This is a genomic window from Kitasatospora sp. NPDC032121 (assembly GCF_055580145.1).
Genome location: NZ_JBVILX010000007.1, coordinates 269151 through 311906 on the forward strand (window position 1 = coordinate 269151; position 42756 = coordinate 311906).

Annotated in this window: 42 protein-coding genes (1 of these 42 cut by a window edge); 32 read left to right on the forward strand and 10 right to left on the reverse strand. The window is 73.8% G+C overall.

Annotated features, from left to right (window positions below):
- Positions 1–220 carry the 5' portion of a signal peptide protein gene (locus ACZ5OX_RS20565; protein WP_465631729.1) on the reverse strand. Its footprint begins 272 nt before the window's first position, so only the first 220 of its 492 coding nucleotides appear in the window; it begins with the start codon at positions 218–220; its stop codon lies off the left edge, out of view.
- A 289-nt stretch (positions 221–509) separates the two neighbouring features.
- On the opposite strand from ACZ5OX_RS20565, the gene ACZ5OX_RS20570 reads away from it, so the two are divergent.
- On the forward strand, positions 510–1667 hold the full coding sequence (locus ACZ5OX_RS20570; RefSeq protein WP_465631731.1) for a PP2C family protein-serine/threonine phosphatase: 1158 nt from the start codon (positions 510–512) through the stop codon (positions 1665–1667).
- A gap of 116 nt (positions 1668–1783) precedes the next feature.
- Here ACZ5OX_RS20570 and ACZ5OX_RS20575 read toward each other — a convergent pair whose 3' ends face one another.
- The gene (locus tag ACZ5OX_RS20575) at positions 1784–2215 is read right to left on the reverse strand and encodes a GNAT family N-acetyltransferase (RefSeq protein ID WP_465631733.1); all 432 of its coding nucleotides are present in this window, start codon (positions 2213–2215) and stop codon (positions 1784–1786) included.
- Between the two features lie 148 nt (positions 2216–2363).
- Here ACZ5OX_RS20575 and ACZ5OX_RS20580 point away from each other — a divergent pair, with 148 nt between their 5' ends.
- From ACZ5OX_RS20580 to hypE, 15 genes are all read left to right on the forward strand, one after another.
- The gene (locus ACZ5OX_RS20580; protein ID WP_465631735.1) at positions 2364–4052 is read left to right on the forward strand and encodes an enoyl-CoA hydratase-related protein; all 1689 of its coding nucleotides are present in this window, start codon (positions 2364–2366) and stop codon (positions 4050–4052) included.
- 133 nt (positions 4053–4185) lie between these two features.
- Positions 4186–5241: an NADH-quinone oxidoreductase subunit B family protein gene (locus ACZ5OX_RS20585; protein ID WP_465631737.1), complete on the forward strand. Its 1056-nt coding sequence runs from the start codon at positions 4186–4188 to the stop codon at positions 5239–5241.
- 132 nt (positions 5242–5373) lie between these two features.
- Complete coding sequence (locus tag ACZ5OX_RS20590; protein WP_465631739.1) at positions 5374–7161, forward strand: nickel-dependent hydrogenase large subunit; 1788 nt, start codon at positions 5374–5376, stop codon at positions 7159–7161.
- A complete protein-coding gene (locus ACZ5OX_RS20595) occupies positions 7158–7625 on the forward strand; it encodes a thioredoxin (RefSeq protein WP_465631741.1) in 468 nt (155 codons plus the stop codon). Before ACZ5OX_RS20590 ends, ACZ5OX_RS20595 begins: the two co-directional genes overlap by 4 nt.
- Entirely contained in the window at positions 7622–8269 is a 648-nt protein-coding gene (locus tag ACZ5OX_RS20600) for a DUF5947 family protein (protein ID WP_465631743.1), read from the forward strand. The genes ACZ5OX_RS20595 and ACZ5OX_RS20600 overlap by 4 nt, the downstream gene beginning before the upstream one ends.
- The gene (locus ACZ5OX_RS20605; RefSeq protein ID WP_465631745.1) at positions 8266–8907 is read left to right on the forward strand and encodes a DUF6084 family protein; all 642 of its coding nucleotides are present in this window, start codon (positions 8266–8268) and stop codon (positions 8905–8907) included. Before ACZ5OX_RS20600 ends, ACZ5OX_RS20605 begins: the two co-directional genes overlap by 4 nt.
- Positions 8904–10271, forward strand: coding sequence for a hypothetical protein (locus ACZ5OX_RS20610; RefSeq protein WP_465631747.1), 1368 nt, complete (start codon positions 8904–8906; stop codon positions 10269–10271). The genes ACZ5OX_RS20605 and ACZ5OX_RS20610 overlap by 4 nt, the downstream gene beginning before the upstream one ends.
- Positions 10268–10777 (forward strand): hydrogenase maturation protease, encoded by a 510-nt coding sequence (locus ACZ5OX_RS20615; RefSeq protein WP_449806779.1) that lies wholly within the window; start codon positions 10268–10270, stop codon positions 10775–10777. The genes ACZ5OX_RS20610 and ACZ5OX_RS20615 overlap by 4 nt, the downstream gene beginning before the upstream one ends.
- Positions 10771–10875, forward strand: coding sequence for a DUF6893 family small protein (locus ACZ5OX_RS20620; RefSeq protein ID WP_449806780.1), 105 nt, complete (start codon positions 10771–10773; stop codon positions 10873–10875). The genes ACZ5OX_RS20615 and ACZ5OX_RS20620 overlap by 7 nt, the downstream gene beginning before the upstream one ends.
- Before the next feature lie 134 nt (positions 10876–11009).
- Entirely contained in the window at positions 11010–11390 is a 381-nt protein-coding gene (gene hypA / locus ACZ5OX_RS20625) for a hydrogenase maturation nickel metallochaperone HypA (RefSeq protein ID WP_465631749.1), read from the forward strand.
- A gap of 5 nt (positions 11391–11395) precedes the next feature.
- Entirely contained in the window at positions 11396–12205 is an 810-nt protein-coding gene (hypB, locus tag ACZ5OX_RS20630; RefSeq protein WP_465631751.1) for a hydrogenase nickel incorporation protein HypB, read from the forward strand.
- Positions 12202–14514, forward strand: coding sequence for a carbamoyltransferase HypF (gene hypF, locus ACZ5OX_RS20635; protein ID WP_465631753.1), 2313 nt, complete (start codon positions 12202–12204; stop codon positions 14512–14514). The genes hypB and hypF overlap by 4 nt, the downstream gene beginning before the upstream one ends.
- 6 nt (positions 14515–14520) lie before the next feature.
- On the forward strand, positions 14521–14814 hold the full coding sequence (locus tag ACZ5OX_RS20640; RefSeq protein ID WP_465631755.1) for a HypC/HybG/HupF family hydrogenase formation chaperone: 294 nt from the start codon (positions 14521–14523) through the stop codon (positions 14812–14814).
- Complete coding sequence (gene hypD / locus ACZ5OX_RS20645; protein ID WP_465631757.1) at positions 14811–15962, forward strand: hydrogenase formation protein HypD; 1152 nt, start codon at positions 14811–14813, stop codon at positions 15960–15962. Before ACZ5OX_RS20640 ends, hypD begins: the two co-directional genes overlap by 4 nt.
- A gap of 73 nt (positions 15963–16035) precedes the next feature.
- The gene (hypE, locus tag ACZ5OX_RS20650; RefSeq protein WP_465631895.1) at positions 16036–17091 is read left to right on the forward strand and encodes a hydrogenase expression/formation protein HypE; all 1056 of its coding nucleotides are present in this window, start codon (positions 16036–16038) and stop codon (positions 17089–17091) included.
- 94 nt (positions 17092–17185) lie between these two features.
- Here hypE and ACZ5OX_RS20655 read toward each other — a convergent pair whose 3' ends face one another.
- Complete coding sequence (locus tag ACZ5OX_RS20655; RefSeq protein ID WP_465631759.1) at positions 17186–17872, reverse strand: carboxylesterase family protein; 687 nt, start codon at positions 17870–17872, stop codon at positions 17186–17188.
- 398 nt (positions 17873–18270) lie between these two features.
- On the opposite strand from ACZ5OX_RS20655, the gene ACZ5OX_RS20660 reads away from it, so the two are divergent.
- Positions 18271–18906: a hypothetical protein gene (locus tag ACZ5OX_RS20660; RefSeq protein WP_465631761.1), complete on the forward strand. Its 636-nt coding sequence runs from the start codon at positions 18271–18273 to the stop codon at positions 18904–18906.
- A gap of 16 nt (positions 18907–18922) precedes the next feature.
- On the opposite strand, the gene ACZ5OX_RS20665 is transcribed toward ACZ5OX_RS20660, so the two are convergent.
- The 3 genes from ACZ5OX_RS20665 to ACZ5OX_RS20675 form a co-directional block, all read right to left on the reverse strand.
- Positions 18923–19879, reverse strand: coding sequence for a helix-turn-helix transcriptional regulator (locus tag ACZ5OX_RS20665; protein WP_465631763.1), 957 nt, complete (start codon positions 19877–19879; stop codon positions 18923–18925).
- A 92-nt stretch (positions 19880–19971) separates the two neighbouring features.
- Positions 19972–20532 carry a pyridoxamine 5'-phosphate oxidase family protein gene (locus ACZ5OX_RS20670; RefSeq protein WP_465631765.1) on the reverse strand — a complete coding sequence of 187 codons (561 nt, stop codon included), beginning with the start codon at positions 20530–20532 and terminating at the stop codon, positions 19972–19974.
- A gap of 177 nt (positions 20533–20709) precedes the next feature.
- Positions 20710–21801, reverse strand: a complete 1092-nt coding sequence (locus ACZ5OX_RS20675; RefSeq protein WP_465631767.1) for a DUF5937 family protein — start codon at positions 21799–21801, stop codon at positions 20710–20712.
- A gap of 117 nt (positions 21802–21918) precedes the next feature.
- Between ACZ5OX_RS20675 and ACZ5OX_RS20680 the strand changes: the two genes are divergently transcribed.
- Positions 21919–22137, forward strand: a complete 219-nt coding sequence (locus ACZ5OX_RS20680) for a hypothetical protein (RefSeq protein WP_392877486.1) — start codon at positions 21919–21921, stop codon at positions 22135–22137.
- A 475-nt stretch (positions 22138–22612) separates the two neighbouring features.
- On the opposite strand, the gene ACZ5OX_RS20685 is transcribed toward ACZ5OX_RS20680, so the two are convergent.
- Positions 22613–23344, reverse strand: a complete 732-nt coding sequence (locus ACZ5OX_RS20685) for a DUF7873 family protein (protein ID WP_465631768.1) — start codon at positions 23342–23344, stop codon at positions 22613–22615.
- Positions 23345–23574: 230 nt separating this feature from the next.
- Between ACZ5OX_RS20685 and ACZ5OX_RS20690 the strand changes: the two genes are divergently transcribed.
- The 8 genes from ACZ5OX_RS20690 (at position 23575) to ACZ5OX_RS20725 (ending at position 32420) form a co-directional block, all read left to right on the forward strand.
- Entirely contained in the window at positions 23575–24747 is a 1173-nt protein-coding gene (locus ACZ5OX_RS20690; protein WP_465631770.1) for an inorganic phosphate transporter, read from the forward strand.
- A complete protein-coding gene (locus ACZ5OX_RS20695; protein ID WP_465631772.1) occupies positions 24744–25016 on the forward strand; it encodes a hypothetical protein in 273 nt (90 codons plus the stop codon). The genes ACZ5OX_RS20690 and ACZ5OX_RS20695 overlap by 4 nt, the downstream gene beginning before the upstream one ends.
- A gap of 249 nt (positions 25017–25265) precedes the next feature.
- Entirely contained in the window at positions 25266–25358 is a 93-nt protein-coding gene (locus tag ACZ5OX_RS20700) for an Ms4533A family Cys-rich leader peptide (RefSeq protein WP_317620150.1), read from the forward strand.
- Between the two features lie 147 nt (positions 25359–25505).
- On the forward strand, positions 25506–27224 hold the full coding sequence (locus ACZ5OX_RS20705; protein WP_465631774.1) for an ABC transporter substrate-binding protein: 1719 nt from the start codon (positions 25506–25508) through the stop codon (positions 27222–27224).
- A 31-nt stretch (positions 27225–27255) separates the two neighbouring features.
- On the forward strand, positions 27256–28317 hold the full coding sequence (locus ACZ5OX_RS20710) for an ABC transporter permease (protein WP_465631776.1): 1062 nt from the start codon (positions 27256–27258) through the stop codon (positions 28315–28317).
- Positions 28314–29303, forward strand: coding sequence for an ABC transporter permease (locus ACZ5OX_RS20715; RefSeq protein WP_465631778.1), 990 nt, complete (start codon positions 28314–28316; stop codon positions 29301–29303). The genes ACZ5OX_RS20710 and ACZ5OX_RS20715 overlap by 4 nt, the downstream gene beginning before the upstream one ends.
- The gene (locus tag ACZ5OX_RS20720; protein WP_465631780.1) at positions 29300–30976 is read left to right on the forward strand and encodes an ABC transporter ATP-binding protein; all 1677 of its coding nucleotides are present in this window, start codon (positions 29300–29302) and stop codon (positions 30974–30976) included. Before ACZ5OX_RS20715 ends, ACZ5OX_RS20720 begins: the two co-directional genes overlap by 4 nt.
- A 166-nt stretch (positions 30977–31142) precedes the next feature.
- The gene (locus tag ACZ5OX_RS20725; protein WP_465631782.1) at positions 31143–32420 is read left to right on the forward strand and encodes a chymotrypsin family serine protease; all 1278 of its coding nucleotides are present in this window, start codon (positions 31143–31145) and stop codon (positions 32418–32420) included.
- Positions 32421–32460: 40 nt separating this feature from the next.
- Here the strand turns inward: ACZ5OX_RS20725 and ACZ5OX_RS20730 are convergent, their stop codons facing one another.
- The 3 genes from ACZ5OX_RS20730 to ACZ5OX_RS20740 form a co-directional block, all read right to left on the reverse strand.
- The gene (locus ACZ5OX_RS20730; RefSeq protein WP_465631783.1) at positions 32461–33240 is read right to left on the reverse strand and encodes a maleylpyruvate isomerase family mycothiol-dependent enzyme; all 780 of its coding nucleotides are present in this window, start codon (positions 33238–33240) and stop codon (positions 32461–32463) included.
- Positions 33241–33309: 69 nt separating this feature from the next.
- Positions 33310–34617 (reverse strand): aldehyde dehydrogenase family protein, encoded by a 1308-nt coding sequence (locus ACZ5OX_RS20735; protein WP_465631785.1) that lies wholly within the window; start codon positions 34615–34617, stop codon positions 33310–33312.
- A 652-nt stretch (positions 34618–35269) separates the two neighbouring features.
- The gene (locus ACZ5OX_RS20740) at positions 35270–36397 is read right to left on the reverse strand and encodes an NADH:flavin oxidoreductase (protein ID WP_465631787.1); all 1128 of its coding nucleotides are present in this window, start codon (positions 36395–36397) and stop codon (positions 35270–35272) included.
- On the opposite strand from ACZ5OX_RS20740, the gene ACZ5OX_RS20745 reads away from it, so the two are divergent.
- The 6 genes from ACZ5OX_RS20745 to ACZ5OX_RS20770 all read left to right on the forward strand — a co-directional run bounded on the left by ACZ5OX_RS20745 (position 36396) and on the right by ACZ5OX_RS20770 (position 42607).
- On the forward strand, positions 36396–36527 hold the full coding sequence (locus tag ACZ5OX_RS20745) for a hypothetical protein (protein ID WP_465631789.1): 132 nt from the start codon (positions 36396–36398) through the stop codon (positions 36525–36527). The two genes, ACZ5OX_RS20740 and ACZ5OX_RS20745, sit on opposite strands and share 2 nt — an antisense overlap.
- Positions 36528–36673: 146 nt before the next feature.
- Positions 36674–37873, forward strand: coding sequence for an NAD(P)/FAD-dependent oxidoreductase (locus ACZ5OX_RS20750; RefSeq protein WP_465631790.1), 1200 nt, complete (start codon positions 36674–36676; stop codon positions 37871–37873).
- A gap of 134 nt (positions 37874–38007) precedes the next feature.
- Positions 38008–39429, forward strand: coding sequence for an MBL fold metallo-hydrolase (locus tag ACZ5OX_RS20755; RefSeq protein WP_465631792.1), 1422 nt, complete (start codon positions 38008–38010; stop codon positions 39427–39429).
- The gene (locus ACZ5OX_RS20760; protein ID WP_465631794.1) at positions 39426–40265 is read left to right on the forward strand and encodes a sulfite exporter TauE/SafE family protein; all 840 of its coding nucleotides are present in this window, start codon (positions 39426–39428) and stop codon (positions 40263–40265) included. Before ACZ5OX_RS20755 ends, ACZ5OX_RS20760 begins: the two co-directional genes overlap by 4 nt.
- A 210-nt stretch (positions 40266–40475) precedes the next feature.
- The gene (locus ACZ5OX_RS20765; protein ID WP_392877453.1) at positions 40476–41255 is read left to right on the forward strand and encodes a GntR family transcriptional regulator; all 780 of its coding nucleotides are present in this window, start codon (positions 40476–40478) and stop codon (positions 41253–41255) included.
- Between the two features lie 491 nt (positions 41256–41746).
- Complete coding sequence (locus ACZ5OX_RS20770; protein ID WP_465631796.1) at positions 41747–42607, forward strand: universal stress protein; 861 nt, start codon at positions 41747–41749, stop codon at positions 42605–42607.
- The last annotated feature ends 149 nt before the right edge of the window (positions 42608–42756 follow it).

Sequence of the window (42756 nt, forward strand, 5' to 3'; positions counted from 1 at the left end):
CCGCCGAGGAGTCGTTGCGGTAGGTGACGGTGACCACCCGCTGCGCGTCGCCGCGCGGCAGCGGGGAGGTGGGCAGCTCCACGAAGCCGGTCGGCGGGGCGCCGGCCGCGGCCGCGGTGCCGGTCGCGGCCTGGGCCGGGGCGGTGAGCAGGGCGGCGGGCACGGCGGCGACGGCCGCGGCCAGGGCCACGCTCCGACGGGGGATCTTCCGGGTGCGCATGGCGCCTCCTTCGGCCGACGGCCAGGGCACGCGGGTGCGCCGACTGGCCCGGGCAGGTCCGTACGGCACCACCCTGCCCCCTCATCCGGAAGGCCGCACGCCGGGCCCGGCCGGAGCGCCGGGAACGGCGCCGCGAATGGGCCGAACGTGCGACGGCCGGGGCCGCCGGGCCGGGGCGTCGCCCGCGCCGGGAGCGGGCCCCTTACCTTGGGCGCAGCCTCCGCCCGGCGTCCTCGTCCGCGCGGGGCGTCCGGAGGTCGGGGCAGGTCGCGAGAAGGGGAGGGACGGCGTGTGGGCGCGTTCGGTGGAGGAGCCGGGGCAGCGGACGCCGATCCTGATCCAGTACGGCCACCGCTCCTGGCTGGTGCCCCTGGCGGTGCTCGCGCTGGTGGTGGGGGTGGACGCGGCCACGCCGGTGACCTTCGCGTCGGTCAGCTGGCTGGTCATGGTTCCGGTGGTCGCCGCCGGGCTCTGCGGGCCGGCCGCCACCGTGCTGTTCTCCCTCCTCGCCATCGCCGCCTATCCGGCCCTGGACAGCATCTGGGGGAAGTCCCAGGGGACCGAGGACTTCCTGCTGGTGATCGCGGGAGCCGCCCTCTCGGTGCCGATCAGCATCTTCCGCGTCCGCGCCGCCGACTACGTCCGCCACCTCCAGGGCGCGGCCGAGACCACCCGGCAGGTGGTGCTGCGCCCGGTGCCCCCGGGGTGGGGCGGGGTGGACTCGGCGGCGCGCTACCTGGCCGCGGACGTCGAGGCCCGGGTGGGCGGCGACTTCTACGACGTGCTGGCCACCCCGTTCGGGGCGCGGGTCATCCTCGGCGACGTCCAGGGCAAGGGCCTGCCGGCCGTCTCCGCGGCGGCGGCCCTGGTCGGCTGCTTCCGGGAGGCCGCCTTCCACGAGGGCGACCTGGCCACCGTCGCGGCCTGGCTGGAGGAGCGGCTGCACCGGCAGAACCTGCTGGCGGAGCGGCTGGGGGAGGGGGAGGAGCGGTTCGCGACGGCGGTGGTGGTCGGCTTCCCCGCCGACGCGCCGGGGGAGGTGGAGGTGGTCAACTTCGGCCATGACAGCCCCCACGTGCTCGGCTCCGAGGGCGTGCGGCAGCTGCCGCCGGGCGGCGGCGCCCCGATCGGGCTGGCCCAGCTGGCCGGCGGGCTGCCGCCGGTGCGGAGGCTGCGGCTGGGCCCGGGGGAGACGGTGCTGATCGTCTCGGACGGGGTGACGGAGGCCCGTGACCGTACGGGCGCCTTCTTCTCCCTGCGCGCCCACCTGGACCGGCTGGCCGATCGCCCGGGGCCGGTCGACCCGGGGCGCCTGGTCGACGAGGTGGCCGCCGCGGTCCTGCGGCACACCGGCGGCCGGCTGGCGGATGACACCGCCCTGCTCGCCGTCCGGACGCCGCCGGTGGAGCAGGTGGAGCCAGTGGAGCCGGTGGAGCCGGTGCGCTGAGTCCGCGGCGGGGTGGACGGCGCCGCCGACGGGGATCCTCCGTCCGACGCCGAGTCACCCCGCCGCACCAGCCCCGGTTCTGAGCCCGCGGGGCCGCTCCGGCGGCGCGTGGGGCGTCAGCGGCCTTCCATCAGGCGGTACATGCCGATCGAGTCGTGGGTGGCGGTGTCCGCGAAGCCGAACTTCTCGTAGAGGAAGCGCGCGGGGCCGTCCGCGATCAGCGAGACGTACGCGGTGGCGGGGGCCCGGCGTTCCAGCTCCTCGGTGAGTGCCGCCATGATGCGCTTGCCGAGGCCGTGGCCCTGGTGCGCGGGGTGGACGCAGATGTCGGTGATCTGGAACGCGGTGCCGCCGTCGCCGATGATCCGCCCCATGCCGACGGGCTCGCCCTCGTGGTGGAGGACCACGCCGTACCAGGTGTTGGGGAGGGCGAGCGCGACCGCCTCGGGTGCCTTGTCGGAGAGTCCGGCGTCGGTGCGCAGGCGGCGGAAGACCTCGACGGTGGGCACGCCGGGGCGAAGCTCGTAAGGGTCATTTATCGGAGTCATGACTTACATGCTACCCGCTCGGCCCTGCCGCCCGGCTCCGGCCGCTCGGGTGAACGCGCGGCGCGACATGCCGGACCGGGCGGGGGGTCGTGGAGGCGGAGGTGATGATCGCCGGGTTCCCCGGAGCCCCACCCCCTCGGAGGCGGACATGCGGATTCTTCTCCTCGTCAGCGCGTTCAACAGCCTCAGCCAGCGGCTGCACGCCGAACTGCGCGACCGGTGCCACACCGTGGACGTCCAACTGGCCGGTGATGACGAGGAGTTGCTCGAAACGACGGGCCGGCTGAAACCCGACCTGGTGCTCGCGCCGATGCTCCGCACGGCGATCCCCCGCACGCTCTGGTCGCGGCTCACCTGCCTCGTCGTCCACCCCGGACCGCCCGGCGACCGCGGCCCCTCCTCCCTCGACCGGGCGATCCAGGAGGGCCGCACCGCATGGGGCGTGACGGTGCTCCAGGCTGAGGCGGAGATGGACGCCGGCCCGGTCTGGGCCTGGGCGCCCTGCCTGCTGCCCGAGTACGGCAAGAGCGACCTGTACCGCAACGAGGTCGCCGACGCGGCGGTGGCGGCCGCGCTGCTCGCCGTGGAGCGTTTCGCCTCCGGCACGTACGCGCCGCAGCCGCAGTCCGGGCCCGGCTGGAGCGCCGCGGTCCGCGCCCGGCCGGTCCTGCGCCAGGAGGAGCGCCGGATCGACTGGGCGACCGACCCCACCGAGGAGGTGCTGCGCAGGCTCCGCGCCGCGGACTCCCGCCCCGGGGTGCTCGACGAACTGTGCGGCGGCACCTGGTACCTGCACGGCGGGCACCGCGAGCCGGAGCTGCGCGGCCGCCCGGGCGAGCTGATCGCCACCCGGGCCGGCGCCCTCTGCCGGGCCACCGTGGACGGCGCGGTGTGGATCCCGGAACTGCGCCGCCACACCCCCGGCGGCCCCGCGGGCGTCAAGCTCCCCGCGGTGACGGCGCTCGGCGGCCTGCTGCCCGCCCTACCGGAGGCGCCGGCGCCGCTGATGCCGGAGGAGGAGGACGGCCCGGTCTGGTCGGACCTGCGCTACCGCGAGGAAGGCCCGGTCGGCTTCCTGCGGTTCTCCTACCCCGGCGGCGCGATGTCCACCGGCCACTGCCGCCGGCTGCTGGCGGCCTACCGCTTCGCCCTCGCCCGCCCGACCTCGGTGCTGGTGCTCGGCGGCGGCCGGGACTTCTTCTCCAACGGCATCCACCTCAACGTGATCGAGGCCGCGGCGGACCCGGCCGTCGAGTCCTGGGACAACATCACCGGGATGGACGAGCTGGTCGACGCGGTGCTCACCACCACCGACCGGCTGGTGGTCGCCGCCGTCGGGGGCAACGCCGCGGCCGGCGGGGTGATGCTGGCGCTGGCCGCGGACGAGGTGTGGTGCCGCGGCGGCTCCGTCCTCAACCCCCACTACCGGCTGATGGGGCTGTACGGGTCGGAGTACTGGACGTACACCCTCCCGCGCCGGGTCGGCGCGGCGGCGGCCGAGCGGCTGACCCTCCAGGCCCTCCCGGTCTCCGCGGCCACCGCCGAGCGGATCGGCCTGGTCGACCGGGTGCTCGCCTGCGGGCCCGAGGAGTTCGGGCCGCGGGCGGCCCACCTGGCCGGGCTGCTCGCCGCCTCGCCCACCACCCAGCAGCGGATCGCGGCGAAGAAGGCCGCGCGCGAGGCCGACGAGCGGACGAAACCGCTCGACGCGTACCGGGAGGAGGAACTCGCGGTGATGCACCGGCAGTTCTTCACACCCGAATCGCCGTATCACGCGCTGCGTTCCGCGTTCGTCCACAAGCGCCCGGTAGCGACGGGGCCGACCGCGCGGGCATGACCCGAACGGCCCCGCCGGGCTTGCCTCCCCGGGCCCCGGTTCGCGCCGCGCGGACCGGCGCCCGGCCCGGACCGTTGCTATGACTGGCTTTCGAGCCATTCCCTCCGGCTCCCATCCCCGAGGAGGCATCCTCATGGGTGCTGCAACAGCTGCAACCACCGACACCGACGTGGTGCACGTTCTCTGGATCAACGCGGGCCTCAGCTGCGACGGCGACTCCGTCTCGCTGACCGCGGCGATGCAGCCCAGCATCGAGGAGATCGTCACCGGCGCGCTGCCCGGCCTGCCCAAGGTCGCGGTGCACTGGCCGCTGATCGACTTCGAGTGCGGCCCGGTCCAGGGCGCGGACAACTTCGTCGAGTGGTTCTTCAAGGCCGACCGCGGCGAGATCGAGCCGTTCGTGCTGGTCATCGAGGGGTCCATCCCCAACGAGAAGATCAAGAAGGAGGGCTACTGGTGCGGCTTCGGCGACGACCCCGCCACCGGTCAGCCCATCACCACCAGCGAGTGGCTGGACCGGCTCGCTCCCAAGGCGACCGCCGTGGTGGCGATCGGCACCTGCGCCACGTACGGCGGCATCCACGCGATGGCCGGCAACCCGACCGGCGCCATGGGCGTGCCGGACTACCTCGGCTGGGACTGGAAGTCCAAGGCCGGACTGCCGATCGTCTGCGTGCCGGGCTGCCCGATCCAGCCCGACAACTTCGCCGAGACGCTCACCTACCTGCTGTACCAGCTGGCCGGCTCCGCGCCGATGATCCCGCTGGACGACAAGCTGCGGCCCGCCTGGCTGTTCGGCGCCACCGTGCACGAGGGCTGCGACCGCGGCGGCTACTACGAGCAGGGCCAGTTCGCCACCGACTACGGCACCCCCGAGTGCCTGGTGCGGCTCGGCTGCTGGGGCCCGGTCGTGAAGTGCAACGTCACCAAGCGCGGCTGGACCAACGGCATCGGCGGCTGCCCGAACGTGGGCGGCATCTGCATCGCCTGCACCATGCCGGGCTTCCCGGACAAGTTCATGCCCTTCATGGACCCGCCGCCCGGCTCCCGGGTCTCCTCCAACGCCAGCAGCGCGTACGGCGCGCTGATCCGCCGGCTGCGCGCGATCACGCTGAACACCCTGGACAAGGAACCGAAGTGGCGCCACACCGGCCGCCACCTGACCACGGGCTACCGACCGCCCTGGTGACGACCGCCGGAGGGCCGCACACCACCCGGTGTGCGGCCGCCGCCGACCCTCTCCGGCCCGCCGAGGCCCCGCACCCCACCGATCCCGCCCGCCGAGGGCCCCGCTCCCAGAGACAAGGACACGACAGCAACGATGGCAACTCCGACCACCAGGGCGGCCGGCGACGGCAGCGGCCTGACCGAGATGTCCTGGGACCCGATCACCCGGATCGTGGGCAGCCTGGGCATCCACACGAAGATCGACTTCAAGCAGAAGAGGGTCGCGGAGTGCTACAGCACCTCCTCCGTCTTCCGCGGCTACAGCGTCTTCATGCGCGGCAAGGACCCGCGCGACGCCCACTTCATCACCAGCCGGATCTGCGGGATCTGCGGCGACAACCACGCCACCTGTTCCGTCTACACCCAGAACATGGCGTACGGGGTGAAGCCCCCGCACCTGGGAGAGTGGATCATCAACCTCGGCGAGGCCGCCGAGTACATGTTCGACCACAACATCTTCCAGGAGAACCTGGTCGGGGTCGACTACTGCGAGAAGATGGTCCGCGAGACCAACCCGGGCGTCCTGGAGCAGGCCGAGCGCACCGAGGCCCCGCACGCCGGCGACCACGGGTACCGGACCATCGCCGACATCATGCGCTCGCTCAACCCCATCGAGGGCGAGTTCTACCGCGAGGCGCTCCAGGTCAGCCGGTACACCCGGGAGATGTTCTGCCTGATGGAGGGCCGCCACGTGCACCCCTCCACGCTCTACCCGGGCGGCGTCGGCACGGTCGCGACGGTGCAGCTGTTCACCGACTACCTGACCCGGCTGATGCGCTACGTCGAGTTCATGAAGAAGGTCGTGCCGCTGCACGACGACCTCTTCGACTTCTTCTACCAGGCCCTGCCCGGCTACGAGGAGGTCGGCCGCAGGAGGGTCCTGCTCGGCTGCTGGGGCAGCCTCAACGACCCGGACCACTGCGACTTCACCTACCGCAACATGACGGACTGGGGCCGGCGGATGTTCGTCACCCCCGGCATCGTGGTCGACGGCAAGCTCGTCACCAACGACCTGACGCAGATCAACCTGGGCATCCGCATCCTGCTCGGCAGCTCCTACTACGAGGACTGGCAGGGCAAGGACCTGTTCGTCACCCACGACCCGCTGGGCAACCCCGTCGACCCCCGGCACCCGTGGAACCAGCACACCATCCCCGCCCCGCAGAAGCGCAACTTCGACGACAAGTACAGCTGGGTGATGTCCCCGCGCTGGTTCGACGGCAAGGAGCACCTCGCCCTCGACACCGGCGGCGGCCCGATCGCCCGGCTGTGGTCCACCGCCCTGTCCGGGCTGGTCGACATCGGCTACGTCAAGGCCACCGGCCACAGCGTGCAGATCAACCTGCCCCGCTCGATGACCAAGCCCGAGGTCACCTTCGAGTGGAAGATCCCGCAGTGGAGCAACGCCATCGAGCGCAACCGCGCCCGCACCTACTTCCAGGCGTACGCGGCCGCCGCCGCCTTGCACTTCGCCGAGAAGGCGCTCGACGAGGTCCGCGCCGGGCGCAGCCAGACCTGGGAACGCTTCGAGGTGCCGGACGAGTCGATCGGCTGCGGCTTCACCGAGGCCGTGCGCGGCGTGCTCTCGCACCACATGGTGATCCGCGACGGCAAGATCGCCAACTACCACCCGTACCCGCCCACCCCCTGGAACGCCAGCGTCCGGGACAGCTACGGCACGCCGGGCCCGTACGAGGACGCGGTGCAGAACACCCCGATCTTCGAGGAGAACCCCCCGGACACCTTCAAGGGCATCGACATCATGCGCACGGTGCGCAGCTTCGACCCCTGCCTGCCCTGCGGCGTGCACATGTACGTCGGCGGCGGGCGCACCGTGCAGACCATGCACGTGCCCACCGGCCTGAGCGGGCTCACCGCATGACGGCCGAGCGGACCGGGCAGCGGATCCAGCAGGCCCTGGACGACCTGGCCGGCAGCGGCGCCGAGCAGGCGGGCGAGCAACTGGTGAGGGAACTCATGGAGTTCTACGGCCAGGGCCTGGCCCGGATGGTCCCCGCGCTGCCCCCGCCCGCGCTGGAGCGGATGCTGGACGACCCGGCCGTGGCCGGGCTGCTGCTCCTGCACGACCTGCACCCCGAGGACCTCCCCGCCCGGATCGACCGGGCCCTCGCCAACCTGCCCGAGCGGGTCGAGGTGGCCGGCTTCGACCAGGCCACCGGCGTCCTGCGACTGCGCCGCACCGCCACCGGCTGCGGCTGCGGCGAACAGGAGGCGGAGGCCGTCCTCGCCTGCCACGCGCCCGAGGTGACGTCCGTGGAACTGGAACGCGCCCCCCAGCTGCTGCAGATCGGCACCCGCCCGCCGCAGCCCGCGGAGGCGCGATGAACACCCGCCGGATCTCCCGCGACGGCACGGCCCTGCTGCACCGGCTGCGCGAACCGGCCCCGCCGCGCCCCGAACAGTGCGCGTTCTGCGGCCGGGACCTGTCCGAGGGCCACCGCCACCTGGTGGACGTCGAGGAGCGCGCCCTGGCCTGCGCCTGCACCGCCTGCGGCCTGCTGTTCCAGCAGCCGGGCGCGGCCGGCGGCCGCTACCGCAGCGTGCCGGACCGCTACCTCACCGACCCGGACGGCGAGTTGGACCAGCAGGCCTGGTCGGTGCTGGGCATCCCGGTCGGCACCGCCTTCCTGTTCCGCAACACCGTGCTGGACCAGCTCCTCGCCTTCTACCCCGGCCCGGCCGGCGCCACCGAGAGCGAGCTGGACGAGCAGGCCTGGCGGCGCGCCCTCGGCGGCAGCCGGCTGGCCGACGCCCTGGAGCCGGACGTGGAGGCGCTGCTGCTGCGCCGCACCGAGGAGCGCGTGGCGTGCTTCCTGGTGCCGATCGACGTCTGCTACGAACTGGTCGGCCGGCTGCGGCGGTGCTGGCACGGCTTCGACGGCGGCGCCGAGGCACGCGCCGAACTCGACGCGTTCTTCGCGCGGCTGGCCGAGCGGGCCCGCCCGCTGCCCGCGGAGGTGACGGCGTGACGGCGCTCGCCTTCGCCTGCACCGGCGTGCGCTCCGACCCGTACGCGGCCGGGCCGACCCTGGTGTTCCGGCTGCGGATCATCGCGTCGGCCGACACCCGGGTGCACGCCCTCGCCCTCCAGTGCCAGCTGCGGATCGAACCGGGCCGCCGGCCGTACGGCGACGCCGAGGGCGAGCGGCTGGCCGACCTGTTCGGCGGCCGGGAGCGCTGGGCGACCACGCTCAACCCGGTCCAGTTCGCCACCGTGCCGCTGCTGGTGCCCGGCTTCACCGGCGGGACGGAGATCGACCTCGCGGTGCCCTGCACCTACGACCAGGACGTCGCCTCGGCCCGCTACTTCCGGGCGCTGGACGGCGGGGAGGTGCCGCTGCTGCTGCTCTTCTCCGGCACCGTCTTCGCCGGCCCCGCCGGGTTCCAGGTCAGCCCGGTGCCCTGGGACCGGGAGGCCAGGGTGCGGATGCCGGTCGCGGTTTGGCGGGAGGCGATCGACCGGCACTTCCCCGGCAGCGGCTGGCTGCGGCTGCCGGACGAGGTGATGGACGAGCTGCTGGCCTACCGCTCCCGGCGGGCCCTGCCCTCCTGGGAGGCGACGGTGCGCGAGCTGCTCGCGGCGGCGATCGAGGGGACGGTCCGGTGAGCGGCTTCCCGGAGCGGATCGAGCGCGGCTTCGCGGCCGCCCGGCAGATCGCCGACGCGGTGCTGCTGGAGGGCTACGTGCTCTACCCGTACCGCGCCTCGGCGGCCAAGAACCGGCTGCGCTGGCAGTTCGGCGTCCTGGTGCCGCCCGAGTACACCGTGCAGGGCGGCGAGCACTCCCACCAGCGCACCGAGTGCGTGATGGAGGCGCGCGGCGGGGACCTGCTGGCGGTCGAGCTGCGCTTCCTGCGGGTCCAGCGGCGCACCGTCGAGCGGGCCACCGGGGCCGGCTTCGAGTCGGTCGAGCGGCTGGCGCTGGCCGACCGGGACCTCGTCGAGTGGGACGAGGGCGTCGAGGAGCGAATCGAACTCCTCATTCCGGTCGAGGAGTTGGAAGGCGACGGGGTGCAGCGGCCGTTCCGGCTGCCGGGCGTCGGCGAGACCGGGCTGGTGCGCGAGGACGGCAAGGTCGTCGGCCGGCTGGTGCGGCGACGCGAACAGGTCGACGGCCTGGTCTGGCTGCGGGCCGAGGACGTGCCCGGCCCGTACCTGGCGCGGCGGCTGACCGTCGAGGTGGAGAACACCTCCGACTGGACGCCGCCCCGGCGGGCCACCCGCGACCAGGCGCTGCCGCGCTCACTGGTCTCCGCCCACCTGCTGCTCGGGCTCGAGCACGGCCGCTTCCTGTCCGTCACCGACCCGCCCGAGTGGGCCCGTCCGGCCGTCGAGCGGTGCCGCAACGACCGCACCTGGCCGGTGCTGGTCGGACCGGACGGCGAGTGCGGCGTCGTGCTGTCCTCGCCGATCATCCTGGAGGACCACCCGCGGATCGCCCCCGAGAGCCTCGGCACCCTGTACGACGCCACCGAGATCGACGAGATCCTGGCGCTGCGGACGGCGGCCCTGACCGAGGAGGAGAAACGGGAGGCCCGCGGCACCGACGAGCGGGCCGGCGCGGTGATCGACCTGGCCGAGTCCATGCCGCCCGAGGTGCTGGAGCGGCTGCACGGGGCCATCCGCGGGCTGCGCGAGGTCACCGGCCGCGCCGGAGGGGCCGAACAGCCGTGGTGGGACCCGGGCGACGACCCGGGGGTCGACCCCGAGCGGGACCGGGTGCTGGTCGACGGCCGGGAGGTCGGCGCCGGCAGCCGGGTGCTGCTGCGGCCGGGCCGGCGGCGCACCGACGCCCAGGACCTCTTCCTGGACGGGCGCACCGGCATCGTGGAGGCGGTGCTGCACGACGTCGACGGCTCGGTGCACCTGGCCGTCACGGTCGAGGACGACCCGGGCGCCGACCTGTGGCGCGCCCAGGGGCGCTTCCGCTACTTCCAACCCGACGAGGTCACACCGCTGGAGGAGTCGTGACGGGCGCCACGGTGCTGGTCGCCGGGGTGGGCAACATCTTCCTCGGCGACGACGGCTTCGGCGTCGAGACCGTCCGGCGGCTGGCCGCCCACCCGCTGCCGGCCGGTGTCGAACTGGTCGACGTCGGCGTGCGCGGCGTGGACCTGGCGTACCGGCTGCTCGACGGCCACCGCACCGCCGTCCTGGTGGACGCCACCTGTCGCGGCGGAGCGCCCGGCACCGTCTACCTGATCGAGGCGGACGCCGAACAGCCGCTGGAGGTACCGGTCCTGGACGGGCACCGGATGGGGCCGGACGCCGTACTGGCCCTGCTCGCCACGCTCGCCGCCGGCACCGGCGGCGAGCCGCCCGAACGGGTGCTGGTGGTCGGCTGCGAGCCGGCCTCGCTGGAGGAGGGCATCGGGCTGAGCGAGCCCGTCGCCGCCGCCGTGGAGGAGGCGGTCCGAATGGTCCTGCGCGTCGTGGACGAGGCCGCGCAACCGGAGAAGGAGACGACACCATGCTGAGGAAACTGTTCTGCGCCGCCCTGCTGGCGGGGATCGGCGCACTGCTCTGGCAGAGCCTGCCGGACATCAAGCGGTACCTGCACATCTCCCGGATGTGACCGGGGACGACCCGTGCGGTGCGGATTGCTGCGAACGGTGCAGCCCCGCACCCGGTGGCGGCGCGGCTTCGGGCCGACGCCGCCACCGCGCCCTGTAATGGGGCGCGTTGCCGCCCGCTCCGGGAAGGGGACCCATGCACGAGATGTCGATCGCCGAGGCCGTCGTCGAGCAGGTGGACACGGCCGCGCGCGAGCACGGGGCCCCCGGGGTGGCGCGGGTGCGCCTGCGGGTGGGCGAGCTGGCCGGTGTGGTGCCCGAGGCCCTCGACTTCTGCTTCGAACTGGCCTGCGCCGGAACGCTGGTGGCGGGCGCCGTGCTGGACACCGAGCCCGTCCCGGCCCGGGCCCGCTGCACCCCCTGCGCGGTCGAGTGGGCGGTCGGCATGCCGCCGGACCTCGGCTGCCCCGGCTGCGGCGGCGGTGGCGGCGTGGAGCTGCTGTCCGGCCGTGAACTGCAGATCCTCGACGTCGAGTGGTCACGGAGCCCCGGCGTCCGGGCCGAACAGAAAGGCTGATGCCGATGTGCCGCACGGTCGACCTCCGTCAGGCGGTCCTCGCCCGCAACGACGACAGCGCCCGCCGGCTGCGGGCGACGCTGGCGGAGCGGGGCACGGTCGCGGTGAACCTGCTGTCCAGCCCCGGCAGCGGGAAGACCGCGCTGCTGGAGGCCGAGCTGACCCTCGCCCGGCGGCGCGGGGTGGCGGTCGCCGCGCTCACCGCCGACCTCGCCACCGAGAACGACGCCCGCCGGCTGGCCTGCTCGGGCGCCCCGGTGAAGCAGGTGCTCACCGACGGGCTCTGCCACCTGGAGGCGCGGATGCTCGCCGGGCACCTGGACGGCTGGCTGCCCGCGGAGTGCCGGCTGCTGTTCGTGGAGAACGTCGGCAACCTGGTCTGCCCGGCCTCCTACGACCTCGGCGAGACGCTGCGGGTGGTGCTGGCCTCGGTGACCGAGGGCGAGGACAAGCCGCTCAAGTACCCGACGGCCTTCGGGCTGGCCAACCTGGTGCTGGTGACCAAGGCCGACCTCGCCGAGGCGGCCGAGTTCGACGAGTCGGCGTTCCTGGCGAACGTCCAGCGGGTCAACCCCGGGGTGACGGTGCTGCACACCTCCGCCCGGACGGGCGCGGGCGTCGGGGCGCTGCTGGACCGGGCGCTGGCCGTGCTGGACGGGACCGAGCCGCACCGGCCGGTGATGTCGGCGCCGGCGCCGCACGACCACGGGCACGAGCACGACCACGACCATGGGCACAGGCACGGGCACGAGCCCGAACACGCACACGGGCACGGGCACCACCACGGCCACTCCGCCGTGGGGGAGGACGCGTGACGGCCGGTCACCCCGGGCTCGACCGCGAGCGGCGGCGGGTCGCCGTCCGCGGCCTGGTGCAGGGGGTCGGCTTCCGGCCGTTCGTCCACACGCTGGCCGGTGAACTCGGACTGGCCGGCACCGTCACCAACACCGGCGAGGGCGTCCTGGTCGAGATCGAGGGTAGCCCGGACGCCCTCGCGGCCTTCTGCCGACGGGTGGCCGGGGACGCGCCGCCGCTCGCCCAGGTGCACTCGGTGGAACACGCGCCGCTCGCCGTCACCGGCGCCACCGGCTTCCGGATCGTCCCCTCCCGCACCGACGGCCCCCGCACCACCCTGATCCCGCCCGACACCGCCGTCTGCGCCGACTGCCTCGCCGAACTCGCCGACCCGGCCGACCGCCGCCACCGGCACCCCTTCATCAGCTGCACCAACTGCGGCCCCCGGCACACCATCGTCACCGGCCTCCCTTACGACCGGGCCAACACCACCATGGCCGGCTTCCCGATGTGCCCGGACTGCGCCCGGGAGTACACCGACCCCGCGAACCGCCGCTTCCACGCCCAGCCCGTCGCCTGCCACGCCTGCGGGCCCAGGCTCGCGCTGACCGTGCCCGGACGCCCCGACCTCGACGGGGAACAGGCCCTCACCGCGGCCCGGCGGCTGCTCGCCGACGGCGCGATCCTCGCCGTCAAGGGCATCGGCGGCTACCACCTCGCCTGCGACGCCCGCGACGCCGCGGCCGTCGCCCTGCTGCGCCGGCGCAAGCGGCGCGGCGACAAGCCCTTCGCCGTGATGGCCCGCGACCTCGCCACCGTCGAGCACCTGCTGCCCGTCGACCCGGTCGAACGGGAACTGCTCACCGGGCCCGTGAAGCCGATCGTCCTGCTCCGCCGCAGGGGCCTGCCGGTGCCCGAGGGGCTCGCGCCGGGCAGCCCCGACCTCGGGGTGATGCTCCCGTACACGCCGCTGCACCACCTGCTGGTCGCCGCCCCCGGGCCGGACCTGCTGGTGATGACCAGCGCCAACCTCTCCGGCGAGCCGATCGTCACCGAGGACCGGGAGGCACTGGAGCGGCTCGCCCCGCTGGTCGACGGCTGGCTCACCCACGACCGGCCGATCCACGTCCCCTGCGAGGACTCGGTGGTGCGGGTGGTGGACGGCGAGCAGCTGCCGCTGCGCCGCTCCCGCGGGTACGCGCCGCTGCCGGTCCCGCTGCCGGTGCCCGTCCGCCCCGCGCTGGCCGTCGGCGGCGACCTAAAGAACACCTTCGCCCTCGCCCGGGACGGCTACGCCTGGCTGTCCGGCCACATCGGCGACATGGACGACCTGGCCACCCTGCGGGCCTTCGACCGGGCGGTCGAGCAACTCGGCACGGTCAGCGGCGTACGGCCCGAACTGCTGGTCGCCGACCGGCACCCCGGCTACCGCTCGCTGCGGCACGCCGAGCGGACCGCCGCCGGCCGGCCGGTGCACCGGGTGCTGCACCACCACGCCCACATCGCCGCGGTGATGGCCGAACACGGCCTGGACGGCGGCCGGCCGGTGCTCGGGGTGGCCTTCGACGGCACCGGCTACGGCGAGGACGGTGCGATCTGGGGCGGCGAGGTGCTGCTGGCCGACTACGACGGGTTCCGCCGCCTCGCCCACCTCGAGTACGTGCCGCTGCCGGGCGGCGACGCGGCCGTCGAGCGCCCGTACCGGACGGCGCTCGCCCACCTGCGCGCGGCCGGGCTGCCCTGGCTGCCCCAGCTGCCACCGGTCCGCGCCTGCGCGGAGGATGAACTCGCCCTGCTGGAGCGGCAGTTGGAGCGCGGACTGAACTGCGTGCCGACCTCCAGCATGGGGCGGCTGTTCGACGCGGTGTCCGCGCTCGCCGGGGTCTGCCAGCGGGCCGGGTACGAGGCCCAGGCGGCGATCGAACTGGAGGCGGCGGCCTGCGCCTTCGTGCGGACCGGCGGCTACGCGTTCGGCCTGTCGGAGCGGGCGGACGGCTGGATCGCCGACCCCTCGCCGGTGCTGGCCGCCGTGGTGGCCGACGTGATCGCGGGAGCCCCCGCCGGGCTGGTCGCCGTCCGCTTCCACCACGCGGTGGCCGAGCTGGTCCGGCGGATCTGCGCGGCCGTCCGGGAGCGGCACGGCACTACCACCGTGGCGCTCAGCGGCGGGGTCTTCGCCAACGCGCTGCTCTCCTCGGCCTGTGCGAGCGGGCTCGGGGAGGACGGCTTCACCGTACTGCGGCACCGCCGGGTGCCGCCCAACGACGGAGGGCTGGCGCTGGGCCAGCTGATGGTGGCCGCCCGGTCGTCGGCCATCCGGGAGGAGTGAGAGCGGATGTGCCTGGCGGTGCCCGGCAGGGTGACGGAGATCGGGGAGCGGGACGGGACCAGGATGGCGGTGATGGACTTCGGCGGCGTGGTCAAGGACGTCTGCCTGGAGTACCTGCCCGACCTGGCGGTGGGGGACTACGCGATCGTCCACGTGGGTTTCGCGCTGCAGCGCCTGGACGAGGAGTCGGCCCGGCGCACCCTCGCCCTCTTCGAGGAACTCGGGCTGTTGCAGGAGGAGTTCGGCGACCCGTGGGAAGCCGCCAGAGCGGCGGGAGAGGCTGAGGAGGCCGGACGGTGAAGTACCTGGAGGAGTTCCGCAACCCCGAGCTGGCGGCCGGGCTGCTCGCCGACATCAGGGCGACGGTCACCAGGCCGTGGGCGCTGATGGAGGTCTGCGGCGGCCAGACACACAGCATCATCCGCCACGCCATCGACCAACTCCTGCCGGACGAGGTTGAGTTGATCCATGGCCCGGGGTGCCCGGTGTGCGTCACCCCGCTGGAGGCGATCGATCGCGCGCTGGCGATCGCGGCCCGGCCCGGGGTGGTCTTCTGCTCCTTCGGGGACATGCTGCGGGTGCCCGGCACCGACCGGGACCTGTTCCGGGTCCGCGGCGAGGGCGGCGACGTGCGGGTGGTGTACTCGCCGCTCGACGCGCTGCGGATCGCCCGGGAGAACCCGGACAAGGAGGTGGTCTTCTTCGGCATCGGCTTCGAGACCACCGCCCCGCCGAACGCCATGGCCGTCCACCTGGCCAGGAAGCAGGGGCTGCGCAACTTCAGCATGCTGGTCTCCCACGTCCGGGTGCCCCCCGCGATCGACGCCATCATGGACTCGCCGGACTGCCGGGTCCAGGGCTTCCTCGCCGCCGGGCACGTCTGCAGCGTGATGGGCACCGCCGAGTACCCGGCGCTGGCCGAGCGCCACCGGGTGCCGATCGTCGTCACCGGCTTCGAACCGCTGGACATCCTGGAGGGCATCCGGCGGACCGTACGGCAGCTGGAACGCGGGGAGCACACCGTCGACAACGCCTACCCGAGGGCCGTCCGCCCCGAGGGCAACCCGGCGGCCCGCGCGATGCTGGAGGACGTGTTCGAGGTGGCCGACCGCTCCTGGCGGGGCATCGGGGTGATCCCGCTCAGCGGCTGGCGGCTCTCGCCCCGCTACCGGGACCACGACGCCGAGCACCGCTTCGACGTCGCGGGGATCACCACCCGCGAACCCGCCGCGTGCCGCAGCGGCGAGGTGCTGCAGGGGCTGCTGAAGCCCCACCAGTGCGAGGCCTTCGGCACCGTCTGCACCCCGCGCGCACCGCTCGGCGCCACGATGGTGTCCAGCGAGGGGGCGTGCGCGGCGTACTACCTGTACCGGCGGCTGGGCGTGCCGGACACGTCCGTCCGGGGCCGGGAGGCCCAGCAGCCCCGGGAGGCGGGTCGCGTTGGCTGACATCGAACTGCGCACCGAACCGCGCACCGAACTGCTCGGCGAACATCCCGGTGAACTTCCCGGTGAACTTCCCATCGGGCGGCCGGACTTCTCCGGCTGGAGCTGCCCGCTGCCGCTGCGCGACCACCCCCGGGTGGTGATGGGCCACGGCGGCGGCGGGGCGCTGTCCGCCGAGCTGGTGCAGAACCTCTTCGCGCCGGCCTTCGGCGGCCCGGTGCTCGCCGGACTCGGCGACTCCGCCGTGCTGGAGCTGGGCGGCGCCCGGCTCGCCTTCTCCACCGACTCCTACGTGGTGCGGCCGCTGTTCTTCCCCGGCGGCTGCATCGGCGACCTCGCCGTCAACGGCACGGTCAACGACCTCGCCATGAGCGGGGCCAGGGCGGCCTACCTGTCCTGCGGCTTCATCCTGGAGGAGGGGGTGGAGATGGCCGTGGTGGACCGGGTCGCCCGGGCGCTCGGCACCGCCGCACGTACCGCCGGGGTGGAGGTCGCCACCGGGGACACCAAGGTGGTCGAGGCCGGGCACGGGGACGGCGTCTACCTGAACACCGCCGGGTTCGGGCTCGTTCCGGCCGGGGTCGACATCCGGCCGCAGCGAGCCCGGCCCGGTGACGTGGTGATCGTCAGCGGGCCGATCGGGCTGCACGGCGTGGCGATCATGAGCGTCCGGGAGGGCCTGGAGTTCGGCGTCGAGGTGCGCAGCGACAGCGCGGCGCTCGGCGGCCTGGTCGAGGCGATGCTCGTGGCCACCGCCGACCTGCACGTGCTGCGTGACCCCACCCGGGGCGGCCTGGCGGCGGCGCTCAACGAGATCGCGGTCGCCGCCGGGGTCGGCGTCGTGATCGGCGAACGCGACGTCCCCGTTCCGGAGCCGGTGGCCAACGCCTGCGCGGTGCTGGGCCTGGACCCGATGTACATCGCCAACGAGGGCAGGCTCGTCGCCTTCGTCCCGCGCGGTTCCGCGGACGCCGTGCTCGCCGCCATGCGCGCCCACCCGCTCGGCGCGGAGGCGGTGGTGATCGGCGAGTGCGTCGAGGAGCACCCGGGGATGGTCGTCGCCCGGACCGGTTTCGGCGGCACCCGGGTGGTCGACCTGCCGATGGGTGAGCAGCTGCCGCGGATCTGCTGACGCCGCGTACGCCGGTGCCGCCCCTGGGGACTACTCCCCGGGGCGGCACCGGCGTTCGTGTGCCCGGCTCGGCGCGGCGCGTCCGTCAGGGCGGTCACACGGGCCGTTCCGCCGGGAGGGGCCCGCGGCCGCGGGACTGGGCGAGCAGCCAGCCGTAGACCTCGGGATCGTCGTACGTCCGCGTCCAGGAGTCGTGGCCGACCCCCGGGTAGCGGGTGAACCGCACCGGGCCGCCCAGCTCCCGCAGCGCGTCGACCAGCCGTTCGGTGTGGGCGACCGGGATGACCTCGTCCTCGTCGCCGTGGAAGGTCCACACCGGTACGGCCGTGAGCCGCGGTGCGGACTCCCGCAGCCAGGAGCCGCAGACCGGGACGGCGGCGGCGAACCGGTGTGGGTAGCGGGCGGCGAGCGCCCAGGAGCCGGTGCCGCCCATGCTGAGGCCGGTCACGTACCGCCGGTCCGGATCGACCCGCACCTCCCGTTCCACCTCCGCCACCAGGCCGGCCAGGGCGCTCAGCTCCGCCACCCAGGAACTGTGCGACGGGCACTGCGGGGCCACCACCACGAACGGCAGCCGCGCCCCCTCGGCGATCTGCCGCACCGGCCCGTGCGCGGTCAGGAGCGTCAGGTCCTCGCCGCGCTCCAGCGCGCCGTGCAGGAAGAGCAGCAGGGGCCACGGCTCGGGCCCGTCGTGGTAGCCGTCCGGCAGCGACAGCAGGTACCCCAGGTCGTTGCCGTCGTCGTCGACGGCGAACCGGCGGTGCTGGAAGGGTGCGGACATCGGTTTCCTCACGGGCGCCGGGCGAGGGGACGGATCCGCCCCGCCGCCATCCCTACCCCGCCGGTGACCCGAAGGCATCGCCGTTCAGCGCACTCTCGCGGGCGGTTTGGCCGGGCGGTGGTTGACAGCGGGATTGCGGCGGTCGACAGGGGTGAACAGAGGTGTTACACCAGGTGCGTTCAGCGCCTCGGGAGAGTGGTCCGCGTCGGACGCTCCGTCCTGCGTGGCGGCAGGGAGGCGGCCGTGACCCTTCGTCGTACGGAAGTCGGAGTATGAGCCCACTGAATTCACCGGACTGGGAGGACGTCGTTGTCGGAGCGGCGGCCGTGGACGAACTTTCCCTGTGGGGTGGTGAGTTGATCATCGATCGGCCGACGGGCCGGTTGGCGGCGGAAGGCATGGACCTACCGGACCTCAGGGCGCAGCTGTGTGAGGTGGCCGAGGCCTGGGAGGAGGTCGCGCCCGAGGAGCTCGACGCCTGCGACGGCCTGCGGGCCGTTCTGGAGGCCGACGTGGAGGCGCTCCAGGCCCGGTGGCAGCACGTCGCCGGGCTCCCCGACGCGTCGGAAGCGGTGGCGGCCGGCGTGTCGGGGCACTCGGGCGCTCGGGGCGCGGCGGTGGCCGTGAACGCCGCGCTCCGCGAGGCGGACCGGGACGACCTCGCCCTGCGCGGTGTCCCCGAGTGGCAACAGCTCCGTGCGGTGCGTGACGCGGTCTCCCGGGTCTGGCAGACGCTCGTCGCGCGGGCCGGCGAGGCGGCGGGCCGGCTCCTGCGCGACCGGCGCGTGGCGGAGTTCCTGCGCACCATGTCGATCCGCGCCTGCGAGACGATCGCCCGGCTCGCCCGGCTGGCGGCCGACCGCCTCCGCGGGGGCCGGGCGGCGCCGGCGAGCGCGGAGGCGCTCCTCGCGCTCGGCCGCGCGGCGAGTGCCTACGGCAGGTCCGCGCGGCAGTCGGGCGATCCGGCCGCGGCGGAAGCGCTGCTCGTCCTCGGTGCCGGACCTCGCGAGGACCCGGCATGGCACGTCGTGTGACCTTTCGGGCCCGCTGTCAGGTGTAGAGGGCGGCGGCGCGGCGGGTCGCTTCGGTGAGGCGGGCGCGGAGTTCGGGTGGATGGAGGACCTCGGCTTCCGGGCCGAGGCGGAGGAGTTCGAAGTAGCCGATCTCCCAGGACTCGATCGGCAGGGTCACGGTGACCCAGCCGTCGGCGTCCGGGGAGCCCGCCGTGGCGAGGGCGTCGGAGGCGGCGGTCGGTTCCAGCAGGACGGCGAGGTTCTCGACGGCGAGCGGGCTCAGGCGCACCACCGCCCGCTCGCGCAGCATGGCGCGGGTGAACTCCCGTGCCGCCGCGGCCCAGTGGTCGGCGAGGTCGAACTCGGGGTCGCGTTCGAACCGTTCGTCGCCGGCCTCGGCGGTCTCGAAGCGGTCGACCCGGTACGAGCCGAACCGGCCGGACGGGCCGCGCGCCACGAGGTACCACTGCCCGGCCTTCAGGACCAGGCCGTACGGCTCCAGCCGGCGCTCCCGGGTGCCGCCGCGCGCGGCGTAGCGGGCGTGGAGGACGCGGTCCTCCCACACGGCGCGTGACACCTCGGCGAGGAGCGGAGGGGCCGCGGCGTCGCGGAACCAGGCCGGTGCGTCGAGGTGGAAGCGCCGGGTGGCGGCGGCGGGGGCGTCGCCCAGGGCGGCGGCGACCTTCAGGCGCGCGGCGCGGGCCTGCCCGGCCAGGCCCATGTCGCGCAGCGGGCCCGGCAGCCCGGCCAGGTGCAGGACCTCGGCCTCGGCCCGGTCGAGGCCGGTGAGACGGGTGCGGTAGCCGTCGACGAGCCGGTAGCCCCCGTCGCGGCCGCGTTCCGCGTACACCGCGATGCCGGCCTCGGCCAGGGCGGCGACGTCCCGCTGGACGGTGCGCTCGGAGACCTCCAGCTCGGCGGCGAGTTCCGCGGCGGTCATCGTCCGCCGGGACTGCAGGAGCAGCAGCAGCGCGATGGCCCGGCTTGCCCGCACGTCGTTCCCTCCGATCGTCCGTCGTCGTCGCGCGCCCCGTGGTCCGGAGGCGGTGCCGTCACCATTCTCACGGGTGGGTCCGACAGGCGGGCTTATGTCTCGTCGGCCTTGTCCGTCTCGTCCGTCTCGTCCGTCTTCCCGACGAGCTTGGCGTAGTCGGGGGCGAACACGGTCATCCACTGCGGGTGCAGCCGGTAGTAGACCACGTCGTTGTCCCAGTCGAAGGCGTCGGCGCCGTAGAAGTCCCGGAAGTACGCGAGCAGGTCCGGCCAGTCGGCGGCCGGCTCGCCGTCGTGGGGGTTGAGGATCTCCACGGTGCCGTGGGTGAACACGCCCAGGTCCTCCCCGCGCATGTGCGCGACGCTGGCGGCGGGCCGGGCGGCGAGGTGCCGGGCCTTGGCGGCACCTCGTGCGGTGCCGAAGTGCCACTTCCCGTGCAGGAAGTGCCCGTCCGCGCCGCTGATCCGCGGCTCGCCCTTCGCCGTCACGGTCGACAGCGCCAGCGTGCACATGCCGGTGAGCACGCGCGTGAGCTGCTCGGCGGTGAGCGTGCTCTCGCTGCTGATGATCGACCGCAGGTGCGCGGTGGAGCGGGAGAGCGAGGCGTCGAGGAGGGCCTGGAGCCGGCGGAGCTCGTCGGGTGTTTCGCGCATGGGGGTCCTTGTCTGTGCGGTGTCCGGCCCGGCGCCACCACGACGCCGGCCGGTGAACCCCACTATCCCGGCCAATCCCGACATCCTCTGTCGTGATTCCCGGACGGACCTCTCCGGACGGATCTTTCCGGACGGACCTCTCCCGGAACGACCGCCCCGCCTGCCGCCCGGCCCTCCCTACCGCAGCACGGACTCCAGGAAGTCGCTGCCGAGCCGCGTCACGACCGGGATGTCGAGCTGGTGGAGGACGTAGCGGCCCCGGCGCTGGGTGATGACCAGCCCGGCCTTCTTCAGGACGGCGAGATGGCGGGAGACCTCCGGCGCGGTGATGCCGTACGCGTCGGCCAGCTCGCTCGTCGAGTACGCGCCGCGAGCGAGGTTGCGGCACAGACTCATCCGCATCGGATGCGTCAGCGCGTCCAGGCGCAGCTTGACCGTCTTCACGGACTCGGTGCCGCCGACCTCGTGGGCGGCGGCCGGGTACTGGATCACCGGCTGCCAGCCCGGCCCGTAGAGGGTGAAGAGGTGCGGCCAGCCGAAGACGGTCGGCAGCAGTGTGACGGCGGTGCCCCGGGCGTCGGTGCGGCCGTGGAGCAGCTTGTCGACGACGATGCGGCTGCCGTGCTCGTCCTCCTCCAGGCTCATCGCGGGTGACGCCGCCCTGAGCGCTTCCGCCAGCCCCTTGCGGCGCAGCAACTCGGTCTTGTGCTGGGCGTCGGCGGCGAGCTGGACGCGGACCCGGCGCCAGGTGTCGGCGAAGAACGCCTGGTCGCAGTCCTCCAGGAGCCGCCGGATCCAGGCGCGGGTGGCGGTGGGCTCGGCGAGCATCCGCTCGACGAAGGCCGCCTGGCGCGGGCCGCGGGCCGCCGCCAGGTCGAGCGCGCGGCGCCGCGACCACTCGTCGACCAGCGGCGAGGGCAGGCCCCTGGGGTAGTGGCTGGTGCTGCACGAGATCTCCAGCGCCGCGCCCACGAACTTCTCGTCGTCCATGCGGTCGAGGTCGTCGAGCTCCTCGGCGAGGGTCTCCCGGGGCTGGGGCGGCATCAGGAAGTCGGAGCGGGTCGAGCGCCACATGAAGTCGGCCTCGAGCAGCCGGTCGGCCAGTTCCGGGGTGAGCGCGGCGGAGGTCGTCGTCGTCCACGCGTGCAGCCGGGCGTGGTGGGCGGGCTCGGCGAGCGCGTGCAGCGCGTTGCTCAGCTCGGCCAGGGGCGAGGGGCGGAAGATGATCCGCTCGTGCGGCAGTCCGGTGATGTCAATGGTCACGCTCACCCGCCCATGGTGCCTGGCGCCCCTGCGGCCGGGGCGGGCGGGGGGAGTGGTTCCGTCATTTGACGGGGGTCGTCAATCGACGGGACTCGTGGGGCGGCCGGGGTGCACGGTGGGCGCATGAACGCACTGCACCAGCACCTCTTCGACAGCTACCGGGCCGCCCAGCACGACGAGCCGGCTCCGCCCGCTCCCGGTACCCACGACGTCGCGGTGCTGCGCGCGGCCCGCGACCACCGCCGCTTCGAAGCCGTCCTCGCCGGCCGCCCGACCACCGGCCGGCTCCGCCTGGCCCTCCGGCTGGCCCTGCGCCGCCGGCGGCGGGCCGGGGCGTGCTAGCCGCTCCTCAGAGGGGGCGTTCGGGACCGCGTCGGGAACGCTGGAGGACCCGGGAGCGTAGCCTGCTCCCGGGTCCCTTGTTGCCGCCCAGTTGCGCACACCGGCACGTTGAAGGGTCGCGGATCAGATTGAAATCGACGCGTTCTGCCTTTGAACTACCGTGCCACGGAGCGGCACAGACAGGACTCGAACCTGCATTCGTCGATGGTCGTCCACACCCGGTCGATCCGGTGTTCGGCGGCGAATGCTGAGACTGGAGCGAGAGTCTGAGATTCACGGGGTCTGCCTCTGCCTGCTTGGGCTACCCCGGCCGGTGGTGCCGGGGGGAGGACTCGAACCTCCACTGTGACCCCTGGTCAGCTTCAACATCAGTGTCAGCTTTTCGCACCGCGCAGCCGCACCCGCCCGGTTTCCCCGGACAGGAGCCTCGGCGCTCGGTGCACCCGCCCGGCTCCCCGGACGGGCGATCAGGAGGCTACCGGAAGAGGTAGCCGAAGACGGCGTCACCCACCCGCTGGTCGGTGACCTCGGTGGCGTTGGCCTCCTCGCGGGCGAACTTGACCGCCTGCTGGAGCTTCTCCACCCGCTCGGCCAGCTCGTTCACCCGGCGGGCCGGCAACGCGCCGGAGAACTTGACCGTGGTCCAGTAGCCGACCGCGACGTCCTCGTAGTAGACCTCGACCTGGGCCGGGTGCTTGTCCGTGGCCTCGGCCTTGACGTGGTTGCGCGGCACCTTCTTGGTCCGGATGGTGCGCACCGGCTCGGTCTTCCAGGAGTCGGTGGACGGGTCGAGGTTCCAGGACTCGGAGGCGTCCAGCACCGGGAGCTTCTTCACGAAGGTGAACAGGTCGGTGAGCTGCTTCTCCAGGAAGAGCAGGTACGGCACCGGCACCCGGGCGAGGAGGACCTGGCCGTCCACCACCACGTCGGCGGCGGCGCCGACGTTGGCCCAGTCCTTGGTGGCCGTCACGTCGAAGAGCCGGGTGAGGGTCTGCGCGGTGGAGCGCAGGATGTCCTCGGCCTTCATCTGCACGCGGGTGGACTCCGGCGGCAGCTGCTCGCCCTCCTCGTCCTTGGGCTGGTAGGTGCGGGAGATCCCCGCAAGCAGCGCGGGCTTCTGCAGGTCCTGGTGGGCCTGGGTCAGCTCCTGGAAGGACTTGGACTTGACGCCCTTTTCGACGGCGATGATCTGGTTCAGCTTTGCCACGTCCGGGACGCTAGCAGGATCGAACTGACCAGCGACACCGAATTACTGACCGGGCGCCGGCCCGGTGGAGGTCCGGGGCTCCGGTCGGACCCCGGCGGCCGGGGGCCGTACGGGCGCTCCTCGCCGCTTGCGCGGCGTGCTGGGCCGATCGGATGGAGCCTCGCGGTTCGCGGTCCGCCCCGGTGGTGGGAGCGCGGGTGGGCGGCGGTGCGCGGGCTAGGTTCGTCCGCGTGACCGGCAACGACGTAGTTCTGGCGCTGGTGGTGGTCACCGCGCTGGGTTTCGACTTCACCAACGGCTTCCACGACACCGGCAACGCCATGGCGACCTCGATCGTCACCGGAGCCCTCCCGCCGCGCGTGGCGGTCGGGGTCTCGGCGGTACTGAACCTGGTGGGCGCGTTCCTGTCGACCGCGGTCGCCGCCACGATCGCCGGCGGCCTGGTGCAGAGTGCCGACGTGACGCTGACCGTGGTCGTGGCGGGCCTGACCGGCAGCATCCTGTGGAACCTGGCGACCTGGTACGCCGGGATCCCGTCCAGTTCCTCCCACGCGCTGGTCGGCGGCGTGGTCGGGGCGACCATGGCGGCGGCCGGGGCGTCGGCCGTCAAGTGGCAGGGCCTCGTCTCCAAGGTGATCGTGCCGGCCGCGCTGTCGCCGGTCATCGCCGGGTCGGTGGCCGCGCTCGGCACCTACCTCGTGTACCGCGTGACCCGCGGCGTCGCCGAAGGCTCGCGGACGCGCGGCTTCCGCGGCGGCCAGGTCGGTTCGGCCTGCATGGTCTCGCTCGCCCACGGCACCAACGACGCGCAGAAGACCATGGGCGTCATCACCCTGGCCCTGATCGCCAACGGAACGCTGCACGCCGGGGCGAAGGCGCCGGACTGGGTGATCGCCTCCTGCGCCACGGCCATCGCCCTGGGCACCTACATCGGTGGCTGGCGGGTCATCAGGGCCCTGGGCAAGGGGCTGGTGGAGATCGAACCGCCGCAGGGGATGGCCAGCGAGTCGGCCTCGGCCGCCGTCATCCTCTGCTCCGCCGACTTCGGCTACTCGCTCTCGACCACTCACGTCGCCACCGGGTCGATCCTCGGATCGGGGGTCGGCAGGAGCGGCGCGGTCGTGCGGTGGAACATCGCCCGCCGCATGGTGGTGGCCTGGGCGCTCACCCTCCCGGCCGCGGGGCTGGTCGGGGCGTTGGCCTACTGGGCCGCCGACGGGATCGGCGGCACCGTCGGTGTGGTGGTCGTCTTCATCGTGCTGGTGGCGGCCTCGGTCGCCTTCTACGCCGCGTCCCGCCACCCGGCCGTCACGCCGGAGAACGTCAATGCCGCCTGGACGGGCTCGGTCGTCCCCGAGCCCGTCGTCGACGAGCCGGCCCACACCGACGAGGTGGCCTCGTGAACCCCTGGATCGATCTGAACGCGGTCTTGAAGATCGTGGTGGTCGGCTTCCTCGCCGGCGCCGGCCTGCCCGCGGTGTTCGCCGTCGGTGTGCGTGCCCTCTACCCCCCGGTCGGGCCGGTCGGACCGGTCGGGGGCGGGGCCGGGGGTGCGGTCGGGGCGCCACGCGCCAGGGCCGGGGCGTTCGGCGTCACCGTCGCCGCCGTGTGCTTCGCGGTGATCCTCGCCGCGATCGGCTGGGGCATCTCCATCATCGTCAACCACAGCTGAGCGCCCGGGGCCGGTTCATCCACCACCACCTCGGCGAGTACCGCGAGGTGCTGCCCGCTCACGAGGGGGCCCTGCGGCTGCGGCAGGCCGTCGGCGACACCGAGGCGGCCCGGGCCCGGCCGAGTGCTCCTGCCGGGTCGCAGCCGCCCCGCTGAACCTCGGCCCGGAAATCCCTGACGGTCGTTCCTCGGAGGGGGGAGCGAATCCGGAGTTTTGACATTCCGCTTAAAGTCATACAGTCTTCTCGGCATGTCTGACCGTCACCCGATCGAGTGCGCCGCCATTGAGCTGGCGCTGATCGGCGTGGCCGCGCACTGCGTTTCCGACAATCTCTGTCGCTGAATCCGCCTGTCCCGAAGCCTTCGCGGTGATCGCCGCGCTTCGGGGCGTCGCCCCTTCCCGCGGGCGCGGTGCCGCTCCATCTTCCCGAGGCCTCACTGTCGCCCGCCTTCCTCCGTACACCATCGGTAGCGAAAGGCTCCCTTTCCGATGTCTCGAACCACCTTCACCCCTCGCCGCCTCGCCCTGGCGACCGTCACCGCCGCGCTCGTCGTCGGACTGGCGGCGTGCGGACCGAAGGCCGACGGCGGTGGTGGCACCGGCAAGGACGCCGCACCGCAGCAGGGCGGCACCCTCACCGTCCTCAACCAGCTCCCGCAGGACCAGTTCGACCCCGCACGGCTCTACACCTCCGGCGGCGGCAACGTCCCCTCCCTGGTCTTCCGCACCCTCACCACCCGCAACCGGGTCGACGGCGCGGCCGGCACCAAGGTCGTCCCCGACCTCGCCACCGACACCGGCACCCCCTCGGAGGGCGCCACGGTGTGGACGTACCACCTCAAGGACGGCCTGAAGTTCGAAGACGGTTCGCCGATCACCACGGCCGACATCAAGTACGGCATCGAGAGGTCATTCGCGCCCGAACTCTCCGGTGGCGCACCGTTCCTGAGGGACTGGCTGGTCGGCGCCGCCGACTACCAGGGCCCGTACAAGGACGGCCGCACCCTGGACGCCATCGAGACGCCGGACGAGAAGACCATCGTCTTCCGCCTCAACAAGCCCGAGGGTGACTTCCCCTACCTCGCCACCCAGACGCAGTTCGCGCCCGTCCCGAAGGCCAAGGACACCGGGACCAAGTACCAGGACCACCCCGTCTCCTCCGGCCCCTACCAGGTCGTCAAGAACGAGAACGACGGCACGCACCTCGTCCTCAAGCGCAACCCCAACTGGTCGGCGGCGACGGACGATCAGCGCAAGGCGTACCCCGACACCGTCGACGTGCAGTCCGGGCTCGACCCGGCGGTGATCAACCAGCGGCTCACCGCGAGCACCGGGGCCGACGCGGCCGCCGTCACCACCGACACCAACCTCGGCCCCTCCGAACTCGCCCAGGTCAAGGACGACAAGGCCCTCGCCGCGCGGGTCGGCACCGGCCACTTCGGCTTCGTCAACTACCTGGCGTTCAACCCCAAGGTCAAGCCCTTCGACGACCCCAAGGTCCGGCAGGCCGTCGCCTACGCGATCAACCGCACCTCGGTGGTCAACGCCGTCGGCGGCTCCTCGCTCGCCGAGCCCGCCACCACCTTCCTGCCCAACCAGGAGACCTTCGGGTACACGCCGTACGACCCGTTCCCGGCCGGCGCCACCGGCAACCCGGAGAAGGCCAAGGAGCTGCTGAAGGAGGCCGGTTACCCGGACGGCCTGACCATCACGCTCACCCACTCCACCGCGACCGGCAAGGCCTACGGCCCGGACGTGGCCACCGCCGTCCAGGACGGGCTGAAGGCGGCCGGGATCACCGTCCAGCTGGAGCCCCTGGACTCCACCAGGTACTCCAAGACGATCCACGGCGTCGGCACCGAGCCCGGTCTCTTCCTCACCGGCTGGGGCGCCGACTGGCCGTCCGGCGGCCCGTTCCTGGCGCCGATCTTCGACGGCCGGCAGATCGTCACCGACGGCTCCAACTTCAACACCGCGCAGCTGAACGACCCCTCGGTGAACGACGAGATCGACCAGATCAACAAGATCACCGACCACGCCGAGGCCGCCAAGCGCTGGGGCGCCCTGGACAAGCGCATCGGCGACCAGGCCCTGACCGTCCCGCTGTACCACCCCGTGTACAAGCGGCTGTCCGGCAAGGACGTCCGCAACATCGTGATCAGCGACTGGACCGGCGTGCTGGACATCTCCCAGGTCGCGGTCAAGTAGCGGCCGGAACGGACGGATCGAACGGACCATCATGGCTCCACAGGAACCCAGCGCCGGGGAGGCCCTCGCGGTCTCCCCGGCCCCCGGGGGACGGCAGGTGTGGCGGCGGCTGCTCGCGCGGCGCACCGCCCTCGCCGCCGGCCTCGTCATCGTCCTGCTCGTCCTGATCGCGGCGGCGGCACCGCTGCTCAGCGCGCTCGAAGGGCAGGACCCCACCAGCTTCCACAACGACCTGCTCGACTCGGCGGCCGGCGGCGTGCCCACCGGCTCCTTCGGCGGCATCAGCGCCGACCACTGGCTGGGCGTCGAACCGGGCACCGGGCGCGACGTCTTCGCCCGGCTCGTCCACGGCGCCCGGATCTCGCTGCTCGTCGCCGTCGGCGCCACCGTCGTCCAGGTCGCCATCGGTGTCCTGGTCGGCCTCGCCGCGGGCCTCGGCAGCCGGGTGCTCGACCAGCTGATCGGCAACACCACCGAGGTGATGCTCGCGCTGCCCTCGCTGGTCTTCGCCATCTCGCTGATGGCCGTCGTGCCCTCCGACTTCCCCCGCCCGCTCCTGCTGACCCTGGTCATCGGGCTGCTGGGCTGGGCCGGCACCTCGCGGATCGTCCGGGCGCAGACGCTCGCCCTGCGGCAGCTCGACTACGTGGCCGCGGCCCGGCTGGCCGGCGCCACCCGGTGGCGGATCGCCCGCCGGGAACTGCTGCCCTCGCTTGCCGCGCCGGTCGTCACCTACGCGGCGGTGCTGCTGCCGGGCAACGTGATCGCCGAGGCCGGGCTGTCCTTCCTCGGGGTGGGCGTCAAGCCGCCGACCTCGTCCTGGGGCCAGATGCTCTCCGGCGCCACCACCTGGTTCCGCGCGGACCCGACGTACGTGCTGCTCCCGTCCGCGCTGCTGTTCGTCACCGTGCTCTCCTTCACCGTGCTCGGCGACGCCGTCCGCACCGAGCTCGACCCCCGGGCGGCCTCCCGGCTGCGGGTCGGGGCGTCGAGCGGCGGCGCGGCCTCGGCGGGCGCGGGGCCCTCCGGCGCCGGTTCGTCGAACGCGGGCCGCCCCGGCCCGTCGAACGCCACCGAGGAGGCCACCGCATGACCCGCTTCCTGCTCCGCAAGGCCCTCGGCATGCTCGGCGTGCTGCTCGCCCTCTCCGTGATCGTCTACGCGGTGTTCTACATCGCCCCCGGCGACCCGGCCCAGCTGGCCTGCGGCGAGAAGTGCAGCCCCGCCCAGGTCGCCCAGGTGCGCGAACGCCTCGGCCTCGACGCCCCCGTGTACCTCCAGTACGCCCACTTCCTCCAGGGCATCGTCGCCGGCCGCGACTTCAGCGCCGGCACCGGACTGCTGCACTGCCCGGCCCCCTGCCTCGGCGTCTCCTACCGCAGCGGCGAGCAGGTCACCGACATGATCACCGCCCGGCTCCCGGTGACGGCCTCGCTGGCACTCGGCGCGATGGTGCTCTGGCTGCTCCTCGGCGTCGGCACCGGACTGCTCTCCGCGCTGCGCCGCGGCCGGCTCAGCGAGCGCCTGCTGACCGCGCTGACCCTGGCCGGAAACTCCGTCCCGGTCTTCGTCCTCGGCCTGGTGCTGCTCATCGTCCTGTGCGCCCAGCTCCAGTGGCTGCCGTTCCCGAGCTACGCGCCGCTCACCGAGGACCCGGAGCAGTGGTTCTGGGGCCTGCTGCTGCCCTGGATCACGCTCGCCCTGTACGAGTCCGCCAAGTACGCCCGGCTGACCCGCTCCTCCCTGCTGGAGACCCTCGCCGACGACCACATCCGGACCTTCCGGGCGTACGGCGTCAGCGAACGGCACCTGGTGACCAGGCACGCGCTGCGCGGCGCGCTCACCCCGGTGATCGCGCTCACCGCGATCGACCTCGGGACGATGTTCGGGGGAGCGGTGCTGACCGAGTCGCTCTTCGGCCTCCCGGGGCTCGGCAAGCTGCTGGTCACCTCCGTCGGCCTGATCGACCTGCCGACCGTCGTCGGACTCACCCTCGTCACCGGGTTCTGCGTGGTCCTCGCCAATGTCGTCGCGGACGTGCTGTACGCGGTGACCGACCGAAGGGTGGTCCTGACGTGAGCACCGAACCCCTCGTCGACGTCCGGGACCTGGTCGTCGACTTCCCGGTCGGCGACGGCCACGTCCGCGCCGTCGACGGCGTGGGCTTCACCCTGGGGGCCGGACAGGCGCTCGGCATCGTCGGCGAGTCCGGCTCCGGCAAGAGCACCGTCGCCTACGGACTGCTCGGCCTGCACCGCGGGAGCGGCGCCCGGATCGGCGGCTCCGTCCGGGTCGCCGGCGTCGACGCCGTCACCGCCGAGGACGCGGAACTCCGGCGGCTGCGCGGCGGACTGGCCGCCATGGTGTTCCAGGACCCGCTCTCCGCGCTCGACCCGTACTACGCGGTGGGCGACCAGATCGCCGAGGTCGTACGGGTCCACCGGCCCGTCTCGCGCCGGGCCGCCAGGGCCCGGGCCGTCGAGGTGCTCGACCGCGTCGGCATCCCCGACGCGGCGCGGCGCTCGCGGTCGCGTCCGCACGAGTTCAGCGGCGGCATGCGCCAGCGGGTGCTGATCGCGATGGCCCTGGCCTGCGAGCCCCGGCTGCTGGTCGCCGACGAGCCGACGACCGCGCTGGACGTCACCGTCCAGGCCCAGATCCTCGACCTGCTGCACGAGTTGCGCGCGGAGACCGGCGCCGGACTGGTGCTGGTCACCCACGACCTGGGCGTGGTCGCCGGGAGCGTCGACCGCGTGCTGGTCATGAAGGACGGCCGGGCGGTGGAACACGGCCCCGTCACCGAGGTGCTGGGCGCCCCGCGCGAGCCGTACACCCGGGCGCTGCTGTCCGCGGTGCCCCGGGTCGACGCGCCCGGTGCCCCGGAGACGACGGGTCGTCCGAGCGAGCCGGCCGGCGGCGACGTCCTGCTCGAAGCGACCGACCTGCGCCGGGAGTTCGCCACCCGCGGCACCCTCAGCCGGCGCACCGCCCCCGTCACCGCCGTGGACGGCGTCTCGCTCACCGTACGGGCCGGCGAGACCCTGGGCATCGTCGGCGAGTCCGGCTCCGGGAAGACCACCCTCGGGCGGATGCTCGTCCGGCTGCTGGAGCCGACCGGCGGGCAACTCCACTACCGGGGGCGCGACATCGGCGCGCTCGGCGAGAAGGAACTGCGCCCGCTGCGGCGCGAGCTGCAGATGGTCTTCCAGGACCCGGTCTCCTCGCTCAACCCGCGCCGCACCATCGGGGAGTCCGTCGCCGACCCGCTGCGCATCGCCGGAGAGCGCGACGAGCGCCGCATCCGCGCCCGGGTCGGCGAACTCCTCGAACGCGTGGGGCTCGACCCCGACTGGTACCACCGCTATCCGCACGAGTTCTCCGGCGGACAGCGGCAGCGGGTCGGCATCGCCCGGGCGCTCGCACCCCGGCCGCGGCTGATCGTCTGCGACGAACCGGTCTCCGCGCTGGACGTCACCACGCAGGCCCAGGTGGTCGAGCTGCTGGGCGAGTTGCAGCGCGACCTCGGACTCGCGCTGGTCTTCATCGCCCACGACCTCGCCGTGGTCCGGCAGGTCAGCGACCGGGTCGCGGTGATGCGGGCCGGGCGGATCGTGGAGCAGGGCGACGCCGACACGGTGTACGACTCGCCCCGACACGCGTACACCAAGGGGCTGCTGGCCGCCGTGCCGGTGCTGGACCCGGCCGAGGCCACCGCCCGGCGCGACGCCCGGCTGGCGGCCGCCGGAGTCTGACCTGGCACCGTCGCCTGACCGGCCGCCGGAGCCTGACCGGGCCGGCCCGCATCTCTCGGGGTGCGGGCCGGCCCGGGGGCGCGCGGCCGGCGGCGGGAAACCGGAGGCTGCGGCGCAGGGCGGCCGACAGCTCTGCGTGTGGGGGCCGTCACCCTAAGGTGGTCCCATGCGCGGATCGAAACTCCTGTACGCGGCAGTGGTCCTGATCCTGAGTGCGGCCTCCGTGGCCGTCGCGAGGAACTCCCGGAGCGACACCGCCGAGACCCGCATGGCGCCGGCCATCCTGCTGTCCGACGAGTACCACGAGAACCACCTGCGGCCCGTCGCCGACGAGATCCACCGGCTCGTCGACACCGGCCGCGTCGACGGCGGCGACTTCACCTCGATCGTGTTCCACGGCTACGAGCACCGCCTCGACCTCTACTGGAAGGGGCCCGTCCCCGCCGGGATCACCGAGGCCGTCGACTCCTGGCGCACCCGCACCCGCGAGCAGGTGCGGCACGACCCCGCCGGCCCGGTGAGCCCCGACTACGACGTCCGCTACCACCAGGCCGCCTACTCCCGCTCCGAGATGGACCGGGCCGTCGAACGGTTCGTCACCGCCGTCGGCAACGACACCTCGGAGTGGTCCTCGATCTCACCCGCCAACGACGGCAGCGGCCTCCTGCTGACGTACCGGCCGAAGACCACCAGGCGCCTCGCGCCGGCGAACGCCCCGGTACGCGACTACGAGACCCGGGCCGAGCAGCTCGCCGGCATCCCCGTCCACGCCGGGACCGGCTCCCCGGAGACCTCCACCAGGGGCGGCCGCACCGGCGACGCCCCGCCCTGGTACGCCGGAGCCGACCTCGCCCTGAGCGACAACTCGCGCTGCTCCACCGGAATCCCCGGCTGGGTCGGCAACCGGCGGGTGCTGCTCACCGCCGCCCACTGCCAGACCAGCGGGAACGTCTACAACGGGCAGCGCGTCGTCGGGGAGGTCACCGCCCACGACGACGGCCTCGACGTCGCCGTCGTCACGACCGGCCAGGAGACCGCGGCCCGCTTCTACAGCGGCTCCTGGAACAGCGGCGACTCCCGTCCGCTGTACGGCCCGGCGCGCCTGGACCCGGGCCAGTCCGCCTGCTTCAGCGGCGCCATGTCCGGGCTCCACTGCGAGCTGGAGGTCACGCGTGTGGGCGTCCACTCGTCGTCCGGCCGTACCGACGCGACCGAGGTGAGGTCCCGCAGTGGCGGCGTCGCCGTCGCCCAGGGCGACAGCGGGGGGCCGGCGGTGGCCAACCCGCAGGGCGACGCCATGGCGCCGGTCGGCGTCATCACCGCCGGGAACACCGACACGAAGGTCCCGTGCGGCGCGACGGCGATCCCGACGACCTGCTTCTCGACCGGCTACTACACGCCGCTCGACCCGGTCGCGTCCAGGTTCGGGTTCTCGGCGTCCTGACCGCGCCGGGACCTCTCCTGCGGCGCGCTCAGGGGCCTTGCTAGAAGGTGGAGTTGGTGAACCAGAGGTCCAGCAGTTCCTCGTCTCCGGCGAGGGCGACCCCGGGCGCCGAGCGGTCGATCCGGCCGTAGAGGAGGAGCAGCAGGTCGGCGGCGGTGGCCGAGACGGTGGCGTCGGCGGTCGGGTCGGTCGGGTCGGTCGGGTCGGTCGGGTCGGCGGCGTCCAGGCCGAAGCCGTCGGGGCGCAGGCGCACCAGCCAGTCGCCGTCCCCGTCGGTGCGGGTGAAGCGGACCGTGCGGTCTTCGCCGCGGAGTTCGGCCGTGCGCGGGGCGAAGAAGGCGGCGTACGGCAGGTTGGTGAGGAACTCGTCGACGCCGTCCGCGGCGAGGTCCGGGTCGATCTCGGGCTTCAGCCCCAGCGCGAGTTCGGCGTCGGCGCGGTGGACGAGGGTCTCGAAGAGCATCCGGCGCACCCAGAACCGGGCGTGCTGGTCGGCGCCCCAGGCCCACATCGGGGCGTCGAGGTCGGTCTCGGCGAACGTCGCCCCGGCCTCCGCGCCGGCCTCGGTGAGCCACGCCGGGTAGTCCTCCGCCCGCTCGGGGAGCTTCAGGTCGACGTCCCGGCTGGTGGGCGGTGCCTGGATGCGCTGCCGCAGCAGGACGGTGAACCAGCGCTGGACGCTGCCGGCGTGGCGAAGGAGGTCGGTGAGGGTCCAGCCGGGACAGCTGGGGACGGGGGTGGTCGGGTCGGCGGACCGGACGGCGGTGGCGAACCTGTCGGTCTCGGCAGCCACGGCGGTGACGTGCTCGTTCGGGGTCATGGGCGGAAGCTCCGGGGCTCAGGGGCAGGGGTGGCAGGGGGCGGTGCGGTCTCGGCGGGGCGGCGCGGGTCAGGCGAGGGGCTTGTCGACGACGGCCTTGGTGTGGCTGAACGTGTCGATCGAGTACTCGCCGTGGTAGCGGCCCATGCCGCTCTCGCCGACGCCGCCGAACGGCAGCTCGGGCATCGCCAGGTGGGAGACCGGCAGACCGAAGCTGAGCGCGCCGGAGGAGGTCTCCTCGGCCAGTCGCCGCTTGGTGTCCGCGGACTCGGTGAAGGCGTAGAGGGCGAGCGGCTTGTCGCGCTCGTTGATGAACGCGATCGCCGCGTCGAGGTCGGGCACCGGCAGGACGGGCAGGATCGGGCCGAAGATCTCGGTCCGCATCACCGGGGCGGTCGCGGGCACGTCGGCGAGGACGGTCGGGGCCAGGTAGCGGGTGGCGCGGTCGTGCTCGCCGCCGACGACGGTCCGCCCGTCGCCGAGCAGTGCGGTGAGCCGGTCGAAGTGGCGCTCGTTGACGATCCGTCCGTACTCCGTGCTCGCGGCCGGGTCCTCGCCGTACAGCTCCCGCACCGCGTCGGCCAGTTCGCGTTCCAGGGCGGCCGCGGTGTCGCCGACGGCGAGGACGTAGTCGGGGGCGACGCAGGTCTGTCCGGCGTTGAGGAACTTGCCGCTGGCGATCCGCCGGGCGGTGACGGCGAGGTCGGCGCCGGGGTCGACCACGACCGGGCTCTTGCCGCCGAGTTCCAGGGTGACCGGGGTGAGGTGCCGGGCGGCGGCGGCCATGACGATCCGTCCGACGGCGCCGTTGCCGGTGTAGAAGATGTGGTCGAAGCGCTGCTCCAGCAGCGCGGTGGTCTCCGGGACGGCGCCCTCGACGACCGCGACCGCCTCCTCGCCGAGGTAGCGCGGCAGCAGTTCGGCGATGGCCGCGGAGGTCGCGGGGGCGAGCTCGCTGGGCTTGACGAGGGCGGTGTTCCCGGCCGCCAGGGCGCCGACCAGCGGGGCAAGGGCGAGCTGGAGCGGGTAGTTCCAGGGCGCGATGATGAGCACCACGCCCAGCGGGTCGCGGACGACCCGGGCTTCGGCGGGGCGGAAGAACTCCGGTACGGCGGCCGGCCTCGGCTCCAGCCACTCCGCCAGGTTTCGTACGGTGTGGTCGAGTTCGTTGAGGGTGAAGCCGATCTCGGTCCGGTACGCCTCGGTGGCGCTCTTGCCGAGGTCGGCGTGCAGGGCCTCCTGGAACACCGCGCCCTGCTCGGTGAGCAGGGCGCGCAGGGCGGCCAGCTTGTCCAGGCGCCAGGCGAGCGGCCTGGTGCGGCCGGTGGAGAATTCGGCCCGCAGGCGGGCGACCACGGAAGGGATGGCGTCGGTCATGAGGGTCTCGCGGTCTTGAGATGGGGAGACGGTGCTTGCTGGCAGAAATTTTCACTACCTGAAGCAATGGTGACCCTAGGGATGAAAGGTTGAGATTGTCAAGCATCCTCCGTCGGATGGGTTGACCGGCCGGCCGCTCGGCGGGCCCGGGCCTCAGGGGCGGTGGCCGGTGAGGCTGTGGGTGGCCGGGCAGCGGCGGCAGGCCGTGCCGCGGGCGGGCGGGCAGCTGCGGGAAGAGGTGCGGGCCGCCCGGGCTGTAGAGGGCGCGGGGCGCAGTACGACGGCACCGGCTGCCAGGGCGAGCCGTTCGGCGGCCGCTTGGTGCGTCCGTAAGCGTTGAGGTGGCCGGCGGCGGGGTGGTCCTCGCTGAGGACGGCGGCGGCGATGCGGCTGCCGCGGACCATGATCTCGTCGGGTTCGAGCCCGGGGACGGCGGCCGTGTCCGGTGTGGAGGTGGGGAAGGCGGCCGTGTCCGCTGCGGAGGTGGGGAGGCTGGAGAGCGCGGAGTGGACGTACCGGTCGACCGGCACGGGGAGAGGGCGGGTGCCGTCCGGCCGGGCCGTAAGTGGCGAGCTGTCAGCGCCGGGCCGTACGTGCCCGACCCCGCCGACGTGTTGCGTCCGCGGTGGGGTCGGGCACTCGGGGGCGGTGGTCAGCTCAGGGTGCGGAGCGAGGCGGCGTCGTAGGGGCGCAGGTCGGCGAAGCGGCCGGAGAGGACCTTGGCGGCCCACTGCGGGTCCTGGAGGAGGGCGCGGCCGACGGCGACCAGGTCGAACTCGTCGCGCTCCAGCCGGTCGAGCAGGTTGTCGATGCCCCGGACCGGCGCGCCCTCGCCCGCGAACGCGCGGACGAAGTCGCCGTCGAGGCCGACCGAGCCGACGGTGATGGCGGGGCGGCCGGTGAGCTTCCTGGTCCAGCCGGCCAGGTTGAGGTCGGAGCCGTCGAACTCGGGGATCCAGTAGCGGCGGGTCGAGGCGTGGAAGGCGTCGACGCCGGCCTCGGCGAGCGGGGTGAGGATCGCCTCCAGTTCCTCGGGGCTCTCGGCGAGGCGGGCGTCGTAGTTGTCCGACTTCCACTGGGAGTAGCGGAAGATCACCGGGAACTCCGCGGAGACGGCCTCGCGCACCGCGGTGACGAGTTCGGCCGTGAACTTCGTGCGGGCGACCGGGTCGCCGCCGTAGGCGTCGGTGCGGCGGTTGGTGCCCGCCCACAGGAACTGGTCGAGCAGGTAGCCGTGGGCGCCGTGCAGTTCGACGCCGTCGAAGCCGATCCGCTCGGCGGCCGCGGCGGCCTCGGCGAACGCGCCGATGACGGCGTCCAGGTCCGCCCGGGTCATCGCCCGCCCCGTGCCCTCGGTGCCGTTCAGCCGGATGCCGGACGGGCCGATGGCGGGGGCGTCGGCGAACGGCGGGTCGCCCTGCTTGCGGACCATGCCGATGTGCCAGAGCTGCGGCACGATGGTGCCGCCCGCCGCGTGGACGTCCTCGGCGACGCGGGCCCACCCGGCCAGCTGCTCCTCGCCGTGGAAGCGCGGGATGTCGTCGCTCTGGCCGGCGGACTCGTGGCCGACGTACGTGCCCTCGGTGACGATCAGGCCGACGCCGGCGGCGGCGCGGCGGGCGTAGTACGAGCGCACGTCCTCGCCGGGCACACCGCCCGGGGAGAACTGGCGTGTCATCGGCGCCATCGCGATGCGGTTGGGCACGGTCAGCCCGTTGATCGTGACGGGTCGGGACAGGATCCCGGCCGCGCGGTCGGCGGCGGTCTCGGTGACGGTCATGGGATTCCTCGCGGTCGCGGTGGCGGTGTGGGCGGCGACGTCGATGTCGCACGCCGGGGCGGAAACGGTTGCCCGTACCAACCACCTCGATGGCCTCGGCATTTCTTCGCGCGCGCTCGGCTCGCTGTGATCCGCGCCACTGTGCGCCGCTGCGTGCTGCTGCGCCGGCCGTCGCCCGGCCGTCCTGCCTCTGAGGCAAATGTACGGACAATAGCTTGCGGTCGATGGCGGGTCTCTCTACTTTAATGTCCGTACATTTCGTCAGGGAGGGACCCCTTGATAACCAGGCATCACCGGATCGTGATCATCGGCGGCGGGACCGCGGGAATCACCGTCGCGGCCAGGCTCCGCCGCGCGGGCGAGCAGGACGTCGCGGTGCTCGATCCGAGCGATCGTCACTACTACCAGCCGCTCTGGACCCTGGTCGGCGGCGGCCGGGCGCCGCTGTCGGAGAGCATCCGGTCGCAGGCGTCCGTCATGCCGAAGGGCGTGGAGTGGATACGCCGCTCCGCGGTCGCCGTCGACCCCGAGGCCCGGGAAGTGACGCTGGACGACGGCGGCACCGTCTCCTACGACCACCTCGTGGTCTGCCCCGGCATCCAGCTGGACTGGGACCGGGTGCCCGGCCTGGAAGCCGGGCTCGGCAAGGACGGCCTGTCCAGCAACTACCTGCCCCAGTACGCCCCCGCGACCTGGCGCTTCATCCGCGAGACCCGCTCCGGCAGCGCGGTGTTCAGCATGCCGACCGGCGCCGTCAAGTGCGGCGGCGCCCCGCAGAAGATCGCCTACCTGGCCGCCGACTACTGGCGCCAGCAGGGCGTGCTCGGCAAGATCGACGTCCACCTGGTGATCCCCGGCGCCGCCATCTTCGGCGTCCCCGAGTTCGCCCGCGTGCTCGACGGCGTGGTGCGCCGGTACGGCATCAAGGTCCACTACGGGAGCGAGGTCTCCGAGGTCCGCCCGGACGCCCGCGAGGTGGTCGTCACCGACCTGGGGAGCGGGGGCACGACGACCCTGCCGTACGACGTCGCCCACGTGGTGCCGCCGCAGAGCGCCCCGGACTGGGTCAAGCGCAGCCCGCTCGCCGGGGCCGACGACCCGGCCGGCTACGTCGAGATCGACAAGCACACGATGCGGCACGTCCGGTACCCCAACGTGTGGGCGCTCGGCGACGCCGGCTCGTCCCCGAACTCCAAGACCGGCGCCGCGGTGCGCAAGCAGGCGCCCGTGCTCGTCGAGAACCTCCTCGCCGCCCTCAACGGCCGGGTGCCCAAGGCCTCCTACGACGGCTACTCCTCCTGCCCGCTGACCACCGCCCGCAACAAGATGCTGCTCGCGGAGTTCGACTACAGCGGGCGGCCCACCCCGTCGATCCCGGTGATCGACACCATCCGCGAGCGCACCGACATGTGGTACCTCAAGCGGCGCGGCCTGCCGTTCCTCTACTGGAACCTCATGCTCCGCGGGCTCGCCTGACCGGTACGGGTCGCACCCCGGCCCCCGCGCAGCCCGCACGGCCCGCCGCACCGCCGCACCGCCGCGACACCCCACCCCATGCCCCGCCCGTACGGCCGCGGGGCTCAACCACCGCTCACCCTCAGGAGCTTGAGATGACGACCGCCGGACCCCTGGTCTTCGTGCAGTTCTACCTGGACTGCCTCTCCCACGCCTCGTACCTCGTCGGCGACCGCACCACCGGCCGGGCCGTCGTGGTCGACCCCCAGCGCGACGTCCACGACTACCTCGCCACCGCCGAACAGCACGGCCTGACCATCGAGCGGGTCATCGAGACCCACATCCACGCGGACTTCCTCTCCGGCCACCTGGAGCTGGCCGAGCGCACCGGCGCGCGCATCTCCTACGGCTCCGCCGCCGTGCTCGACTTCGACACCGACCCGCTGGGCGACGGCGAGCACCTCAGCCTCGGCGCCGTCGACCTGGAGATCCTGCACACCCCGGGCCACACCCCGGAGTCGATCTGCGTCGTCGTGCGCGAACAGGCCGGTGACGCCGTCCCGTTCGGCGTCCTCACCGGCGACACCCTGTTCATCGGCGACGTCGGCCGCCCGGACCTGCTCAGCTCGCGCGGCCGCTCCGCCGAGGAGATGGCCCGTCTGCTGTACCGCTCCACCCGCGCCCTGCTGACCCTCCCCGACGACACGCGCGTCTACCCGGCGCACGGAGCCGGCTCGGCCTGCGGCAAGAACCTCTCCACCGAACTGAGTTGCACGATCGGCAACCAGCGCGGCGGCAACTACGCCCTGGCCGACATGACCGAGGACGAGTTCGTCGCCGTGGTGACCGACGGCCAGCCCGCAGCGCCCGCCTACTTCGCCTTCACCTCGGTGCGCAACCGCCAGGCCCGCCCGGTCCTCGACGAGGACACCCCCGTCCCGCCGCTCACCCCGGAGGAGTTCCTCCAGGCCCGGGCCGGCGGCGCCACCGTGCTCGACACCCGGGACCCGGAGGCGTTCGCCGCCGCCCACCTGCACGGCGCGGTGAACATCCCGCTCGGCGGCCGCTTCGCCGAACTCGCCGGCCAGGTGCTGGACGCCCAGGAGGCCGTCATCCTGTGCGGCGACGCGGACACCGCGCTCGAGGCCCGGAACCGGCTGGCCAGGATCGGCTTCGACCGCGTCCTGGGCGCCCTGGCCGCGCCGGTGGACGCCGTCGGTGCCGCGCAGCTGACCGAGGTCGTGCGGGTGGACGCCGACGAACTCGCCGACCGACTCACCGAGGGCGCGGACGACGTCGAACTGCTGGACGTGCGCGGCCCCGGCGAGATACGCGAGAAGGGCACCATCCCCGGCGCCCGGCTCCTCCCGCTGCCCGAACTGCTCGCCCGCCTCGGCGAGTTGCCGACCGAACAGCCGCTGACCGTGGTCTGCGCCGGCGGCAACCGCTCCTCGGTGGCCGCGTCCGTGCTGCGCGCCCGCGGCTTCGAGGCCACCGATCTGCGCGGCGGCTTCGCCGCCTGGCACGGCGAGGTCCTCCACCCCGCCGACCAGGCCTCGGACGGCGTCACGGCGTGAGCGTCCTGATCACCGCTCTGCTCTGCGGAGCCGTGGTCGGCGTGGCGCTCGGCGCGCTGGGCGGTGGCGGGGGAGTGCTCGCGGTCCCGGCCCTGGTGTACCTGCTGGGCCTGCCGCCCTCCGAGGCAGGGACCACCAGCCTGGTCATCGTGACCGCCACCACCGTCACCGCGCTCGTCCGCCACTCCGGCACCGGCAACGTCAAGTGGCGCACCGGTGCGCTGTTCGCCACGGCCGGAGTCCTCCCCGCCATCGGGGCCTCCCTGCTCGCCCACCGCATCCCGCAACCGGTGCTGACCGCCGCGTTCGCCGTCCTGGCCGCGCTGGCCGCCGCGGCGATGCTGCGCGGCACCCGAACCGCGGGGCGGACGCCGGCGGAGGAGGGCGGCGTGGCGGCGGGTGGCGCCGAGAAGGGCGGCGCGGCAGAGGGGGGCGCGGACGGAGCGTCCGCGAAGCCGGCCGGCCGGGAAGGGTACGCGAGTACGGTCGCGGCCGGAGCAGGCCTCGGGGCGGTGACCGGACTGCTGGGAGTCGGCGGCGGCTTCCTCGCGGTGCCCGCGCTGGTGTCCGTGCTCCGGCTGCCGATGCGCAAGGCCGTCGGCACCAGCCTGGTGGTCGTCCTCATCAACTCGGTCGTCTCCCTCGCCACCCGCCTGACGGTCACGGGCGTGTCCATCGATCCGGCGATCTTCGGGCCGTTCGTGGGCGCCGCCGTCCTCGGCGCCTGGGACGGCAAGCGACTGGCGGCGAAGCTCTCCGGGGCCGCGCTGCAGCGGGCCTTCGCCGTCGTCCTGCTCGCGGTGGCGGCGTTCATGCTGGTCGGCGCCTTCGCCTGACGGCCGCCGCACGACGACCGCGGCCCGCGCGACCGCTGCCCGGGGCACCCCGCCCGGGCGGCGGTCGCCGCCCGTCGTGCCCCGTCGCCGCCCGATCGGCGCGCCCGGCGGGACCGGTGGCCGTCGATTTTGTGCTATCCCCCCGGAGGTACGAACATTCACCTCGTGTCCCGCACCACCCACCCGACCCCTGATCCCCAGGAAGGCGCCGTGACCTCCGAGCCCGGCCCCAGGACCCTCGCGCGAGCCCCGGGCAATCCGCTCTGGGCGCAGCTGCGCGCCGACCTGCTGCGCCGGCTCGACGAGGGCGAGTTCCGCGACGTCTTCCCCGGCGAGCACGACCTCGTCGCCGAGTACCAGGTCAGCCGGCACACGGTCCGCGAGGCCCTGCGCAAGCTCCGCGAGGAGGGCCTCGTCACCGCCCAGCGCGGCAAGGCCTCGCGGTTCACCGCGAGCCGCCCCCTGGAGCAGGACATCGGTGAGGCGTACAGCCTCTTCCGCTCCGTCGAGGAGGTCGGCGCCGTCCAGCGCAGCGTCGTGCGCGCGCTCGACCGGCGCGCCGACGGCGTCATCGCCGCCCGACTGGGCCTCGAGGAGTCCACGCCGCTCGTCTACCTCGAACGGGTCCGCCTGGCGGACGAGGAACCCCTGGCCGTCGACCGGATCTGGCTCCCCGCCGACCTGGCCGACCCGCTGCTCGACGTCGACTTCACCCACACCGCGCTCTACGACGAGCTCGAACGCCACTGCGGCACCCGCATCCGCGGCGGCTGGGAACGCATCCGCGCCGTGGTCCCCGGCCGGGGGGAGCGCATCCTGCTCGACTGCCCCGAGACCACCGCGCTGCTCGCGATCGACCGGCTCGGCCGCGACGCCGACGGGCGGGCGATCGAGTGGCGGCAGACGCTCGTCCGCGCGGACCGCTTCGCCGTCGCCGCCGCGTTCTCCGCCCATGACTACCGGCTGGGCGCCCCGGTCCAGACACCCTGACGGGACCGCACCCTCCCGGCCGAACCGGCCGAACCCGCCCCGACCCGGACGAACCCGCCCCGACCTGGGGGCTCCACAGGCGGGTGCGCGCGGCGCGGGGCCGTCCGGACGAATACGTGGACGGCAGGGACCGCCGGCCCCGGTGTCCGGTGGAAGGTGGCCTGTCGGGCCCTGAGCAGGGTCCGGCCGAGGAGCGACGACGGGACCGGCCGGCCGCCGGCGGCCTGGTCGGCGCGCTCGGCCCGATCGGCCATGCCGTCCTGCACCACCGTTCTACCCGGTCGCCGTCGTCCCGGAGTCCTGACCTCGTCCCGGGGTCCTGACCTCGTCCCGGGGTCCTGACGTCGTTCCCGGAGTCCTGACCGGGACCTTCGGGCCATCCCAGGGGCTGCTCGGCCCCTGGGAACGGCCCGCGGCAACTGCGATCGTGGATCGCACACCGGGTCGTCGGCGTCCTCGCCGCGACCGTCCAACGAGGAAGGCCCGTCATCATGCCGCACGCCGTAGTGGTCGGAGTCGACGGATCGGAACCGAGCGCGGCCGCCGCCGAGTGGGCCGCCCAGGAGGCGCACCGCAGCGGCCGGCCGCTGCGGCTGCTCCACGTCGGGGGTACGGGCTCGCCGGCCCCCGGGGAGCCCGACACCGGCGGCGAGCCGCTGCCGCCGTCGGTGCTCGCCACCCGGGACCACATCGCGAGCGTGCTGCCCGGGCTGGAGCTGACCTGCGACCAGGTGCCCGGGAACCCGGCGTACGCGCTCGCCGCCGCCGGAGGGCGCGACGGCCTGCTGGTGCTCGGCTCGCGCGGTCTGGGAGGGTTCGCCGGGCTGTTGGTCGGCTCGGTCTCGCTGCGGGTGGCGGGCCACGCGAACTGCCCCGTCGTGGTGCTCAGGGCCGGGGCCGACGGTCAGGGCGAGGGCTCCGGCGACGTGGTGCTCGGGCTGGACAGCGACCAGGCCTGCCCGGACCTCATCGCCTTCGCCTTCGAACAGGCGGCGGCGCGGGGCGCGACGCTGCGCGTGCTGGAGAGCCGGAAGGTGCCCGCCGGGCCGTACTCGGCCGAGGGCGTGGTCTACCAGCCGGAGGTCAGGGAGGCGCTGGAGGCCGCGGAGCTGACGAGGCTCCAGGAGGCGCTGGCCCCCTGGCGGGAGAAGCACCCGGAGGTCCGGGTCCAGGCCGAGCTCACCGCCTGGTCGGCCGGACGGGCGCTGGTGGAGGCCTCCCGGAGCGCCTGCCTGACGGTGGTGGGGCGCCGCCGGCCCAGGCTCCACCCGGCCGCGCCCTGGCTGGGCTCCGTCACCCACGCCGTCCTCCACCACGCGCACGGCCCGGTCGCGGTCGTGCCGCACGACTGAGACCGGACCGGCGGACGGCCGTGGGGGGGGGAGGGGGGGGGGGGGGGGGGGGGGGGGGGGGGGGGGGGGGGGGGGGGGGGATGAGCAGAGGGTTCCAGGCGCAGGTGCCCGGTGTGTTCGGCCGGCTCGCCGACGAGGGCCGGTACGCC

Excerpts from the sequence above, each read along its gene's own strand:
- ACZ5OX_RS20575 (WP_465631733.1), bottom strand. The coding sequence starts at position 2,215 with ATGACTCCGATAAATGACCCTTACGAGCTTCGCCCCGGCGTGCCCACC.
- ACZ5OX_RS20580 (WP_465631735.1), top strand. The coding sequence starts at position 2,364 with ATGCGGATTCTTCTCCTCGTCAGCGCGTTCAACAGCCTCAGCCAGCGG.
- ACZ5OX_RS20585 (WP_465631737.1), top strand. The coding sequence starts at position 4,186 with ATGGGTGCTGCAACAGCTGCAACCACCGACACCGACGTGGTGCACGTT.
- ACZ5OX_RS20590 (WP_465631739.1), top strand. The coding sequence starts at position 5,374 with ATGGCAACTCCGACCACCAGGGCGGCCGGCGACGGCAGCGGCCTGACC.
- ACZ5OX_RS20595 (WP_465631741.1), top strand. The coding sequence starts at position 7,158 with ATGACGGCCGAGCGGACCGGGCAGCGGATCCAGCAGGCCCTGGACGAC.
- ACZ5OX_RS20600 (WP_465631743.1), top strand. The coding sequence starts at position 7,622 with ATGAACACCCGCCGGATCTCCCGCGACGGCACGGCCCTGCTGCACCGG.
- ACZ5OX_RS20620 (WP_449806780.1), top strand. The coding sequence starts at position 10,771 with ATGCTGAGGAAACTGTTCTGCGCCGCCCTGCTGGCGGGGATCGGCGCA.
- hypA (WP_465631749.1), top strand. The coding sequence starts at position 11,010 with ATGCACGAGATGTCGATCGCCGAGGCCGTCGTCGAGCAGGTGGACACG.
- hypB (WP_465631751.1), top strand. The coding sequence starts at position 11,396 with ATGTGCCGCACGGTCGACCTCCGTCAGGCGGTCCTCGCCCGCAACGAC.
- ACZ5OX_RS20640 (WP_465631755.1), top strand. The coding sequence starts at position 14,521 with ATGTGCCTGGCGGTGCCCGGCAGGGTGACGGAGATCGGGGAGCGGGAC.
- ACZ5OX_RS20655 (WP_465631759.1), bottom strand. The coding sequence starts at position 17,872 with ATGTCCGCACCCTTCCAGCACCGCCGGTTCGCCGTCGACGACGACGGC.
- ACZ5OX_RS20660 (WP_465631761.1), top strand. The coding sequence starts at position 18,271 with ATGGACCTACCGGACCTCAGGGCGCAGCTGTGTGAGGTGGCCGAGGCC.
- ACZ5OX_RS20670 (WP_465631765.1), bottom strand. The coding sequence starts at position 20,532 with ATGCGCGAAACACCCGACGAGCTCCGCCGGCTCCAGGCCCTCCTCGAC.
- ACZ5OX_RS20680 (WP_392877486.1), top strand. The coding sequence starts at position 21,919 with ATGAACGCACTGCACCAGCACCTCTTCGACAGCTACCGGGCCGCCCAG.
- ACZ5OX_RS20700 (WP_317620150.1), top strand. The coding sequence starts at position 25,266 with ATGTCTGACCGTCACCCGATCGAGTGCGCCGCCATTGAGCTGGCGCTG.
- ACZ5OX_RS20705 (WP_465631774.1), top strand. The coding sequence starts at position 25,506 with ATGTCTCGAACCACCTTCACCCCTCGCCGCCTCGCCCTGGCGACCGTC.
- ACZ5OX_RS20710 (WP_465631776.1), top strand. The coding sequence starts at position 27,256 with ATGGCTCCACAGGAACCCAGCGCCGGGGAGGCCCTCGCGGTCTCCCCG.
- ACZ5OX_RS20715 (WP_465631778.1), top strand. The coding sequence starts at position 28,314 with ATGACCCGCTTCCTGCTCCGCAAGGCCCTCGGCATGCTCGGCGTGCTG.
- ACZ5OX_RS20725 (WP_465631782.1), top strand. The coding sequence starts at position 31,143 with ATGCGCGGATCGAAACTCCTGTACGCGGCAGTGGTCCTGATCCTGAGT.
- ACZ5OX_RS20730 (WP_465631783.1), bottom strand. The coding sequence starts at position 33,240 with ATGACCCCGAACGAGCACGTCACCGCCGTGGCTGCCGAGACCGACAGG.
- ACZ5OX_RS20735 (WP_465631785.1), bottom strand. The coding sequence starts at position 34,617 with ATGACCGACGCCATCCCTTCCGTGGTCGCCCGCCTGCGGGCCGAATTC.
- ACZ5OX_RS20745 (WP_465631789.1), top strand. The coding sequence starts at position 36,396 with ATGGGATTCCTCGCGGTCGCGGTGGCGGTGTGGGCGGCGACGTCGATG.
- ACZ5OX_RS20740 (WP_465631787.1), bottom strand. The coding sequence starts at position 36,397 with ATGACCGTCACCGAGACCGCCGCCGACCGCGCGGCCGGGATCCTGTCC.
- ACZ5OX_RS20755 (WP_465631792.1), top strand. The coding sequence starts at position 38,008 with ATGACGACCGCCGGACCCCTGGTCTTCGTGCAGTTCTACCTGGACTGC.
- ACZ5OX_RS20770 (WP_465631796.1), top strand. The coding sequence starts at position 41,747 with ATGCCGCACGCCGTAGTGGTCGGAGTCGACGGATCGGAACCGAGCGCG.